Here is a 57,671-nt window from a genome sequence, read left to right as displayed (position 1 = left end):
AACCATGCTACAATCATCCAATCGAAGAAGTGAAATGGTTTTGGGGTATACGTCGGTCATGCCGGTTATCATCGTCATTTTCGTGGTGATCGGCATTCCTTTTATCAATGCGCTATACCTGAGCTTAACCGATAAAACCGTAGGAGCCCAAGCGCATTTTATTGGCTTTGAGAACTACCGCGAAATTTTTACAGACCCCGTGTATTGGAAAGTCCTCAAAAATACTTTTATTTATTTTATGACGGATGTGTTCTTTAAACTGGTGATCGGGATGATTTTTGCCTTGACCCTCAATCAGGCATTTTTCGGAAGATCCATTGTGCGGGTGTTGTTCCTTGTACCGTGGGCGATTTCGGGACTAGTGTCGGCGCTTACGTGGAAGTGGATGTATAACGATTCTTACGGCATCATAAACCAATTGCTGCTTGATACAGGTTTGATTGAAAATCCGGTCGCATGGTTAAGCGGACCTAAAATTGCATTAGTATCCGTCATCATTGTCAATATTTGGCGGGGGATTCCCTTCTTCTTGTTCAGTATTCTTGGCGGTTTGCAGACGATTGACAGGCAGATGTATGAGGCAGCGAAAATTGACGGGGCGGGCCCCATTCGGCAATTTTTCTCAGTCACGATTCCTTCCATCAGTTCGGTACTTGTCATTACGACAATGCTGTCTTCGATCTGGACGTTCAATGATTTCGAAAATATTTATTTGATTACCGGAGGAGGACCTTTGTATAATTCGGCGGTTATTTCCGTTTATACGTACGAAACCGCTTTTCTCCAAAATGATATGGGCAAATCGCTCAGTGTGGCTGGATCTATTATTCCAATCTTGCTGGTGCTGATGTTCTTCATGACCCGAAAGCTGGCTAAGGAAGAATGAGGGGAGGTGGCATCAAGGATGCGAGCATCCACCGTGCGTGCCGTTCGAAAAAAAACGTTGATTTATGCAATCGTCGTTTTCGGCTTAATTTGGACATTGTTTCCGGTCTATTGGATGGTTAAGACATCGTTCACTCCCGACGCACTGATGTACGATGCCAAACCTTCCTTGATCCCGACTGAGGTAACAACAAAGCATTACAAGGACTTGTTTAGCCAGACAGAGTTTATGACCAACCTTAAAAACAGTTTAATCGTTTCCCTGCTTGCCACTTTGATATCTTTATTCATTAGTATTTTCGCTTCTTACAGTCTGACCCGGCTTAAGTTTCGTGGCAGGAAATTCATTACGAAATCCATTATTATCTGTTATTTAATGCCGGCGGCGGTGCTGTTTATCCCAATGTATGTGCTTGTCAGCAAGCTCGGTTTTGCCGATAACAAATATGGATTGCTGATTATTTATCCGACTTTTATCGTACCTTATTGCTGCTACATGCTACTTAGCTACTTCAAGGCCATTCCGGGTTCTTTGGAAGAAGCGGCGTTAATTGACGGGTGCACGCGACTTCAAACGCTATGGAGAATTATTTTTCCCATTGCTGCTCCGGGCATTGCGGTGGTGGCGACCTTCGCCTTCACCATGTCATGGAACGAGTTTCTTTACGCACTTGTCGTTACGACGAGTCCAAGCCAGCTGACCGCAATGGTTGGAATTGCAGGGTTTAAATTCTCAGACTCCTTCATTTGGGGACTTCTGATGAGCTCTTCGGTTATCGCTTCGATCCCTGCTTTGATTTTATATCTCGGCGCCCAAACCTTTGTAATCGGCGGACTTGCCGACGGAGGCGCGAAATATTAAGCCAAATGGTTCATATGCGTCAGGTCATCCGGAGCAATCTGGCTGACCTTTTTAACTATGATTCTATGGAATATAAGCTATAATAGAGCTTAAACGAATCAGGTACCACAAAACAGCATATCTGGGGGATTTTACATGAATCATAAGAAGCAAAGTCTCTTATCTTTGTTGACGATTGGTCTTGTACTTATGTTGTCTGGCTGTGGTAACGACGCTTGGGATAAACAGGCTCTAGAAGCTCTGAATGAAACGAAACAAGGCGGAACTCTGACATTATGGATGTTTAATACGGATATCTATTTGAAGCCGGCTGCCGAAGAGGTCGCCAAAGAGATGAATATCAAGCTGAATTATGAATTTATTAATCCGGAACGGTATAAAACCAAAATCAAAGTGGCCGTTTCTGCAAATGAACTGCCCGATGTATTCGCGCAATACTTAGGCAAATCCGAGCGAGAAATAATTTTGAATGCTAACGTGGCGGCTCCGTTAAATGACGTGTTTACCTCATCTGGGCTTGAATCCAAATTTGACAAAGGGAGTTTGGTTAAAGAAGCGGATGGCAGCATTTACTCCGTCCCTTACCGTCCCGAGCAATCGCAAGTCGTCGTCTATAATAAAAAGCTTATGGCAAGTCTGGGCATTCAGCCACCCAAAACTTGGGATGAGCTTCTTGCTGTGATACAGACCGCCAATCGAAAAGGTGTTACTCCAATTGCCTTGGGCGGCAAAGACCGCTGGCCGGGAGATATCATCTATAATACTTTGGTGCTACGCGAGGATCCAAATGCTTTTAACCGAGCGCTTAACCATGAAATCAAATTCACCGAGAAGCCATTTGTGGATGCTGCCGACAAAGTTATTCAATTAGTACAGGCAAATGCGTTTCAACCTGGGTATTTAAATCAAAGCGATTTAGAAGCCCGTGATTTGTTTTACAAGGGTAAAGCGCTGATGATCTGTAACGGCTCTTGGATTTTCACAAAAGCCATTTCAAGTTTAGGCGACGATTTAGGCTACATTAAGTTCCCCCAGACGGGAGCGGCAGCGGATCCATTCTCTACGAACACCGGCGAGCGAAGCAGTACACCTTACGGACTGTTCGTCAACATCCAATCCCAGCAGTTGCAGAAGGCTAAGGAGTTCACAATCCGGTATTCGCTAAAAATCAATAATGAACTCGTCAAGCTGGGTCAAGCCTCATATGCAGACTCGGAAATGAAACCAGAAGGTAAAATAAACGATGCGTATGCGGAGTATTTAGTGGATTTCAAAAACTTTAAGTTCATCCAAACATATTGGTATAGTGCAATCACAACATCTAAGGGTGAAGAGTATCGGGATTTGAACCAGAAATTGTATACGGGAACACTGTCTTCCTCACAGTATACGGAAAGTATGGAGCAAATTATGAGGAAGCCGTAATCGGCTGGTTCACGGCACTGCTTGTTGGAGGAGATATGTATGAAGGCGTCGTTCCTAGTGTTTCAAGACATGCCGATTCGCAAAAAAATACAGTTCATCAATGTAATTATCATTTTACCCAGTATTGTTTTTTTGACCATTACACTGTATCAAATGACGCTGCACCAAGCAGAGGAGCGGGCTCTTCGTAGCTCAGAACAAAAGATTGGACATATTACCAACACGGTTAACACCTTGTTTAACGATATCGAAAATTTCTCGAAGCTCTCGATGATTAATAAAACGTACCAATCCGTACTGATGGAAACGACCGCGGAGAACAACGAACTGCAGCAGTTGGATGACATCCAATCGATGTATGCTAGTTTGAATTCATTGGTCGAATCCAACCCGTATATTGACTCGGTTGTTATTCAATCAACAGATGGAAGCAAAATTTATTATTCGGACAATATGTCGAATGTTACCGACTCATCAGTGAACGTCTATCCGAAAGAACAACTGATAGCCGCTAAAGGTACGGCGGTATGGATTGAAACATTCGAAAGCTCGTTTCTTGTAAACGATCAGCGTAAAAATTTACTAGCCATAGGAAGGCGTATCATTAACATCAATAATGGGCTGCTAATGGGCTACATTTATATCAACATAGATGAGAGGAAATTGTCCAACATTTATAGCAGCGACGATCTGCGCAGCAATATCATGATTGTCAATGCCGAAGGCAGGATCCTTACTGCTAATGATCCAGAAATCGTTTCTCAATCGACGTATGACTTGTTTGGCCGGATGATTGTAGATGGAAATGGTTCTACGATTTTTAATAATGGAAAGATGAACATACTCGTTTCTTCAAAAGTTATGGATAAGAACGGGTGGAGAGCTGTCTATGCAGTACCTACTAAGGAATTAATGAAGGACCAGTGGAAAATCACCTTATTTATTTTAGGCTTTGGCCTGGCAGGGTTACTTTTGGCGCTGATCCTTTCCATTATATTTTCCAAATGGATTACCAATCCGATTATGCAGCTAAGCAGGGCTATGACAGCAGTTGGAGACGGCAAACTGCATACGCGGACGATCGTCGTTTCTAACGATGAAGTCGGCCGTTTGGCGTATAAATTCAATGAAATGGTAAGCCGGATTCAAGACCTGATGCATACGATTAACCATGAGGAGAAGCAAAAGCGAAAGTTGGAGCTTCGGCTTTCTTATTCACAAATTAAACCTCATTTTCTATATAACACATTAGAGATGATTCGTTCAATGGCGTTGATGAAACAAGCGCCTGATATCGGTAAGGTCGTCAAATCGCTCGGCGATTTTTACAGGATGTCGCTAAATCGAGGCCAGGAGCTCATTCCAGTGTCCCAGGAGAGGAAGCATCTCGAAAGTTATCTTTATATCCAAACCATTCGTTACCACCGTATGCATTATAGAATTGACTTCGATAACCGGATTGAGGGATGTTGGATTCCGAATATGCTGCTGCAGCCGCTTGTGGAAAATGCGGTCTACCATGGACTTAGAGATAAGCTGGAAGGTGCGCTCTGTGAGATCACCGGCGGGATTGAAGAGATGAATGGCATGAAAGTTCTCTGTTTCACGGTGAAGGATAACGGTAACGGGATGAGCGAGGACAAGCTTGAGCGAATTTGGAAGCATGAACCTTCTCATCATGATTTATCCAGCTTCGGTATTAGCAACATACAAGAACGCGTCAGGCTTCGCTATGGACAGCCATTCGGTATCACAATCCTCTCGAAACCAGGAGAAGGTGTAGAAGTGCAGCTGCGGATCCCCCTTGTCTTCGAAAAAACTGAGCTTGAAGAGAGGATGTAGCTGTCTATGAACACCAAATTACGTGTACTACTCGTCGATGATGAATATTATTTCCGTAAGCTTTTGATTAATTTGATTGACTGGGAGGCTCTTGGTTACATCATCGAGGAAGAAGCCGAGAATGGCTCTCAAGCTCTAGAACTTGCACGACAAGAGCAGTATGATTTGATCGTCGCCGATATTAACATGCCGGGAATGACGGGATTAGATTTTGTAGAAGCATTAAGATCTTCATATATTGAAACGAAAGTAATCTTTATTACAAGCTACGATATATTTGAATTTGCTCAGGCTGCCATAACGTTAGGGGCGTCTTACTATTTGCTTAAGCCCGTCGACGAAGATGAGCTTAGCCGTGCTCTAACGGAAATTCGCGAAGAGTTTTTACAGGAGATGCAATCTACGCTTGATGTTAAGTATCTAAAGGAACAAGTGGAACGAACGAAACCTTTATTAAGAGACCATTTTGTGCGGCAGCTTCTACTGTATGAGCCATCAGACAGACCGGAAACGCTAAATCAGCATGCCCAGTTCTATGACATTCCTCTGAATGCGCGCGGTTATGTCGCCTTTGTTGTCGAAATCGACGAACTTGGCGTCCGTTATAGCGAAGAACAAGAGCGCCAGCTTTGGCGATTTGCGGTCAAAAACATTTTAAAGGATACTTTCGAGTCTTCGGGGGCATATTGTGCGGTGATCGACGGCGAGGACAATAAGATCGCAATACTGGTCGGGCATAACAAGGATCAAGATAAAGAACTAATGGATCTTTGCGACCAAGCTCGCAGCTTTATTGACCAAAGAATGCATCTTGGCGTTACACTCGCTATTGGACAAACGTATGAAAGTTTAAGCCAAGTACATCTCTCGTATACAGAGGCTCTGTATGTTTTAAGGGTTAAATTTACAAAGGGCGGTAACCGAGTTATCGCTTATTCACAAGATCATGAAGGCTCGGAAGATGCCGTTTTCTCTCTGCCCATAGATCGAACGGAATGGATAACGGCAATTCGCAATAAGAATCGGGAAGCGCTTGCCGAGAAAATCGAAGAAGTTTGTTCAAAACTCGTCAGCATTCAGGCGAGCAAAGAAATTGCTGTATTCGTCTTGATGGAATGTGTTTCACTCGGCAGCGCCGTCATTCTGGAACGTGGAGGAACGCTGCCGAGCGGATGGATGACGGACCGTCATCCGTTGTTTAGGCAGATGCATTGCCTGGAAACGATTTCTGGGTTACAGCAATGGCTTCAGCTCTTTTTTAATCAAATTGTCTTTGCAGAATTGGATAACTATTTGGCGCGGTTCAAAGGTTCCGATATCGTAAGCAAAGCTGTAGCATATATTGAAGAGCACTTTGCCGTAGAGTCCCTGACTTTACAGCAAACTGCTCGCAGTATTTGTGCCAATCCGAGCTATTTAAGCCATATATTTAAAAGAGAGACGGGAAAATCATTTACGGAGTATTTATCCGATTTGAGGTTGGATCGAGCTATGGAGATGCTGAGAGAAGTGCCGCCCGAAGGGTTGGTCTCTCTTAAAATTGTTGACGTTTCACAAAGTGTCGGTTACTCGGATCCGTACTATTTTAGCAAGTGCTTTAAAAGGAAGTTCCAAATCGTTCCAAGCAAAGTCATCCAAACATGACTGAAGAAAGCCTTACACTTCCAGGGGGAGGGTGAGGTTTTTTTCTTGTATGGATTCACAAAATATTTACGGATGCTCCCAAAAATATTCCATTCAGACCCACTCACAGCGTGATTATAATTAAGGACGATAAGAAATATGTATGTGAGGGGATGTACATGTCTATGAGTGATTTCAAGCTGGATGGGAAGGTTGCGCTCATTACTGGCGGCTGCCAGGGACTTGGTCTGGAGTTTTCACGCGCGTTAGCAAATGCGGGAGCAAGTGTTGTTGTAACGAGCCGGGATGAACGCAAAGCGCAAGCGGCGGCGGAAGTGATCCGCCAAGAAACAGGCGGGGATACGCTCGGGCTCGCAGCCGATGTAACGGACTTTCGTCAGATTCAAGCAGTGGTGGATAAAACTGTCGGCACATTTGACCGCTTGGATATTTTGATTAATAATGCCGGAGTCAATGTGCGCAAGCCGATTCTCGACTATGACGAACAAAGCTGGGATCTTGTTCAGACGACAAATTTGAAAGCGCCTTTTTTGTGCGCCAAAGCTGTCGTTCCGCAAATGATCAAACAAAAATTCGGAAGAATTATTAATATTGCCTCCATGCTGGGTACGGTGGCGCTCCCTGAGAGGTCCGCTTATTGCTCCAGTAAAGGCGGGTTGATCCAACTGACCAAGGTCATGGCGCTGGAGTGGGCTGAGCATAACATAACAGCTAACGCCGTTTGCCCGGGTCCTTTCGCTACGGACATCAACCAAGCCGTCATCAACAATCCGGAAGCGAATCAATTCTTCCTGAATCACCTGCCGATCAAGCGTTGGGGGAAGCCTGAGGAGCTTACTGGGCTAATGATATATCTTGCCTCCGATCTGTCCAATTTCATGACGGGCTCAGCAATTGTAATTGATGGCGGTTGGACGTCTGAATAAGGATCAATTAGGAGGCATATGCATATGAGATTCGGACTTACGGCTTATGGAACTGTCTTTGCGATGGGAATTCACCCGTCAGCTAACCGGAAATGCATTACGGCGAAAGAACTTCTGCAGATGGCCGAGACTTACGGGCTTCAGGGCAGCGAGATCCCGTTCGATATTCTAAAAAGCAGCGATACCGACGAGGTGGCTGATTATGCGCGAGGCAAAGGGCTGTTCATAAACGTTGCCGCTGGAGGGTTCGACCCCGATCAATTGAAGGAAGTGCTACAGTTGGCTGACCGAGTTGGTGCCCTTACAGTAAGAACAGTTGTAGGCGGAGCGAAGTTCGGCGGTGACCGCAGGCATATGGTGGGATCATGGAAACCTTTCTTGCAATCCATCCTCCGTTCTTTCCAAGAAGTGATGGATTCGGCAAACCCAGCTGGCGCTAATTTAGCGGTGGAGAACCACCAGGACTTAGCTTCTGAAGAGCTGCTATGGCTATGTGAAAGCATTGGCTCTGAGAAATTTGGAATTACTCTCGATACCGGTAATCCGCTGGCGACAGCCGAAGAGCCGGTTGAATTCTTTCACCGGGTAGCCCCTTATGTGAAAAATGTCCATCTCAAAGAATACGCCATTTATTCGTCGGAAGAAGGATACCGGTTAGTACGTAAGCCGCTTGGACAAGGGGTTATCAACTTTTCCGAATTGCTGCGAATCTTTAACGAAATCAATCCGCAGGTTACAATGTCGATCGAACACGGTGCCTTGGAAGCGAGGCATGTGCGTGTGCTGCAGGAAGATTTTTGGACCGAATACCCGGAACGTTCGGCCCAGCAGCTTACTCGTCTTTTGCGGTTTGTCGAGGACCATGCGAGAAACAAAGGTGATTGGCGAACACCATTGGAAAAGGGAGCGTCCTCTGATGACATCGCTGCTTACGAGTTAGAAGAATTGAATTCTGGCTTGGCTTATTTATCAAGCATTATCCAGCGCTATGCGTAACTCACTAATCCCATGAGGTGATCAGGATGACGACGATTGATCTGAAAGGTAAAAATGCTCTTGTAACCGGTTCCAGCAGAGGGCTTGGGAAGCAGTATGCCGTTGATTTGGCGCGGGCGGGCGCGAATGTCATTATTCACGATGTGAATGAAGAAGCAGCGGCACGCTTTAACGAGGCGCCATCCGGCAGTTCAGTAGCGCGGGAAATCGCTTCTAAGTATGGCGTGAAAGCCCATTTCATTGCGGCGGAGTTATCCGATGCGGAGCAAGTCAAAGCGCTCATTGAACAATCCATAGCAGCGCTCGGTTCGATTGATATTTTAGTGAACAATGCCGGGGGAGACATCGGCTTGCAAACACCGCGTCCGGATCCAAACGATGCGTTGGATATTTCTGTCGAGGATATCCGTTCCGTAGTGGATCGTAACTTGCTGTCAACCATGTACGCCTGTAAATTTGCCGGCAACCATATGCGTGAGCGCCGCACCGGTAAAATTGTGAACGTTGGCTCAATTGCCGGACATATCCCCGTTCGCGAGGGAATTATTTATGCAGCGGCCAAAATGGGCGTTTCACAATATACACGCAGTTTAGCTGAGCAACTACGGCCGTTTGACGTGAACGTCAACTGTATCTCTCCGGCGCCGACCTACACGGCTCGTTTCCTGGCGACGCGTACGGTGACAGAGCAAGATGATCGTTCGCGCTTGCAGAAAGTGGCGCAGCCTGAGGATATGTCGGGGATCGTTATGTTTTTATGCGGTCCGCAATCCGATGCGCTAACGGGCGAGACGATCGTTTGTTGGAAATAACAGGACGAGCGAGGGGAAGTCAGCGATGAGCGATGCATTGACATATATAATGGGTCAGGACGAGAAGGAAAACTACCGTTTGCAAACCCAAGCAGAAGGTCCTCAGGGTTCTCTGCCGCTGACGAGCGATATGCTACTCAACTGGCCGAGCGGGGATTTGTTCGGCTTGAGCCAGAACGTAGGCATGGGCTGGAAGCCGGATCGTTTGAATGGGAAGCAAGTGCTTATTCTCAGCACACAAGGCGGGTTACGTGCAGAAGACGGAACGCCCATCGCCCTTGGCTATCATACTGGCCACTGGGAAGTCGGCCTCCTCACGAAAGAGGCGGCGATGGAGGTCACCGAGCTGGGCGGGATACCGTTCGCAGGCTATGTGAGCGATCCTTGCGACGGCCGTTCGCAAGGTACTACGGGGATGTTCGATTCGCTGCCGTATCGCAACGATGCTGCTATCGTGTATCGGCGGCTCGTGCGATCCCTGCCGACTCGCAGCGGTGTGATCGGCATCGCGACTTGCGACAAGGGGCTTCCTGCTACAATGATCGCGCTTGCTGGTATTCATGATTTGCCGGGTATTATCGTTCCCGGCGGCGTGACCCTGCCCCCGACGAACGGTGAAGATGCCGCCAAAATTCAGACGATTGGCGCCCGCTACGCGCAAGGACAAATTTCGCTGCAGGAGGCGGCGGATATGGGCTGCCGTACCTGTGCGACTCCCGGCGGCGGCTGTCAGTTCCTCGGAACGGCGGCGACCGCGCAGGTCGTAGCAGAGGCGCTCGGCATGTCTTTGCCGCATTCCGCGCTTGCGCCGTCCGGGCAGGCGCTGTGGCGCAATATCGCCAGGCAGTCGGCGAGAGCCATCTATTGGATGCAAGCGAAAGCTATCCGCATGAGCCATATCCTGACCGATGCCGCGATTCAAAATGCAATGGTCGTTCATGCTGCTTTCGGCGGATCGACCAACTTGCTGCTTCATATTCCCGCTGTTGCTCATGCGGCGAAATGCCGCATCCCGGACGTGGCCGACTGGAACCGGATCAACAAAAGTGTGCCGCGCCTCGTCAGCGTGTTGCCGAACGGTCCGGAGTATCATCCCACGGTCCGCGTATTTATGGCCGGGGGCGTGCCGGAAGTAATGCTACACTTACGGAAGCTGGGGCTGCTAGATGAATCAGTCAAAACGGTGACAGGTGAAAACCTCGGCGCCGTTTTGGATTGGTGGGAATCCTCAGAGCGCCGTCATCAGATCCGCCGACATTTGAAGGAAACGGACGGTATTGACGCAGATGATATTATTATGAGTCCTGCCAAATCCAAAAGTCGTGGACTCACGTCGACAGTGACATTTCCAATAGGAAATATTGCACCGGAAGGTTCCGTCATTAAATCGACCGCTATTGACCCTGAAGTTGTCGGAGAAGACGGCGTATACCGCCACACTGGTCGTGCAAAAGTATTTACGACTGAACAATCGGCCGTTAAAGCGATTAAAGACGGCAGCATCGTCGAAGGCGACATTATGGTGCTAATCGGCAGAGGCCCATCCGGCACGGGCATGGAAGAGACGTACCAGCTTACTTCTTCATTAAAGCATCTGCCCTTCGGCAAATACGTCATCTTGCTGACCGATGCCCGGTTTTCTGGTGTATCGACAGGGGCTTGTATCGGCCATGTGGGTCCTGAGGCGCTTGCCGGCGGACCGATCGGAAAACTGCGTAACGGGGATTTGCTGGAAGTGAACATCGATATTACTCAACTGGAAGGAACCATCCATTTTATCGGCCAAGAAGATGAGAGATTTAGTCCTGAAGAGGGTGCCGTAATACTGGCCGCTCGTCCTTCTCATCCTGAACTTATGCCTGACCCTAAGCTGCCGGACGATACTCGTCTATGGGCCGCTCTGCAGGCTGCAAGCGGGGGAACATGGCGAGGAAGCATCTATGATGTGGATCGCATCATTGAAGTGCTGAACGCCGGACATACGTATTTGGAGATACTCGAACGTGAGCAAATGGATAGCCAATGACGAAGCATACCTTTATACTAGGATGATCATGTGTCGTAGTAAGGGGGTAATCTCATCCATATGTATTCGTACTTTAAGCAAACTCGCAAAATCATTGGCGTAGGACCGAACTTTAAGGCCTTTCGCGAACAAAAAGGTATTACCCATGAAGAGGATCCCTTTCTGTTTATTAAGTCTCCGCAAAGCCTAACGGCGGAAACGGATATCTATTTGCCCGGCCTGCTCTCCGAATTCATCTGTGAGGTGGAGATGGCTGTTATTATTGGTCAAGAGGCCAGAAACATAGCGGAAGAGGATGTGCCATCCATTGTCGCCGGTTTTGCGATTGCAAATGATATTACCGCGAGCGCACATTTTGATACAGGAAGATTTAAGCTGTTCGACCAGATGACACCGATTGGCGATATGGTATCCGATGTCGATCCTTACAATGTAGATCTTGAAATGTGGGTTAACGGGAAGTTGGTTCAAAAGGACAATACAGCGAATTTGCTATTCTCCGCAAACTGGTTAATCTCGCATATTTCGCGTATGGCAACGTTATGTAAAGGCGATATCATTCTAACAGGGACACCGGCAAATCCGCTATCTTGTCAGATTGGTGATGTGATCGAGATGAAAAGTCCTCAGTTAGGAAACCATCAGTTTACGATTCACAGGGAACTATGAACCCATCATAGTTCCTTTTTTTATGGAATAAGCGAACACCTTCACAGCCATTTGCAGCTGAAAACGCACATCCGGATCCTTCAAATCAATCCCCAATAAGCTTTGAACCCGTTCTAAACGATACACAATGGAGTTATAGTGGCAAAATGACGCCTTCGCTGTTTCTTTAATGTTTCCCCCGAATTGCAAGTAGGTTATTAAGGTTTCAACAAGTTTGGCATTATTTTCTTTATCATATGTATAGAGGGGCTGAATGTATTGAAATAACTGCTTTTTGATTGATTCTTGATCGGAAAGCACATGCACAATTGGATACATACCTAGTTGCTCATAGTAACAAAGTGTTTCACCGGGCTGAATGAAATCCCAAAGTTCTAGTGCTGTTACAGTTTCTTTATATCCCTCGTGCATATCTGAAATATCTTTCATGCTGCTGATACCAAGGCGGATGCTCGTCTGCTTCAAGCATTTATGCAGCTCGGACAGGAGCTTAACGTAGAGGTCTTTCTGACTAGTTAGCGTCTTCGGCATGAGGAAAACCCATTCATTCCCCATGGAAAGCAAGATAATGCCTTGGATGACGCAATATGCTTTGATGTTCATTAGTTCTCGTGTTGAAAAGGGTGGAAGCGGAGAGGTAAGACAAACACTGTAACTGGATTGCAGTTGAAGCCCGCATGAGGCCGCTTGGAGCGCTATCGTCTGTGGATCGTTGATTTCGCCAAGGATCCAGGTTTTGAGAAAGAGATCTTTCTGATTATCTTCTAAACTGCGCAGCGAATGTTGTTTGCTTAGATGCAGGGTAAGTAAGTTGACTGTGTGCTGAAAAAGAAGCTGCAGCGATTCCAATTCTGATTGAACGCACCCCCAGCATACAAAGTAGGCCATGGTTTCGTTGTTTTTCTCAATCGGCAAATAGATTTTGGTTGTGTCATCGCCAATCCAATAACAAGGAAACGCTGTGGCGTTTGAATTTTGTGCAACAGGTCGGAGGTCTCTAGCTTCCGGCCATTCTTTCGTAAACGTGCTATCGGTGGTATACACATCAGATTGAAAAGTGATTAAGGCAGCGTGTAGACCGGTGCTTTTGGCAAAGGTTTCAAGAAAGGTTTTGCTGTTTTCCCCCATAATTAACGTGCTGGTTAAGAGTTGGATCTTGTGATGCTGTTCCATAAGCCAATTTGCTCTCTGGTTGAGAATTTCCTCGAGCACTTCCGATATGGTCTGGGAATATCCGATTTGATAGGCCAACTCCAATATAGGCAGCTCATATGAATTAGAAAGTGCAATCATTTCCTTTGGGACGGTTTCGAGATAACGCTTGGTCTTGATACCTATTGCTGCTATTCCTGTTTCTGCAAGTTTGGGAATCAGCTCATTCTGTGCATTTGGGTTATCTTTAATCGAGTAAGCGGTTGTTAGAAGCAGGTCGCCGTGTCGTACCCAATTGAAAACATCGGGCACTTCCATCACATTCACGTTCGTAATACGACGGTTTAAACCGTTGGTACCGCTAATGATGGGGTCTTCTCCGAATAAAAAAGGCTTATGTGCGATTAATTCGCTCACGCTGATTCCATTCATGTTCATAACCTCCTCGATTATATTGTTAATAAACCTAACATATAAATGGCGGTGATGAAAGAAAAATTTTGGCGATATTTACTAAATATTTTGCCCTTATATAGAGGTGAAACCTAATGAGGCGTTGAATATTACCGCAATATAGTGAATGTGTTTGTGAAAGAATCACAAATAGATTGAGGTAGATTTGTGAAGAAACTCTAATGTAAATTGGATTTTTGTGATATATAATCTAACATATCAAGACAACATACATTACGGGGGTTGAGGAGAATGAAAAGAGTTAAATGGATGAGTATGGGTTTGGTCATTACGTCGCTTTTCTTAGTTGCAGCTTGCGGTACCAAAGCAACGACGACAGGTACATCCGCAAAGCCTTCCGAGCAGCAGGCAGCAGGAACAGCATCACCCGCAATAGCAGCAACAAATGCACCTGTAACTTCACAAACCGTTCAACAGATTAAAAAGAATGGCAAACTTGTTATTGGAACAAGCGGCAACTTCCGCCCTATGACCTTCATGAATGAGCAAAGTCAACTTACAGGTCTGGATATTGATATCGGCACGATGATTGCGGAGAAGCTTGGAGTAAAAGTTGAATTCGTACCGGGAAATATCGCAGGACTGATTCCGGGTCTGGTTGCCGGGAAATTCGATCTTGTCATGTCCGCACTTTCCGAAACGGATGAGAGAAAGAAGAGTATTGATTTCTCAATCCCTTATGGCAAAGATGGTACGGTTGCAGTCACTTTAAAGGATAGTACGAAGGTAGAGGACGTAACGAAGCTAAACGGCCTGATCACCGGCGTCATTGGCGGCTCGGCGACACATACCGTCATTAAGGAATTCGGAGGATTCAAGGAGCTTAAGGAATACCCGGGAAATGCGGAGGCATTTACAGATCTTAAAGCGGGCCGAATTGATCTTTATGCGGTAGGCAATATTGCTGCAAATGATTACATCAAAAATGATAAGAGCGAGAAGCCGCTTAAATTGGTTGGGAAAGTTGCGGCCGTGAAAAATATGGGCGTTGGTTTACGCAAAAACGAACCTGAATTAAAAGCAATCATCGATGGCCTTATTGAAGAGAAGATGAAGGACGGGACGATTGATAAGCTCGCTACCAAATGGGTAGGTGCGCCACTTCCGAAGTAACCTAAAAATAAGCAGAAAATGAGTGATTGGCATGGACTGGGACATCGTATCCAATTATATGCCCCTCTATCTTGAGGGGGCGCTGACGACTTTTAAAATTTCCATACTAGCCATCTTGTGCGCAACGGTACTTGGCTACTTTATTGCTTTGATGAGGCTATCCAGCATCAGCGTGCTTCGCGGCATTGCCTTCGTTTATGTGTGGGTGTTCCGTGGAACCCCCTTAATGTTAACCCTGTTCTGGCTGTATTATGCAACGCCGTTCGGTCTCAAGCTTCCTGCGTTTATCGCAGGACTTGCGGCCATGTCGATCAATTCGGCATCTTTTAAGTCGGAAATTATTCGTGCAGGCTTAATGTCCGTGGATCGCGGTCAGTTGGAGGCGGCGGATTCAATCGGGATGAATCCTTTTCAGAAGATGATTCGCATTACCATTCCGCAAGCAGTCAGGTTGTTGACACCGCCTTATATTAACAATTGTGTCATTATGCTGAAGGAGTCAGCGATTGTTTCAATCATTACCGTGCCGGATTTAATGCTGGGTGCACAACGAGCTTACAACAGTACGTACAGTGTCGTGGAGACGCTTGGAGTGGCGGGCGCCATTTACTTAACCATGACCAGTTCCATCATGCTGCTGCAGTACTTTATCGAAAAAAAACTGCGAATTGCTAAGAGGTAGGGGGCGTGCGACTTGATTCATATTCGGGGACTTAATAAAGTGTTTCATCAAAAAAAGGTGCTGGATCAAATCAATCTCGAAATTCACGAGGGTGAAGTTGTTTCGATTATAGGTCCGAGCGGTGCCGGCAAAAGCACCTTGCTCCGCTGTATGAACCTGCTTGAGATTCCAACCTCGGGAGAGATTTACGTCGATAAGCGAAAAGCGGAATATAAGACAAACTCACGCGGCCGCTTAACACTGCAATCCTATATGAAATTGACCTGGCTTCGCTCTGAAGTCAGTATGGTTTTTCAACAATTTAACTTGTGGCCCAACAAAACCGTGCTCGATAACGTAACCGAAGGACCGCGCATTGTGAAAAAAGTCCCTCGCAAAGAGGCGGAAGCAAAAGCGATAAAACTGCTGGAAAAGGTTGGCTTACAAGAGAAAATCAATGAATATCCCGCCAATTTATCGGGGGGTCAGCAGCAGCGCGTGGCGATAGCAAGAGCTTTGGCGATGGAGCCAAAGGTTATTTTGTTCGATGAACCAACGTCTGCACTAGACCCTGAATTGGTCCACGAGGTGCTCGATATTATGGTTCAACTCGCTAAAGAGGGAATGACGATGGTCGTTGTTACACATGAGATGAATTTTGCCCGCAACGTATCCGATCGCGTTCTATTTATGGAAGAGGGTCAAATCACGATTAGCGGCAAACCAGACGAAGTCTTTCATATGAAAAATACTCGCATGAATCAATTCATGCGCAATCTCACCCATGAGGTCGAACTGAGAGGAGTTAATTAAGATGAAAGTTGCCAGCAGCCAGTTTCGGGCCAAAAAGCTAAAATCAATGAAAGACTTTGAGGATCATGTCCGGTGGCATGTGGAAACTGCTGCTGCACAAGGGGCGGAGCTGCTCTTACTACCAGAGTTTTTTGCTATAGAGCTGCTCACTTTGCACCATTTTAAAAGTAAAAGCACGGAAGATGTTACGAAAGTATTTGAGTGGTTTGGCAAAGAGTATACGGCAGCTATTAAGCAATTATGCGCTAACCTAGCCAAGGAGTATCAGATGACGCTTGCTGCTGGGACGCATTTCGCCTACCAGCCGGATCGCAACTGCTATTATAATACAGCTTATGTTTTTACGGCTAACGGTGCTGTATACGAACAGAATAAGATACATCCTTCCTATGAAATGGTGTATAACAAAGAATTGACCACGCCCGGCGACAAGCTGGAAGTTTTCGAGATAAATGGCGTGACCTATGGCATCTCCATCTGCTACGATAACTCCTTTCCGGAGGTGGCCCGCATCCTTAGTCAGATGGGGGCGGATATTATCCTCGCTCCAACCTGCTGTCTTGATGAATGGGGGCAGAGCCGGAACATTCTATTCGCACAAGCGCGAGCGTCAGAGAATCAGGTATTTGTCGTAAATAGCCACATGATCGGATCTATTCCTTTTCCAACTCATATTCCATATGGATTTACTTTCACAGGCAAGAGTGGTATCTACTCACCGATTCAACCGATGATTGGCACCCCTAATGCGATAGTTAGCCAGGGAGTAGCGAATGTGGAAATGGTCGTGGTCGGTGATATCAATCTGGACTACTTGAAATTCATTCGAGAAAATGGGCATAATCGGAATCGGACAGATATGCGGCCTTCTTTCTATCAACAATATACGTATCAAACAACCTGAATGAGAAAGTAGATGGCGAATGTGGAAATATTAGCGACCATGCTTCTGATGGGTATGATCTTAGGATTTGCCGGGACGGGAGGTTCAGGTTTTATCATTGGTATTCTGCTTGCGGTTTTTCATATTCCTGTTCATACGGCGCTTGGAACCTCGATAGCGGCGATGGTATTTACGACCTTATCGGGTTCGGTCAGTCATTTTCGAGAAGGGAATGCGCGATTACGATCAGGCCTAATTATTGGTACCTTCGGTGCGGGTGGCGCGTATGCCGGAACTTTCGTGGCTCGAATGATTGCGGCAGAGCAGCTCATTTGGCTTACCAGCGGCATGCTGTTCATCTCGGGGCTTCTTATTTGGCTTCGTACGAGCAAGGTGTTCGCTGCAAAGGAACAAGCGCTTGCAGAGGAGTCTGCAGAAATAAAGAAAGTTAGGTTCTGGGTGTTAGCTGCGGTGACCGGTCTTGTTACCGGATCTCTCTCCGGGGTTTTTGGGATTGGCTCTACCCCGTTTATCCAGCTGGCTTTGCTCATTTTATTCGGATTCCCGCTGAAGCAAGCGGTGGGAACGACGATGGTCGTTATTTTACCTATTGCCTTGTTCGGTTCGATTGGATTTTTCCAAGCTGGATTTCTGGATTTTGTTTTACTCACTCAGGTCGTTGCCGGTACAATGATCGGTTCTTATATTGGCGCTAAATTTACGAAAAGAGCTCCGAAGCTGCTTCTCCGCACTGCGATGATCATGACGCCTATTGCAGGCTCATTGTTGATGTTAGTAAACACATAGCATAGGGGGGGGCACATGTGATCGTTGGAGATTTTCACAAGTGGCCGGAGGAAAGATGGTTATTTTCCGAGCGGCTTGCCCAGCACTTGGACTACCTGTATGCATGTTCGTTTGAAGCGATAGAGGATGGGGTATATCCCGTTGGAGAGGACGGCACCTATCTCGTTGTGAAAAGGACAGCCACGATGCCATTCGCGGAAGCTCTTCCGGAACGGCATCAGCGATATTTGGACATCCACTATATTGTTGCCGGATCGGAGACCTTCGGTTTTGCTCGTGATCATGAGAAGAATCAACCGGTTGAAGTGATTCCCGCAATGGACGACCATATCTTTTTTCATACTGTCGAGCATGAAATGGCGCTGAAGCTTTATCCGGGGCAGTATGTAATCTTCTTGCCATCCGATATTCATAGACCTTGGTGCAAGAGCGATGAGACGGATTTTGTCAGAAAGGCTTTGCTCAAGGTACCTATCGGATACCTTTTATGATAACATTCTCATTTGAATCAGTAGGCAGCGACCGTGTTGGATAAAGCTAACAGGACATCTACTATATCATACTCAATATAAAATGGTGGTGTATTCATGAACATGAGTCATACTGATACTGTCGGTGTCCTACTGGATCAAAAAACATTTAAGGGAATACCTAGCAACAGAACCGGCAATGAACGTCTTTCCCTTTATAATAAGGCAGCGAAGCAGTTGAAACTCAAACTCTTTTATATGTCACTTCCTCATATCGGGAAAAAATCAGCTCTTGGTTTTGTTTTCGCTAAAAATATGTACAGACTCAAGCGCCAGCCCATTCCTAATGTTATGCATAATCGAGCGATCACGTTATCTCCCAATCTAAAACGAAAACTCAAACAATTATCCCAATCCAGTACCGTATTCAACCGGCAGAATCGGTATGACAAGTACCGGATTTACAAGCTGATCTATCAGAATGCCAACTTGCGCCAATACCTTCCCATTTCAATGAAATATTCAAAAGAGCAATTGCTATTGGCGATGAATAAATATTCTTCCCTTTTCATAAAACCAACTAACAATAGTGTAGGTAATGGCATATTGAAGCTATCCAAGCATGAGAGCGGCAAATGGTTGTTATATTGGAAAAAAGGGAATCCGAAGCTTTTAACCGGGAACAAAGCCGTTATTATTATTGCGAGGCATGTCGGGACTCAAACCTATATGATTCAAGAAGCGATTCCACTAGCCACTTACAATGGCAGACCTTATGATTTGCGTGTATCGGTTCAACGCGGAGAAACCGGGAGATGGCAGGTAACCGGAATGATTGGCAAAGTTGCTGCATCGGGTAGACATGTGACCAACGTGGCCAAGGGTGGGAAAGTAAAGCGTACCGAAGAATTATTTAAACTCAACGGATTAGATCCTGAACGTATGAAAGAGGCCATCCGCGAGGCAGCATTATCGATAATGCATGATTTGAGCGGTAAATTGCCTAATTTGGCAGATGTCGGACTGGATATAGGGATTGATCATCAAGGCCGCATCAAATTCATTGAGATGAATGGACGAGACCAGCGCTATACGTTCAAAAAGGCGAAGATGAATAAGACATTCTACCGAACATATGAAACGCCGCTGCAGTATGCTAAATATCTGCTGAATCAATCTAGCAGCTGATAGAGTACCACACTAAGCCTTCTATTTCTTTATGAAGAAATAGGGGGCTTATTACGGTTAATGGGGAGAGTAATAATAACTTCTGTTCCTTTTTGGAGTTCACTGCGGATTTCAATTGTCCCTTGGTGCTGGTCGATGAGACGTTTAGCAATAGACAATCCTAAACCGGAACCGCCCGTTTGCCTGTTTCTGGAACGGTCGACCCGATAGAATCGTTCGAAAACGAAAGGCAGTTCTTCTGCAGGAATACCGATTCCATCATCAATCATTCGAAGGCATACGGACGATTCTTTCCGGGTGAGATGGATTTCAATATGCTGTTTACTGTATTTCATGGCATTATCCAAAATAATCAGGATCACTTGCTTCACTTTCAGTTTGTCTGCTTCTATGATCAGGTTGTATTCGGAGGGGATGAACCTTGTTTCTTTCGTAGATAGAGGTTGCAGCAGATGAATGCTTTCTTTACAAAGCGCTACGAGATCAAACTGGCTAAGGGTCAGCTGCCCCTCATGTTCGAGGTCAGCGAGTTCTAACAATTGATAAGTAACATGCTTCATTCGAAGGCATTCCTCATGTATTGCGGTTAAGGCTTCCTTATGGAGGTCAATGTCCTCGAATCCCCATCTGCGAATTAATGACGTATACCCTTCGAGAATGGTGAGGGAGGTTTTGAATTCGTGTGAGGCGTCCGAAATAAACTGCCTCTGTTTCTTCATGCTTGTCTCAACACGTTCCATTAAGTGGTTAAATGTTTCGGATAATTGGTAGAGTTCATCCTTCGATTTGCGATCTAGCGGCAGTTTTTTGATTTGGAGATTCGTTTGGATATCCTTCAACGTTTGAACCATGCGGGAAAGAGGCATGAAAATCATTTTGGACAATAAAAAGCTTGCAGATATAGAGACCAAGATAGTCGCTAGTGTAACGAAGGACATAATGCTGACTAGGCGGTATAAGCTTTCCTTTAATTCATTAGCTTCAGAAACGATTTCCAAAGTACCGACAATATCCGCTCCTTGGCGGATCGGCGTTCGGACGATCATAATAGTTTCGTCATTCAACTCTTGAGAATAAGCTTCCGTTGTTTCAGTATACTTGGGAGGAACGCCAACATATTCGAACGTATGGGAAGCTAGGTTGATAACCGTCGAAGAGGGATCGAGTGTCCGGATCATCGTGTGATCAGGGAGGTACATTTTCAGAATACGGGTATTCCCTTCTTGCAGCAATTCAGCAGGACTACTACTTTGGAGGATGACCTGGGCTGCATTTTCCAAAGTTGCCATCTCTTCATCCTTCTCCAGCCTGGCATAAAGCACGTAGATAAAGAAGGTGAGAGGCAGCAGAATACAGATTAGCCACACAAAGGATAATAAGGAGGCTTTCGTTTTAATTTTCAACTCCGCTAACCTCCAAGCAGTATCCAATACCCCGAATGGTTTTAATTACAGGATACGGAGCCAGTAGTTTCCTACGCACGTATCTGATATAGACATCGACCAAATTGGAATTCCCAAAGAAATCATATCCCCAAACATCATTCATGATTTGTTCGCGGCTAAGAACCTCATTTTTATGCTCAATCAAATAGAGGAGAAGTTCAAACTCTTTTGGCGTCAAATCGATATTTTTCCCGTACTGCATCACTTCTCTTGTTCTAAGATTTACGCTTGTATCTTGCAAAGAGTAAGTAATGACGTCTTTATTTTTTAAGTCATTTCCGGTGTCATGGGTTTGCTTGTGATGGCGAATACAAGCACGAATCCGAGCCAACAGCTCCTCTATGTGAAAGGGTTTGGTGACGTAGTCATGTCCTCCTAAGTCAAATCCATTGACAATATCCTCTGTCGTCCTACATGCGGTTACTACGATAATGGGAGTTACTTTATTCGTCGCGCGAAATGTTTTAATCAATTCAAAACCATTCTGAACAGGTAGTAAAATATCAAGCAGGATGAGATCCCACAAGCCTTGCAATGCTTTCTGCAGCCCTTCAGAACCATCCAAAGCTAACTCGACGGTATAACCGGCATGCGTAAGCTCTAATTGCAGCAGCCTCGCTATTTTCTCCTCATCCTCAATGACCAGTATTTTATTTGACATCCGTAACACCCTTTTCTAGTGGATAAAGGTAACGTGCCCTCATACATCTTATGCGTGCAAAAAGTTGATTGTTCTTCGCACGGTCTAAGTCAACAGATGAACGTAACATGCCAGGCTGCCAGGCCCAGTTTTCGGGGGCTTTTCGAATAGAAAGTTACCTACATCTTCAAACTAGATGGTAATCGTGTTTCGGATTATTTTTCATTTTATTCTCATCTAGATGATTTATAATTAGAAAATTAATAATGCAAGGGAGATGCCAATGAAACGGGTATTGCTCATTGAAGACGAAAAGAACATGGTTCGGTTTATTCAACTGGAACTGGAGCATGAATCTTTTGAAGTGCAGGCCGCGTACGATGGGAAAACCGGGCTAGAAATGGCCCTCCAAGATAACTGGGACTTAATCTTGCTGGATGTGATGCTGCCGGGGCTAAACGGAATTGAGGTCTGCCGGCGCATTCGCGCTGCCAAGAAGACTCCGATTCTGATGCTGACAGCCAGAGACAGCGTCGTTGATCGTGTCTCAGGACTAGATAGCGGAGCCGATGATTATATGCCCAAGCCATTTGCCATTGAGGAATTATTGGCGCGGGTAAGAGCAATTTTCCGGCGTTTGGAATTGGAAGGTAATGCCCCTCATTCGATGCTCTCTTTTCAAGATGTTAAGGTCGATATGGATGCTCGTATTGTTTATAAGGATAAGCAGGTCGTTGAACTAACGAAACGTGAGTTCGATCTTTTAGTGATGTTTATGAAAAACATTAACCTTGTGCTGACGCGCGATATGCTATTGGATCATGTCTGGGGGTATGATTCTTTGGTAGAGACGAACGTTGTCGATGTGTATGTCAGATATCTACGGAATAAGTTAGATCAAGCTGGCGAGAATAGCCTAATTCAAACGGTTCGGGGAATTGGATACGTGATGCGATGATGGAACGATTATTACGCTACATGCGGCAACTCCCCATCAAATGGAAGCTCGCACTAGGAGCAACCGCTCTCATTTTCCTTCTATTTGCAACGTATAACTTTGCCCAGTATCTTGTTCTCAAGCAGTGGATGATGAACCAGGAGCGGGACAACATTCAAGTTAGTATGGCGCAGATTCAAGATTATTTTCAGGAAAAATATCATACGGAGGATGCTCTTCAGATAACGGAAAGCCGTGCCTACCTCGAGAAAATGATTGGAAAAAATCAATTGGTGCGCATAGTTGGCAAAGAGGGAGAGCCACTTCTGACGGTTACCAATCATTTTGATGAAAATTGGGTTACACCGAAGTCAATAACGGAGCCAGAGCTGTTCGATACGACTCATAACGAAGATCATATTCTGATCTATCGAAGTCCAATCCAAACCGCAAATTTCGCTGGAACTATAGAGCTAGCAAGTAATCTCGAAACCTTCGATCTTTTTAGCGAGACGTTACTTTGGGTCATGCTGATTGGCGGGGTTTTGGCGATTTTTATAAGCGCCTTTAGCGGTTTAGCGATTGCGCGGCAATTAATGCATCCTATTCGAGCACTTACATCCACCATTCGAAGTGTCAAAGAGAAAGGACTCACAGAACGTGTCGGCAATATTCAAAATGGAGATGAACTATCCAGTTTAGCGCAGTTATTTAATGAATTAATGAATCAGTTAGAAATCTCTTTTCGTCAACAAAAGCAATTTGTAGAGGATGCCTCCCATGAGCTTCGTACGCCTATTACGATCTTGGAAGGCCACTTATCCCTTTTAAATCGTTGGGGGAAATCCAATCCAGAGGTCTTAGAAGAATCCTTGCAAGCTTCACTTCAAGAAATAAGGCGGATGAAAGGGCTTGTTCAAGAACTTCTGACACTAACGAGAGTCGAATCTCAGCTTCTAACTGAAATTAGTAAGCCAATTCCACTAGTCCCGCTTATTCATGAGACGCTTGATAGATTTGAGGCCCTCCATTCTGAATTTGAATTTCAATTGAAAACAGAGAGCATTGAAGATGTTCTTATCTCCATCAGTCCGCTGCATCTAGAGCAAATTCTCTTAATCGTTCTAGATAACGCAGTGAAGTATTCGGCTAATGACAAGAGGATTGTGATCGAGGGTTTACGGTTGAAAACTGATGTCCAAATCATAGTGCGAGATCATGGAATCGGAATTCCGGAAGCGGATTTGCCCTATGTGTTTGATCGTTTCTACCGGGTAGATAAAGCGAGAAATCGTGAGATCGCAGGAACGGGACTTGGATTATCGATTGCCAACCAGTCTGTACGCAACTACAGTGGCGAAATGACAATCGAAAGCGTGGAGAACGAAGGGACTAGCGTAAGCATTAAACTGCCTATTAGCCCATCTGTTCACTAGAATAGGTTTTCTCATTTTCTTCTCATCTTCATCAGGTAAATTCATAGTAAATGCCGTCGCTACGGTATTCATTATAAGTAGAGGATGATGAAAATGGACTTTTCACAGGTGGATTATCATTGGTTTCAACTCATTAATCAATTAGGAACTACATTAACGGCGCTGAACCCAGTGATGCGTTTGTTCGCTTCTTATGCGGAATACGTATTTTATTTGGGGATAATCGTGTATTGGTTTACGCGGCAAGAAGTTAATCGCCGAATGGTGGGTGAAGCCATTATAGCCGCATGTGTGGCGTTAGGTTTCAGTGGTCTGCTTTCGCACTTCTTCTATCGGGATCGGCCGTTTGTCACACACCAAGTTATTCAACTGATTGCGCATCCGGCGAATGCTTCCTTTCCAAGTGATCATGCGATCGGAGCTTTCGTAATCGCTACATCCATCTGGTTATACAGAAGAAAAGATGGAAGGCTCTGGCTTGCACTGGCAGCATGTATTGCTTTCTCAAGAATTTGGACAGGGGTTCATTATCCCTCTGACGTCCTGGCAGGAGCATTCATCGGAATGGCTGCCGCGGTTCTCGTACAGCAATTATTTAAGCGCTCGTCGTTGGCACTGAAATGGTTCATGCAAGTCATTCAGTGGTACGAAGCTGTGGAGTCCAAAATCTGGCGCAAGCAAGAGACGCCATCTTCCGCAATCAAATGAGGCTTCCAACATATGAGGTAGATGAATCCGTTTGAATTTTGAACGGATTTTTCTTTTTGCGGACAGAGAGTTAAGAAAGATTTAAGAAATGGTTCACAAGCGTTTCATTTTTATTGACTATGATGAGGTTGAAAGCCCAGCTTTCAAAGAGGAGAGACTTTGAGCTCCGCTCAAAGATCCCTAAATTAGCTATATTAGGAGGAAATCATGAAAAAGAAATGGTTGATGTTAGGTAGCGCTGTTGGAGTGAGCAGTATAGTTATGGTGACAACCGGGTTTAGTGCATTGGCGAGTACATCGGGATATGACGCATATAAATCCGCGCTTAAGAACACCAAAACGGTTCAAAATGTAGCCGTACAAGCGGCTGCAGCCTTGCAAGATAATGGCAGCGTGCTTGTAAGTGCAAACGGAAATTTCAAGATGAGCCTTGATACGAAAACGGCAAGTGGAAATGCGGATGTTGCGGCGAATGGTACTTCACAGTCACTCAGTGTCTATAAGCAAAATGATCAAACCGTACTTAAATCAAGCGCAAGCGATGTGTATTTTGTGAAACAAGAAGGTGCCAAGAAGCATAAAGCCGAGAAAAAGCTGAATGAGACAGAAATTCCTCAGCAAGTTGAAACGGTTATTGATGCTTTAGTTGGTAACTTGAAGGACTTCGTAGCCGTTGATACGAAAGATGACGGATCGAAAGAAATTGCGATTCAACTGGATAACGCACAGATTCCTGCGGTTGTTAATGCTATAGCGCCAATTGCGATTAAACAAGCAACGAAGGAAGAGAACGATGGCGAGAAGAATGATGATGCAGCAAACCCAAATAAGCTGCCATTCAAAGAAGATTTCCTGAAAAATGCAGCTCCACAGTTGACGCAAGATATCAAAATCGAAAAAGTATCCATGAAGGCAACGGTAAATGCTAATAATTATATCTCTCATCAAGAAGCGGATTTAACGGTCTCTGGTAAAGATGACAGTGGAACTGTACATCAAGTAAACCTTCACCTTCAGGCAGATCTATCCGGTTTTAACAGCACATCGCCTGACACCATTGATCTTGCGGGCAAAACCGTACAGACATTGAAGAATGATCACCATGGAAGACAACAAGACGATAACGAATAATCGACTGTAAGGAAATAGCAGATAGGCGTCTCGGTCTTAGCTTATCTGCTATATCTCTTATGAAAAGAGGAATCTGAATGAACACCATATTAGAAACGCTTCATTTGAGCAAAGTGTATGGCAACGACAGGGGAATTCGCGATATTAGTCTGCAGTTACATGAAGGTGACGTGTATGGTTTACTAGGTCCAAATGGCGCTGGTAAGACCACATTTCTTAAGCTCATTACCGGATTAATACGTCCTGATCAAGGAACAATTTCTTTGTTTAATGCCAACCTGGCCGAACAATTCGAACAAGGGATGGAGCATGTTGGCAGCATGATTGAATCGGCTGATTTTCATGAGTTTCTTACCCCTTGGCAGTACTTGAAGCTTGTCGCTCGGTTCTATCCCGCAGTCACACCAAAGCGGATGGAAGAAGTCCTGGATCTTGTAGGCTTGCTCAAAGTTCGTAAAGAGAAAACAAAGGGTTTTTCTACGGGGATGAAACAGAAGCTCGCGCTTGCGGCGGCTATCCTGCCGGAACCGAAGTTTGTCATCTTGGATGAGCCTACGAATGGCTTAGATATCGAAGGAACGGTCATGTTTCGGAAGTTAATTAAACAGCTATCCGAAGAGAAAGGGACGTCATTTTTAATTTCAAGCCATATGATTCATGAGCTGGAGCAGCTGTGTAATCGGGTAGGTATCGTCGTAGATGGACATTTAAAAAAAGAGGGCTATGTATCCGAACTGCTGAAAAGCAATCAATCCTTAGAGCAGTTTTATATAGATGAGCTTCAGCTTTCCAAGGGGGATAAAGATTGTGCATAGATGGCGCGCTGCTTACTTCAATGAGCTTCATTTGCTGTTGTACCGGAAAAAAGTAGTTATGTTTGCTATCTTTTCAGCGATACTTCCAGTCTTGCTGGCCATCTCACTGGGCGCACTACAGCCCATCCTAGGACTTATGGCCGTAAGCCAATCCTTTCCGATCATGATGTTAACCATTTATACAAGTATTTGGATTCCGCTTATTATCTTAACGATTACCGGCGATTTGTTTCCGGGTGAAGTGGCGTCGAGAACGTTGAAACTTGCTTTGCTGCGTCCGAACTCACGTTTTCAAGTATTTGGCACGAAAGTTGCTGCCCTAGCCACAGGGATTGCCGGCATCCTGCTTCTGCTTGGAATCATTACCTTTATTTGCAACCTTTTTGCAGGAACAGCTGCAAATGTTATTGAATCCTTTCACATGGTGAAAGCTTATGTTGCTGCTTTTGTATCGATGATTGCTTTGTCAGCTTTGTTCGTCTTTGTCTCTCAGTTTTTCAAAAGTGCGAGCAGCTTCATGGTTTTTTCGCTCGTATTATACGCGGCAGCCAAAGTTGCTCCGTTCCTGTTGAGCTCAATTGCTGCTTTTTCACCTGCTTCTTACACGGATTGGCATATGCTTTGGCTTAGTCAAACCGTTTCGGCGGGCAAGCTCATGACAACTTCCTTGTTCCTCATTTCCAGTTGTATGTTGTTTTTGGCACTTGGTTACTATAAATTTGATAGAAAAGAAGTATAAAAAACGGGGAATCAACTCATGTCCATTCGTCTTAAATTATTGCTTTCCTACGCGGCCATGCTCCTAATTCCGCTCGTCATGATGATGATTACGGCTGTGCTATTAGTCGTTGTTTTTCGCGGCGACTTCCAAAGCATCCGAGATCAATTGCATACAGGTGTTGGGCTATTTGAGAATCAGAATGTGGAACATACGATGAAGGAAATGAAGCGAACCTCAGAGAAAAATCCGTCGATCCTAGTAGAGTCAGCATATTTAGCAGATGTTGATCAAGAGCTGCAGTCCAATAATTCAAAGCTGGTTGTACGTAAAAATAATACACTTGTCTATGTTTCTCCAACCTTGCAAGGGTCAAGTGTACTTGAGCAGCTGCCTGTCTTCAAACACCCGGGACATCCGGAACGAGAAGATGCCAAGCGATTTGGGAAAGAATTATTGGAAATTAACTCTTTCGATTTTTATGATTCCGAACAACAACCAGGAAGTGTTTTCATTGTAACGACAGTGAATCCGATTGTTAATTTTATGCAAAAGTTTTTCCCAAGTCTTTTTATTACATTACTTATCATCCTGATTCTTACGCACACTTTACTCACTTATTTTGTTTCTAGAAACATTATTCAGCCGCTGCGGAAGTTAAAGAATGCCATGAAAAGAATTCAAGCAGGCGACCTGGAATTCCAGGTTCAGATCACAAGTAAGGATGAAATCGGTCAACTCAGCATAGCCTTTGAACAGATGCGCAAACAATTGCATGAATCCATTCAAACGCAAATTCAATATGAAGAAAATCGCAAAGAGCTGATTTCTAACATCTCTCACGACATTCGAACGCCGCTTACAGCCATTAGAGGCTATATTGATGGGTTAGGTGACGGAATTGCCGATACCGCAGATAAGAAGCGAAAATACATTGAAATCATATCGTCCAAGGCAGAAGAGATGGATCATTTAATCGATGAATTGTTTCTGTATTCAAAATTGGATTTAAAACGAGTACCTTTTAATTTTGAAGTCGTTGATTTCGCCTCATTTATAGCAGATTGGTCGGAAGAACTAGATTTTGAACTTAGCAAACAAGGCGTTCATTATAAGTCGGAAATCGCGTTACAACAGGAGATTCAGGTTTCGATTGACCGGGATAAAATGAGACGCGTTTTTTCTAATATTGTGGACAACTGCTTGAAATATATGAATAAAACAGAGAAGCAAATTACTTTGCATGCAAGATCAGCCGGAGCACAAGTCGTCATTGAGATTTCTGATAACGGTGCAGGTGTGGATGCCGAGGCGCTGCCTTATATTTTTGACCGTTTTTACCGGGCGGATCCATCCAGAAACAGTAACAACGGCGGGAGCGGTCTGGGGTTAGCCATCTCGAAACAAATGATTGAGGGTCATGGAGGTATGATATCGGCGCAAAGTGTGAAAGGCGAAGGGACTTGTATCACGATCAATTTGCCTCTCAGAAGGCACAAAGACGGTGAAACTGAATGAAAAAAATATTAATTGTCGAAGATGAACAGCTTATTGCTGAACTTGAAAGAGACTACTTGGAAGTCAGCGGTTATCAAGTAGATATCGCGACGGATGGCGAGCAGGGTTTGAAGCTGGGACTCAGCGGAGAGTATGATTTAATCATTCTGGATGTCATGCTCCCGTTAGTAAACGGTTTTGAAGTATGCAAACGAATACGCGAGAAATATCAAATCCCGATCCTGATGGTTACCGCAAAAAAAGAGGATATTGATTTGATTCGCGGCCTTGGCCTGGGGGCTGATGATTATATAACGAAGCCTTTTAAACCAGGAGAGCTTGTTGCTAGAGTCAAAGCGCATTTGGCGCGATACGAGCGTTTAATTGGAACGAAAGAAAGTAAGGAAGAAATTCGCATACACGGACTTTTAATTGATTACGGTTCTCGCCGAGTTTTCGTTCATGAGCAAGAAATTAGCCTGACCACGAAGGAATTTGATTTGCTTTATTTTTTAGCCATGAATCCGAATCGTGTGTATAGCAAGGACCACCTCTTTGAACGCATATGGGGATTAGACGCGATGGGAGATTCGCAGACTGTGACGGTCCACATCCGTAAATTAAGAGAAAAAATTGAAATGGATCCATCCAACTCTCAATTCATTGAAACTGTTTGGGGAGCCGGCTATCGGTTTCGCTTATAAATGCATGCGATGAAAGGTGGTTTCTCTTAAGCATGAGTGTGAATCCTAGAGTATTAATTTTAACTGCCAACTATGGCAATGGGCATATTCAAGCTTCAAAAGCGCTGCAGCAGCAATTCTTGAAGCAAGGTGTTGAGCATGTCAAGGTGGTTGATCTTATGAAAGAAGGCCATCCCCTCATCAATTTAATTACAACATCGCTTGTTAACCAAAGTACAAAAAGTTCACGAATCGGTCTAGATTATTATGGCTGGAGCTACTACTTAACCCGCGAATCCAAACGGACCGCGCTATTCCAAAGATCCATGAATTATCTTGGCAAAAAGAAATTGAGGGAGTTAATTCATAAAGAACGCCCTAATGTCGTTGTGAATACCTTTCCATTCGGCGCATCCCCAGAAGTGTGCAGCTCACTTAACATTATGAATTTCACTGTACTTACGGATTATGCTTTACATGCCACATGGCTGCATCCGAATGTTGATAAATATTATGTGGCTACGGAAGAGTTGAAACAGCAAATCATTTTCAGAGGTTTTAATAAGGAGCGCGTGGAGGTTAGTGGAATTCCCGTACGGCAAGAGTTTACACGGGAGAAAAGCATCCCTAGGCACAAAAAGAACATTATTCTTATTATGGCATCCGATCGTGGCGTCAACAGCTATATGGAGGAAATGCTGAACTCATTAGCAGCTTTGGATCATTGCCAATTGGTCGTTGTTTGTGGCCGTAATGAGAAGTTACTGCTAAGACTGAGGGACCAATTTGCTGCTGTTAAGGGAGTGACCATACTTGGATTTGTTGACAATGTTCATGAATGGATGTCTCAGGCAACTTGTATTGTAACAAAAGCTGGAGGACTAACGCTGACAGAAGCAATCGTCCAACAACTGCCGATCTTCATTTATAAGCCTTATGGCGGACAGGAAAAGGAAAACGCTCTATACCTTTCTAGTCGCGGAGTGGCTTCGATTTCTATTCATTTAGAAGAATTGGCCAATCAAATTAACAGGTTAATAAGGAATCCAGGCTTACATCAAGTAATAGAGGAACGGATGAAAGCAATGCACCGGAGCCAAGCTGCTGAACACATCGTATCAGATATGATGCTTACGATGAATAATCAATCATTTTCGCTATCGATTTAGGAATGGGAGGCCAGAGTAGGATGGATGAGAGTATAGACGATTTTTTAAAGACGATTGATGAGTTGGAAGAAAAAGTGCAGCATCTGATTTATCAGTCGAATCTAACATCAGTCGAAAAGCAATTCATCTTAGACCATATTCTTATTATTCCCGGAAAAAGGGCGGATCATGAAGAAAGCAAAGCCATATAAATGGGTTACATACGAAAAAGGGGCTGTTTCAAAAGGTCAGACGACCTAATGAAAGCCCCTTTGTGCTTTGTGGGAGGGATGAAAAGAGGACCAAATAGTTAAACTATGTGGTAGTAAGCTTTAGTTAATAACACGGCGGGCTGTTTTGTAGTTCTTACTCCACCAACCGGAGTTCATATCGGATATCGTAACTCCAGGACTGCCATACGTATGCAGGACCTTACCATTCCCCATATAAATACCGACATGATGAATAGGAGAATAGAAAAAGACAAGGTCTCCAGGTTGAAGCTGATTTCTGGCAACGTAGGTGCCTACTTGTGATTGCTCCCTAGATGAACGAGGGAGATTGATCCCATTTTTGCCATAGACATATTGCGTAAAAGATGAACAATCAAAGGAATTTGTTCGGCCTTTCTGAGTTCCAAATACATATCTCACGCCTAGGTATTGTTTACCTGTAGAGATAATACTGCTTGCTTTCCCCGACATCGATGCAGGAGCTGCTGTTATTGGAGTTGAGCTGCCCGCAGCAAGTGCGGATTGCGGCCCCACGAAAAGGTTAGCTGAGGCAAATAAGGATACACTAAGTGTAATTCCTAATAGCGATTTACTAAGGCGGCTCTTGTTCATGTTGTTCATGATTGATATCCTCCTTCAGGATCGTGTTTTAGGCTTCCACCTGGGATAACCTTACCACATCCGGAATGACCTATAGATTACCAACCGTGGAGGAATACTAGTGCAAATCATGCTTTGAGGACTATTATTAGAAAACCATGAGAATCTGGTGAGCTAAAAAACCTTGACAAAAAACATGGAATGCATCAATTTTTCTAATCGTCTTCTCATGCTCTATTATCATTCCTGTGATACGATCAATACGAGGCAGGTGAAGAAAGATGAATCATCATTCTATAATCACGTTAATCAGCCATTACGGGTATGCGGGTATAGTTGTCGTACTTTTCGTTGGAATCGTTGGCTTACCAATCCCGATCGAGATTATCCTATTAGGTGCAGGTTATATAGCGGTTAAAGCTAATCTTCATGTAGGCGGCATTATCGGCTTCGCCTGGCTTGGAGCTAGCGCAGGGATGACACTTAATTATCTGCTTGGTCAAAGCATTGGGTTGAAGCGGATCAGCAAGGTGACAAAATGGATCAAAATTTCCGAGGGCCGATTGGAAAAATGGGCAGATCATTTTAAAAAGTATGGCTCTATTTTACTTCTGATTGGCTTTTATGTAGCAGGGTTACGGCATGCGGCGCCATTTATTGCAGGGGCTACAAAAATGCGTTATCTCAAATTTATGTGTGTTTCTTACTTTGGAGCTTTGGCTTGGATTTTGGTCATTGTTCTACTGGGGCATAAACTTGATAAACTCTGGCACCATTTAAATATACATGTCCATCATCCTTTGTGGATCATTGTCGCGGCAGGGATGACCGTCCTTGGCTTGATGGGAGCAAAGATGATGGTTCTTCAGCGGCGATTCTCCCGCTAAAGCCAAAACACCTCCAATTCCACTGAGTCAGCGGGATTGGAGGTGTTTTATTAGTAGTCGTTTATCCTTGCTTGCGTTTTGCGGATATGAATCGGCCGTTGCCTCGCGCAAAGCGCAGCACTTTGAAAAACATTCTCTTATCTTTTAATTGATTAAAAATAAACGGATCTGGTGCTGTGTTAACTTCCAATACCCATGGCTTCAAGTTTTTATCGATTCCGATATCGATACCGATTTCCTTAAATCCCGGATAAACCTTCTGATAATGCGCTGCGATTTGATAACCTAAATGTTGCAAGGATTTAATATAATCCTTTTTTTTCTCATTTTTTAAGTAGGAACTCAGTAATATCTCTAAAGGCAGCGGTTTTCCGCTATTATGAAAGTTCGTCACAATTTTGCGCGGATGAGCAACTCGGCCGATATACCCGGTAGTTTCCCAAGCTCTTTTAGCGTTTTTTTGTACCATGATGCGTATGTCGAAGATTCGATTTTGATGAGTCAATAAATGAATTCCTTGTTGTATCAGATAGGTTCTGTTTAACTTGGATTTGTTTAGAGCGGTGTATAAACCTAGAAACGTTGGGAAAGATCTAGCGGTTTGCCCGGATTGAAAGCTGTATTTGTCTCTTTTCTCCACCCGGATAACGCCATGTCCGGCAGAGCCATTCGTAGGCTTCACATAGACCATTTTATGTTTATTTAACATAGCAAGCAGGTTTGTTTGATTGTAGATTTTTGTATCCGGTACAAATTTGCGAAGTTCTTTGTTCAATAAGAGGACTTTTGTTTTAACCCATTTACTACCTATCGTTCTGGCTCGATTCATTGACATCACAGCACCCCTACCTGTAGTCACCTCTTAGAGTCAATTGGTGTTTCCAGTTATCATATTCCAATTCCTCGGACTGACTTGGAGTAAAGTCTAGTCTGAACATTAAAAAAAATTCATATTTCAATTCATTTTTCTGCGCGCCTCAACCATAAAGGGCTCCCATTGGAAATTATCCAATAGGAGCCCTTTGCTGTTATTGCGGGTTCGTTGTCCAAATTCCTGCCGTTTTCAGGAATACGCGTTGTGGCAATTTCAATGCAGCCAAGATCAGTTCAGCGACATCCTCCGCTTGCATCATGCGATCCTCATCGCCTATCGGCAGTCCTGCTTTGGCTGCCAACTCTGTATTCACAGTAGACGGTGTGAGCGCCGTGACACGGATGTTCGATTTGCGAACCTCTTGCATAAGCGCTTCTGTCATTCCGATCACAGCGAATTTCGAGGCGCAATAGGCCGAACCAGTGGCAAAGCCCCGTTCCCCTGCAGTTGAAGCGATGTTAATGATGCTTCCGCCATTTTGACTAATCATCGTTGGCAGTGCGGCGCGAGTCACATAATACGTACCCATCAGATTGGTTTGAATAATTTGCTCCCATTGATCCGGATCCATTTCAACCAACTTGCCAAACTGAGCCGTTCCAGCATTATTGAGCAGGATATCGAGGGCCCCCAGTTCCTTGATCAGAGTTTCTACTGCACGTCCTGCTTCTGCCCGGTTTGAAATATCCGCGGTGGCAATGCTCACTTTTATGCCATATGTACTTGATAATTCTTGTTGAAGGGACTCGAGATCAGCACGGCTCCGCGCCACCAATCCGAGATTAACGCCCTCTTTGGCCAACGCAATGGCAGTAGCTTTGCCGATTCCTTTTCCAGCCCCTGTAATGATGGCGGTTTGATTGTGTAAGGTCATGAGAATCTCTCCTTTAGTTCTATTCAGGTGCTTCAGTCAAAAAGACTTATTTGCAACTGCAAGTTATGCCATTTATTATTAATGATATTGCAATATTCGGCAAGTTCCTACTTATAAGCAAGATAGTTTCAAATCGTCAAATCGTATACGAAGGAGTCGAACCATGGGAGATCAACGATTTAAGAGCTCGGTAGAAATGACCTTGAAAGTGATTGGCGGGAAATGGAAGCTGGTCATTCTATGCCATCTGATGGATGGCGTCAAACGCTTTGGCGAATTAAAACGAGGGATGCCTGACATCACGCAAAAAATGCTAACCCAACAGTTGCGTGAATTAGAGGATGACGGCATTATCCATCGGAACGTATTCGTTCAAGTGCCGCCGAAAGTCGAGTATTCCTTAACGGAATATGGCCGAACCATGGAGGAAGTGCTTCACATGTTGGCCGATTGGGGACAGAAACACCAAGAGCGAGTTGAAGTTTTAACATAATGAAAAGCTTAATGGATAAAGACCTTTAACTTCGTGTTGAAGGTCTTTTTTGTCGTTCATGGTTTCCAAATGGGTACTACGTCACTAAATAGTGCGTACTTTTTTTTCGGAAAGTATCGTCGTACAATAGGTCCCGTGAACAACACAAAACAAAATTAGGAGGATTGACTCATCCATGGAACTTCAATTAGCGTTAGATCTTGTCGACATCCCACAAGCCAAACAATTGGTGAAAGAAGTGGAGTCGTATATAGATATCGTTGAAATCGGAACACCGGTTGTCATTAATGAAGGGCTTCGCGCTGTTAAAGAAATAAAAGAAGCCTTTCCTAACTTGAAAGTACTGGCTGATTTGAAAATTATGGACGCCGCTGGTTATGAAGTCATGAAAGCATCAGAGGCAGGTGCAGATATAGTTACTGTATTAGGCGTCTCGGAAGACATGACAATCAAAGGTGCTGTAGAGGAAGCACGGAAACAAGGAAAGCAAATCTTGGTTGATATGATCTCCGTGAAAAACCTGGAGAAACGTGCGCAAGAAATCGACGCCCTGGGCGTAGATTATATCTGTGTGCATACTGGTTATGATCTTCAAGCGGTCGGAAAAAATTCATTTGACGATCTTTTAACGATCAAACGTGTTGTCAAACAGGCCAAAACAGCGATTGCCGGAGGTATTAAATTAAGTTCACTCCCGGAAGTCATTAAAGCAAACCCGGATCTTGTTATTGTAGGCGGAGGCATTACGGGACAAGAAAACAAGCAAGCCGCTGCCGCGGAGATGCAGAAATTGATCAAACAAGGAGCTTAAGGCCTATGAAAACGAATCAGTATGTAGTTGTAATCCTGGAGGAGTTGCAACAGGCAGCTGAACGATTGGATGCAGGACAAGCTGATCTAATTGTAGACCAAATTCTTGCTTCTCAGAAAGTTTTTTTAGCTGGGGCGGGCCGATCCGGCTTGATGGCCAAAGCTTTTGCCATGAGACTGATGCACCTGGGAATTGACGCATATGTTGTGGGAGAGACAATTACGCCTAACGTAACAACTAACGACATGCTAATCATCGGGTCAGGTTCCGGGGAAACCAGAAGTCTCTTATCCATGGCGGAGAAAGCCAAAAGCTTGCAGGCATCTGTCGCAGTTGTGACCATCTTTCCGGAATCATCCATCGGGCAGTTGGCGGACATCACCGTCAAACTGTCCGGCTCTCCCAAAGATAACTCCAATAGCCATTACTCCACCATACAACCTATGGGCTCCTTATTTGAGCAGACCCTATTGTTATTTTTTGATGCCGTCATACTGCGCTTAATGGAGAAAAAGGGGTATGACTCGACAACCATGTTTGGAAAGCATGCTAACTTAGAATAATGAACATGAAGCCAATCATGATCTAATTAAAGTTCACTCTTGTTCCCCATAGAGTGAACTTTTTTCATGTAATTGTTATGTTTATAGGGGAACAGCAGGGCGCTATTTTGTCAAAATCATCCCTCTGAGTGAGGGAGTGGGAACGAGGTTCCGCTATTTCGTCATTTTGACACATATTCGGACGATGGAGGTTGAATAAGAGCCTGTAGTTCCCCTCCAAACCACGAAATTTCGCTTTTCGCCTAAATAAGGGAATGGGGTTCCTTATTTAATCCTCGTGATCAAGCTCTTTCAAGGGCTCAAAGTTTGGATACACATAGGGCGAGCTTGGTGCAGTGATCTTATCTATTTGAGTGGCTTTGATAACGAAAATATCGTTTCCGTTGTAGTTGCCATTTTGAATCGTGCCAGTGACTTTGACCCACATGTCTTTGGGGTAGGTCTGGGCTGTAGGGAAGTCTATCATGACGCCGTAGGGGGTTGCATCCGCAGAACAGCAGCTAACGGCAAACCGGCCAACGACAAATTGGTTATTTGTCATGTTGTCTTCACGGTAAATGAATCCAGAGAGTTCAATTTTTTTACCGATAAAATTATTTTTGAATAGGTCAATCGAAGAAAGAATTTCCATATAGATTTCCGGCTTTACGACAATCGTGTCTTTTTTGTATAGAATCATGCCAATCTTTGAAAAGTCTTCGTCCCATTCGTTATCGGCATGAAATAATTTCTGCAGATCGGTCTCCGTTTTCGCGGCAATCGGCGTCTCATTATTGGAAACGGATGGGGGTATTGCAGGCGCGGGGGCCACTGTAGCCATTTGGTTGGACGCAGTTTCACTTGCGGGTGCACCTGGCTTCGTTATCGCTGATTTGGCAGCGGAGAGATTCATTCCTTTGGCGGCAACCATAGCACTGCTCAAGGCTGTATCAGGCAGCAAAAAACCGATTAACAGCGGTAAAATCAGAAGTCCATAGGCGATCGTGTTCCGTAAAGCTGAGCGTGAAACAGGCTGCTCGCATTCACAGTCCACCGGTTTCCCCCAGTAGGCACGCAGTGCCATATAACCTTGATAACAGGCAAAGATATACAACAGGACGGAAGCCACTTTCACATAACCCATCATTCGAGGCGCAATGTAAAATTGGAGGGCGTCTGATTTGGCAAGGACTACGATATAGCTAGAAAAACCGAGCAAAATTAAGGTGCGAAAGAAATGATGAAAACAGATTACTCGAACTTGCTTCATGTTCATTCCTCCTTGCTGGCAAAATTTAAAATAAATGTTCAAATAGCAGTGAACAAGTGAGAACCGTGATGACAATGAGTACGGAGAGAATGAGGACAAATTTGGTTTTAAAGACGGAGAGCAGCATGAGCGTGCTTTTGAAATCTAACATCGGACCAAACACTAAAAATGTGAGCAGAGAACCGGATGTAAACGATGTCTGAAAAGATGAAGCAACGAAGGCATCAGAGGTTGAACATAACGAAAGGATGTAGGCGAAACCTATCATAAACAAATGAGAGCTAATTGGACCTTGGCCAATCGCAAGCAGGCTTTCGCGCTGCATAAAAATTTGAATCAGGGCGGTAAGCAAGGACCCAAACACAAGGTACTTGCCCATTTCGAAAAATTCATCAGATGCATGTAGGAAAAAGGAGTTTACTTTGCTTGAAAAGCTCCCGTGGTGATGATGGTGATGGTGATGCCCCTCCCCGTTGACACGGCTATTGCGCAGCGGATTGCTTTGGACAAACCGATAGAGGAGAAGTCCGATGATAACAGCAGCGGCAAAAGCGAGTCCCATGCGGGAATATGCGATAGCAGGGTGATTACGGAATGCCATGAATGTCGCAGCAAAAACAATCGGGTTAATGATGGGGCCGGCTATAATGAAGACGACGGCAATATAGACAGGCATTCCTTTGAGAATAAGTCTTCGTACGACAGGGATCATACCGCATTCACACATAGGGAAAAGGATACCTAGCAGACAGGCAAACAAAATACCTAGGATAGGGTTCTTTGGAATAAACCTGCGGATGGCTTGCTCAGACACAAACGTTTGAAGCAGCGACGAGAGCAATACGCCAAGTAGAATGAAAGGGATAGCTTCTAACAGGATACTGATAAAAATGGTTTTAAATGATTGAATTTGGTCGGTTTGAAAGACATACGCCAGAGAGGAGACATCTCTGTTTACAAAGATGAGGACAATGAAAAGGAAACAAATAGCGGCCACAACTTGCATACTCATTCGAAAAACGTTACTTGGCATGGGGAGAATCTCCTTAATGATAATTATTACGAATTGAATTGTAATACATAAATGGGATCCCTGCAAGGCAAAAGATTTATTATTGACATCGTCTTCGAAAGAGGATATATTTCTCGTTGTAAAAGTAATAATTACGATTAACGAGCAATAATCATCATAATTATGTACGATATGAATGAGTTGGTTGCAAACCATTTCTTTTTTATCAGATTAATTCGTAAAAATTACATGTAAACACAGGGGGTGATTTTATGTTAGTTGCTGCTTTACATGCTGTGGAATTTGGATATCATGATCTTCCTTGCTTGCAAGATGCTAGTGTAGAGATTCAGTCCGGCGAGTTTGTCGTCGTTACGGGTCCGAACGGCGCAGCGAAATCAACTCTGCTTAAACTCATGTTGGGTTTGGTTGAGCCATGGAAGGGAAGTGTCTTCCTTTCACCTAAGAATGAAGAAGGGAAGAGTTTGCGAGTAGGGTACGTATCTCAACAAATTGCAGCTTTTAACAGTGGATTTCCAAGCACAATACTTGAGTTTGTGCGTTCAGGCAGGTACACCAGCGGATCATGGCTCCGTAAGCTTAATGCGGAAGATGACAGGTTGACAGAGACAGCCCTTCGGCAAGTAGGTATGTGGGATGTGCGTAAACGTAAAATAGGGGAACTTTCCGGCGGCCAGAAGCAGCGGATATGCATCGCCAGAGCTCTTGCACAAGAGCCGGATCTGTTGGTTCTCGATGAACCGACGACGGGAATGGATCAGAATAGTCGATTCGAATTTTATGAATTGATGCATCATCAAGTGAGAGTACATCAGCGGACCGTTGTTATGGTCACTCACAGTCTCGCCGAAGTGGCCCCTTATCTCGACCGGATTATTGAGTTGGAGAGAAAGGAGGATGGCGGATGGAAATGCTGCACTACGACTTCATGCAGCGGGCATTTTGTGCTGGTGGGTTAATTGCCATTATCGCTTCGGTTTTAGGTGTGTATTTAATGCTGCGAAGACAAGCGCTAATGGCTGACATGCTGTCTCATGTCTCTTTAGCAGGTGTAGCGGGTGGCGCCTATTTCCACATCAACCCTACCTTAGCGGGGTTTGTAGTAGCAACCTTGGGAGCGATTGCGGTTGAATACGTGAGGAGGTCTTATAAATCCTATAGTGAAATCTCCGTCGCGATTATTATGGTTGGCGGTTTGTCGTCAGCCGTTATTATCATGAGTCTTAATCAAAGTATTAACAAAGGATTTTCTGCATACTTATTTGGTTCTGTTGTTGCCGTGAATGAAACGGAGCTTCTGTTAATGCTCATCGTTGCCTTAGTCGGCTGTCTTTTCTTCGTTCTGTTTCGCCGGCCGCTGTACCAAATTACATTCGATGAAGACACGGCAAAAACGAATGGACTGCCGGTGAAATGGATCACGCTTGGCTTTAGCGTTCTAACCGGTATGATTGTTTCCGCAGCTATGCCTATCGTGGGTGTGCTTCTTGTTTCAGCACTCATAGTTCTTCCCGCAGCTCTGGCAATCCGCATTGCGCCTAGCTTCACATCGTCGCTTTTTATCGCTATGGGCATTGGACTGTTTGGCGTGTTTTCCGGGCTTACGGCTTCTTATGAACTGAGCACACCACCTGGCGGAACTATCGCCATCCTATTGTTATTCGTCTTGCTTGTTGGTTTAAGCATCAAAAAAGTAAAGCATCATTTCATACCTGTCGGGAGGAATTATTGAAAATGAAACAATCTTGGGTAGCAAAATCATTATCTTTCACTGCGTTATCAACGCTTCTTTTATCAGGCTGTGCCGCTAATTCTTCTTCAAGCAACGGGAAGCTTAATGTAGTAACCACCTTCTATCCGATGTATGAATTCACCAAGCAAGTAGCCGGTGATCATGCCGAGGTCATTGCCTTAATACCTGCCGGTGCTGAGCCGCATGATTGGGAGCCTAGCGCCAAAGATATGAAAAAGGTGAAGAATGCAGATGTATTTGTTTACAACGGAATCGTGGAGGGCTGGGTGGATCAAGCGCTGTCGAGTGCAGACAATCAAAAACGCGTTGTGGTTGAAGCCAGCAAAGGCATTGAATTAATGGAAGGACTGCCGGAGGAAGAAGAGGATCACAAGGAAAAGGACCATAAAGAAGCCGATGGGGGTAAAATGATGGATCCTCATGTTTGGTTAGATCCGGTGCTTGCGCAAAAAGAAGTGGAGTCCATTGCAGCTGGCTTGTCTCAAGCTGACCCAGCGAACAAAGAGGATTATCGTAAAAATGCGGAAGTGTTTATCGGGAAGCTTAAAGCATTGGACACCACATACCGAACGAGCTTTGAACAGGTGAAAAAGAAAGACTTCGTGACACAGCATGCTGCTTTCGGCTACTTAGCCAAACAATATGGATTGACTCAAGTGCCAATTGCCGGACTTTCTCCCGAAGAAGAACCATCGCCTGCCCAAATGGCCGATATTATTCAATTTGCGAAAGAAAACCAAGTGAAAACGATTTTTTTTGAGACGCTAGTGGACCCGAAAGTAGCCCAGACCATTGCGACAGAACTCCATGCGAAAACGGAGGTGCTTAACCCGTTGGAAGGATTGACGGATGAAGAGAAGAAGAGAAACTTAGATTACGTCGGGATTATGACCAATAACCTGGAAGCATTAAAGAAAGCGCTAAATGAATAAAAATTGAATAAAAGATAAGGTAGCAAACCCTGGGTTTGCTTGTTGCATCCACATAAATCGTAAAATTTACTATAAAAGGAGAATTCGAATGTCAGAACATCAAATTCCAGTCACGGTTTTGAGCGGATATTTGGGAGCAGGCAAAACAACTTTGTTAAACCACATTTTACATAACCGGGATGGCTTGCGAGTTGCCGTTATTGTCAATGATTTAAGCGAAGTCAATATCGATGCAGGACTTATCCGGGAGGGTAACGGGCTTTCTCGGACGAATGAGAGTCTGGTTGAAATGTCTAACGGCTGTATCTGCTGCACATTACGCGATGATTTATTGAAGGAAGTGGAGCGACTCGCCAAAGAGAATCAATTCGACTATATCCTTATTGAATCAACCGGTGTTGGAGAGCCGCTGCCGGTAGCCCAAACCTTCACTTATCTGGATGAGGAGCAAGGCATCGATCTCTCTCAGTTTTGCCGTTTGGACAGCATGGTAACCGTTGTAGACGCCTACCGCTTTTGGACGGATTATTCCTCAGGAGAAACCCTTCTCGACCGGAGTCAAGCCGTTGGTGAAGATGACACAAGAGAAGTTGTGGATCTTCTGATCGATCAAATTGAATTCTGTGATATCCTCATTCTGAATAAATGTGACATGTTGGATGAAGATGAACTGAACGAGTTGGAAGGTGTCCTCCGCAGGCTGCAGCCAAGAGCCAAATTTATTCGTTCCATACATGGACAGGTGGCGAGTGAGGAAATTCTGAACACACATCTCTTCAATTTCGATGAGGCTAGCACATCCGCAGGCTGGATGAAGGAAATGGAGAAGGATGTCCATACGCCAGAAACTGAAGAATACGGCATCTCTTCCTTCGTGTATGAGAGAGTCCGGCCCTTCGAGCCTTCGCGTCTGATGGGATGGATGAAGGACTGGCCTGCGGAAATCGTAAGAGCCAAAGGGGTTATGTGGCTGGCAACCCGAAATGATTATGCTCAGAACCTGAGCCAAGCAGGACCTTCTGTTCGCTTCGGACCCGCAGGATATTGGGTGGCTGCACTTCCCGATGCGGAAAGAGAGGCTGTTCTTGAAGAGGATGCAGATCAAATCATGCATTGGGATGACACCTATGGTGATCGTATCAACAAAGTCGTATTTATTGGCCTGGAAATGGATCGAGCCGAAATTGTGGCATCTTTGGACGCCTGTTTATTATCAGATGAGGAAATGAAAGGTGATTGGAATCGGTTTGCAGACGAACTGCCGAATGCCATTATGGAACTAGAGAAACAGAATTTGTAAAGAAATCAGTACTCGCTTATGCGTACGGCGTTTTGTAAACAACTTTTCCCAGTAGCTTTGAATTATTTACTGAGGAGCATAGTCGGATCTTGTCTTCTTAACATATGATGGCAAGAATGGGGACTACTCTTAAAAGGATGTGTGCGCAGCATGAAAACTTATCATCGACCCAAAAGAAAACACGGCCGCGTTAATGAAGGACAGAAAGGACAATATGAGTCGTCGCCGACGATCGCCGCTCAAGCAAAAGCTAGTCTAGGAACACCAGTATGCGTAGTACTCAAGGATGGTTCTTTATATTATGGCGTTCTGAAAGAAGTGCAAGTCAATCAAGTCATTCTTCAAGGGTTCAAAGGCACCAAAAAGCTTCCACGGAATAAAGTTAGATCTAAAGCTCATATATCAAGTTTTGGTGGTTTGGGTAATATGCTTGGGCTTCTTGGTGGTGGAGGACTTGGAGGATTATTTGGAGGGGGTTCAGCAGGTGGATTACTGGGGGGGCTTGGTCAAGGTGCAGCCAAAAACGCAGCTGGGTCAGGTGGTTTGTTTAGTAACATAGGTAGCTTTATGAAACTTGGGATGGGTGTTATTCAATTTATTATGCCATTGATGAAAAATTTTTCGATTTAAAAGTTGATTAGCCAACTAAGCCGCTATTACCGGACACGCGCTACTCAGCACATATCAAGAGACCGAACCCGCACCATCGGTTGGTAAGCAACTGCTTCATGCGGATTCGGTTCTGTATACAAAACAAACGGAGACAACAGGTCCGCTTTCCCACGTCGTTACTTTCAAGCTTAACGAAAGCGCGTTTACGTTAGACGGTATCAAGTTACCGGCGAAAATGGAGCCTGTCATTATCGACGGTTCCTCGTACATATGGGTTAGAGACCTGGCCGGCGCCCTCGGTGCTACCGTCGATTGGGATCAGGCCAAGCAAGCAGCTATTTACACCAAGAAGGGGAAGACGGTTACCTTCTTTACGACCAAGTCTTCCTATGCCTCTGGGAATGATGAACGAGATACGCTGACGCCTGCCAAGCTCTATTACGGCGCTACGCTCATTCCCGTTAGACTGATGTCCGAGGTGCTGGGTGCCAATGTGCAGTTCGACGATGTAACGAAGGTCATTAAGATTACCTATTAATCTTTATAAAAAAACTTAGACCCGCAGCTTGTTGCTGTGGGTCTCTTTGTGCTATTAAAGTTGAGTTGTCTTCGCTGATATCGAATTATGATGATAACGTTTGTCCACTGTCCACGGTTATAATTTGACCTGTCATTGCTTCTTGTTCCAAGGCTGCACAAATAAATTTGGCAATATCTTCAGGCGCTGCAATGCGCTGCAGCAGAAGATTTGGAGCTAATTTTTTCATTTGTTCTTCCCTACCAGCCCACCATCTTGTCTCGACGGCTCCTGGTACTACGCAGTTGACTCTAATATCCGGAGCTAAGGCGCGTGCTAACGATTTCGTAAGACCGTGAACAGCCGCTTTGGATACGGCGTATGGAAGAGAAGAGCCCAATCCTGTTTGTCCCGCTATACTGCCGAGATTGACGATCGCACCTTGTTTGTTATTTTTCATGAATGGGGCAACCGCTCGCGCACAGTAATACATTCCTTTGACATTCACATCATAAAGTTCGTCCCATACTTCTTCCGTTACCGCCTCCAGATCATGGAGCGGAATGTGCCGGGTAATACTGGCATTATTGACAAGCAAATCAATCGTCCCGAATTGTTGAACTAATCGATCAACCATTTTCCTGACTTCCTGGTCTTGAGAAACATCAGCTTGTATCGCAATTGCGCGCCCGCCGTTTCTATTGATGATTTGCGCAGTCTCTTCCGCATCGGATCTAGAGCGTGAATAATTCACCGCGACAGCAGTCCCCCGCTCAGCAAGTGCGATGCAAGCAGCCCTGCCGATCCCTGTACCGCCACCGGTCACAAGAGCCACTTTATTTTTCAGATTCATTCTGTCATCTCCTTTTGTTGCACCATGATATAAATGATTGTATGTTGCCATTTTAAATTTGTATAATTGAATTAATTGATTTGTACGTTCAAAAAAAATGAACCCTAGGCTAGGGGGGGGACTACGATGGATCTTAAAACATTAAAAACGTTTCAAATGATTGTGAAGCACGGCAGTTTTATCCGCGCAGCTGATGAAATGAACTATGTGCAATCTACAGTGACGATGCAAATCCAAAAGCTTGAATCCGAATTGGGCATTCAGCTTATTGAGCGTGGCAAAAAAATCAGTCTAACAGAAGCAGGCAGACTGTTTTATGATCAGAGTCTGCAAATAGTAAAAAATATCGATCAATTGCAAATGGATTTGACGGATTTGCAATTAGGTGAAAGGGGAAATATTCGTTTAGGGGTAACGGAGCCAACTGCAAGCTATCGCTTACCAGGTATTATAGAGAGGTTTTTAACAGAATATCCGAAGGTTCGTATTTCTTTAATTTTTGCCAATACACCAACATTGTGCGATCAGCTGCTCAAAGGGGATATTGATGTGGCTCTTTGTTCGACACCGGATCTGGGTTCCGATCTCTATTATGAACCTTTGTTTAAAGAAGAGTTTGTTGTCTTGATGCCGGAGAACCACCCTCTTGCTCAAAAAGCGGTTATTGCACCGGAGGATATTCGGGGACATCGTCTGCTAATTACATCAAAGATCTGTCCTTACCGCAGAAAACTGGAGATGGTCTTACAGGAATCAGGGAACATTCCCGTTGACACGATGGAGATAGGGAGTATGACAGCTTTGAAATTTTATGTTGAAAGAGGGCTAGGTATTGCCCTTGTGCCAGAGATTGTTTTGAACCCAGCGCCTACCGGAACTGCGATTCGAGCTATGATAGGAGATCCTATAGATATGACGTTCGGTATTCTCACCAAGGCATCCGAATATCCATTGAAACTGGCAAGCTCAAAGCTTTACCAATTTCTCAAGCAAGAGCTGCTTCAGACTGGATTTGACAAAAGACAATTTATCGATCAATCTATTAGAACACTTAAACCTGAAACGGAGTGATCGAATGAGTAAAGGCAAGGGAACTGGCAGAGGAACGGATAAAAAGGGATGGAACAGATGGCAGGTGAGTGCCAACAGGGCGAAGAGCGCACCCAAACCATACAAGAGCAAAGGTGTAAAAAAAGGTGATGACAACGTAACTGCTGGCAATAAAGGATAAAATAAAAGGAAGAAGGGGGGCATATGCCCCCCTTCTTCGCGTTACCCTAAATCCGGGGTATCCACTAGCATAATCTCAGGATTTATCACATCGTGCAATTCGAAAACAATAATCTCATTGCTGCCTTTGCGCAGCAGCGGACCCGGGACATACAGCGTTTTTTGCGGTCCACGCTCCCAATAACGTCCCAAATTGAAACCATTTACCCAAACAACGCCTTTCTTCCAGCCGTCGAGTCGAATGAACGTATCCGCAATTTCTTCAATCTCGATCGAACCTTTGTAAAAGGCTGGATTTTCGTTCGGCGTATCTTTAAAAGGCAAGAATTGCAGACTTGACACATTATCAAGCGGCAGAGGAGAAATGGTCCAATCAAATAGAAATTGACCGTTCAAACGAACACCCTCTGTGATGCCTTTTGAGTCTTTCAGCTTCGGACCATAGTTAACGCGTCCCATGTTCTCCACGAGAATATCGAGCTTGGCTCCGCCTACCGGGATGTCCAGCTTCAGTGATTGGGGAGCCCATCTTTCAACTGTACCGAGATAAGAACCGTCCACGAATACGATCGCACGGTCGTGCACGTCCTGCAGGTGCAACTGCATGTTCAGACGGGGACCAGTGACGTTTGTCGAGTACAGAATGAACCCGAAATCCTGCCCAACCTGCTCCATAGGCACCGGATATGTGCTTGTAAGTGGTGTTGAAAGCTGCGGTAAATTACTGAACAAGTCGGCTTTCTCCGTCAAACGGACGAGGCCATACTGCTTTTTCGCAATGGGTTCAGGCAGCTCGCATTCGCCTATGTCCATGTGTTTGGCTAAGATCTGTCGGACAGCATGGAATTTTGGCGTTATATCGCCGCTCTCAGAAAGCGGAGCGTCATAGTCATAGCTTGTGATCGTCGGCTCATAGGCATCCCCGTAATTAGCCCCATTGTAGAACCCAAAGTTCGTCCCCCCATGGAACATGTAAAAGTTCACCGATGCGCCTAAGTTCAGCATACGATCGAGTACGTCCGCTACATCATCCGCATCCCGAGTATGGTGTTTCTCCGTCCAGTGATCAAACCAGCCGTTCCAGTACTCCATGCACACTAGCGGCTCAGTCGGCCGGTATTCTTTGAATTTCTCGAACATTTCTTCCGGCTTTGATCCAAAATTGACCGTGGCTAGCACATCCGGCAGCGTGCCCCCCTGCAGCATAGAGTCAGTAGGCCCGTCAGAAGTGAATAAAGGTACATCGACACCGCGAGCAATAAGTCCTTGCCGCAAATGTTCCAAATAGGCCTTATCATTGCCGTAGCTGCCGTACTCATTTTCAATTTGCAAAGCGATAACGGTTCCGCCATTCGTACTAAGAAGCGGAATTAATTTGGGAATGAGCACATCGTAGTAGGCATCCACTTTTTGGAGAAATACCGGATCTGCGCAGCGAAGCCGGATGTCGGGATAACGAAGAAGCCATGCAGGCAGACCTCCAAACTCCCACTCTGCGCAAATATATGGACTCGGGCGAACGATAACAAATAATCCGAGTTCCTGCGCCGTTTCAATAAAACGGACAAGATCTGCCATCCCTTCAAAATGAAATACGCCTTCCTTCGGCTCATGCATGTTCCATGCCACGTAGGTTTCTACGGTGTTGAAACCGCAAGCCTTCAGCTTTTGCAATCGATCACGCCAATATTCGGGCACAACCCGAAAATAATGGATGGCACCAGCTACGATGCGGAAAGGTTGTCCGACCATCGAAAATTGTTTATCCCCAATTTCTAACTTTGTCATAGAATCGCTCCATTCTTATCTTGTTGAAAGTGTTCGCGCGTCATTGCGAAATAAAAGATTTGGCAAAATCATTGATGTCGATCGACTGTCCATGGTTCCGTCTCGACGCTTCGGCGGCAAATGCCATCATATGGCTGCGTACAGAAGCGGATGCGGAGGTAAGGCCTTCACCGCCGTTGTAGCTGCGAACTTCGCGCAGGAAGCTTTGAACGATCCCGGTATCGCCACCGCCATGACCGCTGTTCGGCACATGGACAGTAATGTCATTCACTTCCTGGGTGACAAAATCGTACAACGTTATTTTGTCATCATGTCCGCTGATTTGACCTTTCGTACCCATGATTTGAATGATCCGTTCCTGTTTCATCGTAAATCCGCTCATACTGAAAGTTGCCGTAGCGCCGTTCTCAAACTCCATATTGACCACCTGATGGTCAACTACATTGTTATCACATTTATACACGCACCGCCCATAAGGCGAAGTCTTGAGTCCTTCTACGATTGCTTCCTTGGATAAATCTTGAACAAAATGTCGGGCCCAGTTTTTTCCATCCCCCAAATAAAATCTCGTCGCCGAATATGGACATGTGGATTCTACGGCACATCCGTCAATACAGCGATCTGTTGATCCAACAGGCGCATTTCCAGAATGAAAATGCATCAAGGAACCATAAGAGCTTACACGGACGCAAGGCTGGTCCATAAGCCATGAAAGAACGTCCATATCATGACATGATTTGGATAAAATCATCGGGCTGGACGTATCGGAGTTGTTCCAATTGCCGCGAACGAAGCTGTGGGCGATATGCCAATAGGCTACGTTCTCGTTAAGCTGGATGGATACGACTTCGCCAATGCGTCCTTCCTCAATTAACCGTTTGATCGTCGACCAAAACGACGTGTAGCGAAGAACGTGGCAGATGGATAGCAGACGGTTGTTTGCCTTGGCTGAAGCCTCCATTGCGAGGCATTCCTTAGGGTCAGGGGACATCGGCTTTTCCAAAAGTACGTGATAGCCTTGATCCAGTGCTTTAACGGTAGGTTCAAAATGCATATTATCCTGTGTGCAGATGAGCATAATATCCGCGAGCTTGGACTGTGCGAACAACTCATCCCACGAAGTAAAGCAGCGATCTTGCGGAATCTGATGCGTCGCAGCAAATTGATCCCGTCGATGTCCGTCTGGTTCGACGATGGCGACAAATTTTAATTCATGCGGATAATCGAGCGCGTAAGGCGCATAGCTATGCGCGCCGCGGGCACCGGCTCCGACTAAAACAGCTGTTAATGTTTGCATTGCGATTTCCCCCTATAAATGCCAAGAGGCTGCCCGAGTATCATCCTCCGATGACGCCTGGGACAGCCTCCTAGTTCAGATTATTTCCATTCGCCTTGGATATTGCCTGCCTTCAGCGCTTTATTCACTTCGTCAATCATCTCTTTACCGCCTTTAGCCATATATTCCTGCACCATTTTGTCCCAGTCGGTGAGCGGTCTTTGGCCGAAAATCATCTTGGTCGTCTCGTCAGTAATGTATTTGGCCAAGTCAGCGTTTTTCTCCATGAGAATCGGGGAGATGATCCGGCTGGTCGGGTCCACATAAAACTTCATGCCGTGCAGCATATCAGCCAATGTCTGTTGGAACTTGCTTTCTTCCGGCGTCTTAGCGACTTTGGCGAAATTGAACAAGTCTTCGTCATCCTTCACCCAACCGCCGTCCTTAATATAGGCGTTCGGTGCAACAGTCGAGCGGTTTTCAGCAATTGGTTGCGCGATGTTATTAACCATCTTGTAGCCTTTGCCTTCGCCGCCATTCATCCAATCGAAATCTTTGTTTTGCGGATTTTTCTCAGCGGCCGGTATGTTTTTATGGAAATAGTCGATCATTTCGAGAATGCGTTTTACTTTCTCCGGTTCATTTTTCAACTTAGAGGAAATCATATACATCCGGTAATAGCCGCCGCCGAGCGTAAGGCCTTGCGAACCGTCCGGTGCCTTGAAAGGGGGAATCGGAACGACTTCGGCTTTCGGATCGTTTTGCTTGAGCGTATCAAACACAATGCCGTTGCTGCCGCTATTTCCCGGTTGCTCGTACCAAATGCCGACTTTTCCGGCATTAAACGCTTTGAAAACGTCCTTATACGCCGTTACGGCCCAGTCTTTGTTTAGAGCGCCTTGCTTTTGCAGATCAGCCAAAAATGCAATTTTTTCCTGATTCCCTTTCGAGATAATTCCAGGGATGTACTGACCGCTTTCATTTTTGTTATACCAAGAGAAATTAGCGTAATAAGAGCCGAAGGACGGATCGTAATAGATGCCTTTTGCGAGTCCGAGTCCAATGGTATCGGCTTTGTTGTTGCCGTCAGGGTCGTTTTTCGTGAAGGCGATGGCAACTTGCTTTAGTTCCTCATAGTTCGTCGGCATCTTCAGGCCGAGCTTGTCGAGCCAATCTTTACGAATGAGCGGCTTTTTCCCGCCTTTAGGGGAGAAATAAGTTGGAATGCCGTATACTTTGCCATCTACTTTAAAGGCATCCCACGTAAAACTTGGAACAGCTTTCATTGATTCATACTGCTGTAAGAAATCGTTAAGCGGCAGGAATGCCCCCTGTTGCGACCACTTCAAGTAATTGGCGTCGACTGCCTCCATGCCGATTACGTCCGGAAGATCGCCGGAAGCCATCTTAACCGCGAGTTTTTCATCATAGGTATCGAAAGGCACGAATTGTGATTTAAAGTCTACATTAAATTTCTCGTTGATTTTTTTAACGGCTTCGCTGTCTGGCCCTGGAACCGGTTCTTCCCACGTGCCGTCGAACCAATTAATCGTAAACTTTTGATTCTTAGTTGCTGCCGCAGTTTCACCCGCTTTCGCGCTTTCTTTCGGGCTTGCCTCCGGATTCGTTGCGCAGCCTGTTAGACCGCCGACTAGTGTGACGGAAAGTAATATGGTTACGAGATTTTTTTTCAATGTCGAACCCTCCCTGGTTTTTAGAAACATGACGTTCATTCTAGTAAAAAGGTAAGCAGATTCTTATCCTTTGACCGAACCCAGCATCACTCCCTTAGCAAAATGTTTTTGCAGAAACGGATAGAGCAGCAAAATAGGAATCGTAGCGATCAATATCGCAGCCATGCCGATAGTTTCAGCCGGGGGTGCATTTTGCGCGAGAGCCGCCTGTTGTCCGTCGGAGAGCGAATCGAGTTTTTGGCTCAAAATTACAATTTGCCGCAGAATGACTTGTACAGTCCATTTGCTTGGATCACTGATATAGATTAGCGCAGAGAAATACATGTTCCAATTGTTTACCGCATAAAACAAACCGAATGCCGCTAAAGCAGGCTTGGAAAGCGGAAGGACAATCCGCGAAAAAATTTGCAGATCGTTGGCTCCGTCAATAACGGCCGCTTCCGTCAGCTCCTGGGGTATGCCCGTAAAAAACTGTCGCAATACGATTAGGTTGAATGAATTAATCGCCCCAGGAATGATCAGCGCCCAGTAACTATCGAGCAGATGCGTCGCTTTGACCACCATGTAAGTAGGAATGATTCCTGCGCCGAAGACGAACGTAAACAGCACAAGGAATACATAAAACCGTTGGCCTAAGATACCTCTCGTAAGTGCGTATGCCATCATGGAGGTAAGAAGCAGACTGAACAATGTTCCCGCTATCGTAACATAGGCAGTAACGCCCAGGGAGCGGACAAACACTTTCGATTTAAAAATGTACTGATAAGCATCCGCAACCATATGCGTCGGGAAAAGGACAAATTCCTTGGTTACGTACTCTGAATACGAGGTTAATGAGATCATGATCATATAGTAAAACGGAAACAGCATAACAAGTCCGATGACGGAAAGCACTGCGATATTCAAGGCATTCCCCGCTGTTTCAGATAAAGACCGATGCTTGGCCAATTCTTACACCTCCTGCAAGCTTTGCGTATGAATGCATCAATAGACGCCGTCTTCGCCGAAACGTTTTGCCAACTTGTTAGCCCCTACAATCAAAATCAATCCGATCAACGACTTGAACAAACCTACGGCAGTTGCAAAGCTGAAATCGGATTTCTCAATGCCTTTGAAGTAGACGAACGTATCGATCACGTTGCCGCTATCCATGTTTAACGAATTCAGCATTAAGAAAATTTGTTCGAAACCAACATCAAGTACGCTGCCGAGACGAAGAATTAGCAAAATGACGATTGTGCCGCGAATCGATGGCAAGGTGATATGCCAAATTTGCCGCCACTTGCTTGCGCCGTCAACAACAGCTGCTTCATACAAGCTTGGATTGACTCCCGCTAACGCAGCGAGAAAAATGATCGTTCCCCAGCCGGATTCCTTCCAGATCACTTCGAGCACAATGAGCGGCATGAACCAGCCCGAAGATGTTAAGAACGGAGTCGCATCCATGCCGAACGCAGCGTGCAGCAGCTTATTAACAATCCCCTCTGATTTAAGAAAAACTGTTACGATCCCAATGACGACAACCCACGATAGGAAGTGAGGCAAATAAACTAGCGACTGAATCAAGCGCTTGAACTTCTCGTTTCGCACTTCATTTAACATCATCGCCAGCAGGATCGAGACCGGGAAAGCGAATACAATTTGTAAAAAAGACAAATACAACGTGTTCCAAATGACGCGTATGACTTCTTGGTCCTCGAAAATCTTTTTAAAATGTTTAAACCCTACCCAATCACTGTGCAGAAATCCTTTAAACGGGCTGAAGTCTTGAAACGCAATAATGTTTCCTGCCATCGGAACGTATCTATAAATGATGAAATATAGAAGTCCCGGCAAAAGCAGCAGGAATAAGTAGCGTTCCTTCCATAACCGGGCCGAAATCGAGCGCCTTTTGTTCGCTTTGCGCGCCGTATCGGCGGCAGCACGAAATCCCGTTTCCGCCGTCTTGATGTCCATGTTGGAAATCCCTCCTTTTCTGAGCAACGGATAAGATAGTCTTGATTTCTGTTGATATTGCCATGTTATAATGATTACTGCTTCCTGGAAATCGGTATTTATTTAGAATTGCCGCAAATTTGCGGGTTTTCGTAAAAATGCATAGTTTTCGAAAATACGACTAGCACGTCTAACAGAGCCTTACGAAATGAGTTTTCTTGCGGAACTTGAAGGAGGGGAAGCCGCTTGATGAAGAGTATACTGCAATTAAAACTCAAAACCCGTTCCATCATGACGAAGCTATTGCTGAGCTTTTTGGCAATCATTGTACTCTTCGTTTCATTTAATTTAGTATCACTCGTTTTGTTCCGCAAAAGCATTCACGATGAAATTATCAAATACAACGATGCCAATCTTTCGCACACGGCGCAAAGTTTCGAACAGTATTTCCAATTGTTGAACAACGTCATTGTCAGCATGTACTTGGACGATCATATCCTGCAGCTTAAAGGTCCGAATGTAGATTATGTAGCAGCCGGAGCTGTTATGGATGATGTGCGAAGTAAAGTGAACAATCAACAATTATTTTTGAACAACTTATTTGTTTACGATGTCAAGCATTCGCTTGTTTTGGAGCAATTGCGGGGGAGCAGTCTCGAAGTCATGTTCTCCGAACACTATACTAGCCCGATCTATACGTCTGAATTTTGGAAAAAGGAATTTGCCGAGCCGTTCAGCACTAAACTGTACCCAGCGGCAACCTTTACCGGAATCCAGACAAATCCGACTTCGCAAACTGGCTTGGTTTTTCCTTATATGGTCAAAAGCAAGCTGTATCCTGACTTCGTCATGCTCGCTTTTATCGATGTGGAAAAGCTATATCACGCCTACCATCAGTCCATTAATGATAATTTTTATATTTTGAGTCCGCAAAATGAACCTCTTTTTTCATCCGATCAAACCGGCAAGCGGGAGCTTCCTGCCTTGGAGCCTGGAAAGGGCTGGGTTAAGAGCGGCGGTAGTTATTATTTTTACGAAAAAGGCGAGTTCAGCGGCCTTACTTATATTAATATTGTGCCAGATGCAAGTATTTCAGCACGAATCGTACGCCTCAATGTTACCTTGTTAGTGCTGCTCATTGTGGCGGTGGCGATCAGTGTGCTGGTATCCGTATTTTTTAGCAGGCGGTTCAATAACCCCGTGAAGAAAATCGTCGAGTCCATTCGGCATTTAAACGAAAAGAAGGATTCCGATGGGAAAGCGGCCAACGAATTCGAGATCATCAATGAGAACATCGGAAGGATGCTTCGGATGAATCAGGAAGCGTTAAGCGATCTTGAGGAGAAAAAGAGCCTCCTGCACTACTATACCCTCATGAGCCGTCTCAAACGCATTCGCGTCGGGAATCAGGAATCGCTGCAGCAGATTGAATCGGACGAAAGGCCGTTTCGCTTCGCGCTGTTTCAGTTAACTTTCAAAGCTCGGTTTAAAGAAGAGATGTCCGGGGAGGAAGAGCGCGCGACTTCTTTTATTCGCGAATATGTCAATCAGGCGATCAGCGGAGAGATGAAAGGTGCGCAGACGCTGCAGATCGAGTCTAACCAAATTTTATCCATCATTTACTTGGATGAAGATGACACGCGCTTTACGGCGATGCTGGACAAAGTCAAAGAAGTGCTGGCAGCGGACAGCCAGTATTGTTTCTTTACGATAGCCGTTAGTTCGCGGTACGATCATACCTCGCAAATGACTGCCGCTTACGAGGAAGTCATTCAGATGATGAAGTTGCGGCCATTTGATGATGAAACATGCGTCTTAACGGCAGGACAAGTTCATGAGAAGAATTTCTTGCCTACAGCGGCATTAGAACATGAATTGAACGTTAATTTGCAAGAAGGTAACGATGCGCTTGCGATGCAGTCGCTTCACCGCATCGTGGCGCAGATGAAGAAAAAAGGCATCGGGACGGCACGTTTCCATCGTTTTGCGGAAGAGACGACTGACAAGGTGATACGTATGCTTCACGTAGGCGATAATGAAGACTTGTACAGGCTATCAGGATTCATTTCCTCGGTCTATACGGTTGAGCAGTTGGAACAATATTTCGAAACACTGGTCAAAGAGGCAACGAGACTTGTCCGGTTGAAGAAAGAGGAACGCGATCAGATCGTCAGTTTCGTGGAAAATTATACAATGGAGCATTACGCCGAGGATATCTCGCTCGAGTCGGTCGCGAGCAAGCTAAACATAACCGGCGGGTACTTGTCCACGTATTTCAAGGAAAAGACGGGAATGAATTTCGTTGACTACGTCAATGAGTTCCGAATCAAACAAGCGATGAATTTGCTTCAGCAATCGGAGATGAAAATCCAAGACATTGCAACGGCGACCGGGTATCAGTCGTTAAGTTCGTTTAACCGCACATTCAAAAAGTTCTCCGGAGTGACACCGAGTGAGTATAGGCGGTTGTTATAAAAAATGAAGTCGCCGGGTTTCCCAGGCGACTTCATTTGATTACGGATGCTATTTCTTACATAAAAGATTAACGGCTGTAGCCTTGTAACTGCTGCTCTGCAATTTGGACCAGACGTTTTGTAATGTTACCGCCTATGGATCCTGCATCACGTGTAGCGAGGTTGCCATTATAACCGTTAGGTTGAAGTTGAATTCCCAACTCCTGAGCAACTTCGAATTTCATTTGATTCAGTGCTGCTTTTGCTTGCGGTACTACTAAAGTATTGTTATTGTTAGCCATGATGTGATCACTCCTTTTCTTGGTGTAATCGTAGTTTGTGGAGTGTAAGGAAGTCTTATACATTATCTTTCATAAATTAAAGCTGCAAGAACACATCGCGATATTGTTCATAATCGGATACGCGGCACTCCAGCGTAAGACGAGTCCCATTCGGCTCGTAGTTTGTTGACTGAATATGAGCATGTTCATTGAAATAGGCCACCAAACGACTTTGCTCATAAGGAATAATGATTTCGCATTGCACGTAATTTTGGAAAATACGTTCGCGAATTAGTTGGGTAAGCTCCTCAATTCCCCGGTTCAACTCGGCAGACAGATACACGTGATCATCTTCTATCCGAGGGTACACATGTTCCGTCAAATCAGACTTGTTATAGGCATAAATGATTGGAATATGATCCGCCCCCAGTTCTTTCAATGTGTCATTTGTTACGTTAATATGCTGAGCGTACTCCGGGTTGGCGATGTCTACGACGTGAATCAGCAGATCGGCTTCAGTGACTTCTTCCAATGTAGAGCGGAATGCTTTAACCAGGTGGTGGGGAAGTTGGCTCACGAAACCTACCGTGTCCGTTAGCAAGAAGGTTTTACGATCAGGTAAGCTAATGCTTCGAACAGATGTCTCCAGTGTGGCGAACAGCATATCTTTGGTAAAGACTTGCTTAAGTGCTCTTGGATTGTACAACTCGATCATGGCGTTCAATAGGCTTGATTTCCCCGCGTTCGTATAGCCGACCAGGCAAATCACGGGCACTTCGTTCTTACGCCGCTGCTTTCGTTGCGTTTGGCGCCGGGCAACGAGCTTTTCCAACTCGGATTGCAACGAAGTGATGCGATCTTCGATTTTACGGCGGTCGAGTTCAAGTTTTGTCTCGCCAGAGCCACGATTTTTCAAACCGGCCCCGCCACCTTGACGGCCTAATGATTCGCGAAGTCCCACGAGTCTGGGAAGCATGTATTGGAGTTGGGCGACTTCGACTTGAAGTTGAGCTTCTCTAGTTTGAGCGCGCTCCCCGAAAATAGCTAGAATTAAGATCGTCCTGTCAATGACTTTGCAATCAAGCGAAGATTCCAGGTTTCGAATCTGGGAAGGGGTTAATTCATCGTTGCATATAACGACGGAAGCGTCTTTTTCTGTAATTAGCACACATAATTCTTGGATTTTTCCCGTTCCGATGTAATGAGACGGGTTCACACGAGCAACTTTCTGGCTAAGTTCACCTACCACAACCATATTGCACGCTGCGGCCAGATTGCTCAGTTCTTGCATCGAATATAAAAAATCAGGGCGGCTGATCAGATTGACCCCGATAATAATCGCTTTTTCATAATGTTGTTCCATTGTTCATCATCCTTTCAAGTTTTGAAGTAAAAAGAAACAACACAAGCAGAATGCTTGTGTTGTCAGCCGTTGAGAGGACATTGACTATCACAGTGAACGAAATAAAACAAACGACAGTTTGGCTTAAAGGATCTCTCACCTTATTTCAAACTGTGTTGCTTGATCACCGGAAGTTTCAACAATTCAGGGTTATAAATGGACAAACTTATCCTGAGTCCTCTGTACACTGACAGAATCTTGTGAGCGCTATTCCATTAGCCGCGCAAAGATCTAACTCGGATAAAATCTATCACACGAACCCCTCCGTTCCTTGAATTATTTTCATCGTAACACAATGACAAGCTCACTTGCATCACGAAGGAATGACTATAATCATTTTTTACTAATAGGGATAAATTTGAAGTTCATTCGACGGAGGGAGCGAGATTATGGATATTCGAAGACTCAATTTAAACGAAGAGCACCCGATTGAACTATTGTTAATGGCGGACCCATCTCGAAAGCTTGTTGAGGACTATGTCAAAAGAGGAGAGTGCTTTATTGCAGAAGAGAGCAATCAATGTATTGGGACCTATGTACTTCTTCCTACTAGACCAGAGACAGTTGAATTGGTGAACATTGCGGTTGCGGAAGAGATGCAGGGGAGAGGGATAGGGAGAAAGTTAGTTCTACATGCCATACATATAGCTAAGACAATGGGATATAAAACAATTGAGATCGGTACTGGGAATTCAAGCATAGGCCAATTAGCGCTATATCAAAAGTGCGGCTTTAGAATTGTCGGCGTTGATTTAGACTTTTTCTTTAGACACTACTCAGAAGAAATTTATGAGAATGGAATACAGTGTAGGGATATGGTTCGATTATCTCAAGATTTATGTTAAATGACAGAAACATTAAATTGGTGGCGAGCGGGCTACGGCTAATGTTTAGAATAACTGAGTTTCTGCTTCAAAAAGTGCTTGTGTTGCGTTGACGTACGTGGTATATTATGAAACCTGTCTGATTAAGTCTTATTCTTTTCGACCTGTTGAATCTAGTGAAAAATTAATTGAAAAAAGTGCTTGCAAAAGAGATTTCAACATGGTATATTACTTTTCGCTGCTTCGGTAACGCGGCAGTGAACGAAAGAAATTGATCTTTGAAAACTGAACAACGAGTGAGTAAAGCACAGTCGAGCAATCGACTATAAATGAGATTGCAAAATCTCGCTAGCAAGTCAATGAGTACAATTAAGCTTAAAATATGGGCCCCGGAAAAG

57 protein-coding genes are annotated in these 57,671 nt (G+C 44.9%); 41 read left to right on the top strand and 16 right to left on the bottom strand.

Features of this window, described 5'->3' with window-relative positions:
• Positions 1-4: 4 nt before the first annotated feature.
• The 10 genes from J2Z65_RS28620 (at position 5) to J2Z65_RS28575 (ending at position 12,087) form a co-directional block, all read left to right on the top strand.
• Positions 5-886 carry a carbohydrate ABC transporter permease gene (locus tag J2Z65_RS28620; RefSeq protein ID WP_167066787.1) on the top strand — a complete coding sequence of 294 codons (882 nt, stop codon included), beginning with the start codon at positions 5-7 and terminating at the stop codon, positions 884-886.
• A gap of 18 nt (positions 887-904) precedes the next feature.
• Positions 905-1,747: a carbohydrate ABC transporter permease gene (locus tag J2Z65_RS28615; RefSeq protein ID WP_167066784.1), complete on the top strand. Its 843-nt coding sequence runs from the start codon at positions 905-907 to the stop codon at positions 1,745-1,747.
• A gap of 135 nt (positions 1,748-1,882) precedes the next feature.
• Positions 1,883-3,172 carry an ABC transporter substrate-binding protein gene (locus J2Z65_RS28610; RefSeq protein ID WP_167066781.1) on the top strand — a complete coding sequence of 430 codons (1,290 nt, stop codon included), beginning with the start codon at positions 1,883-1,885 and terminating at the stop codon, positions 3,170-3,172.
• 39 nt (positions 3,173-3,211) lie between these two features.
• Positions 3,212-5,014: a sensor histidine kinase gene (locus tag J2Z65_RS28605; protein ID WP_167066778.1), complete on the top strand. Its 1,803-nt coding sequence runs from the start codon at positions 3,212-3,214 to the stop codon at positions 5,012-5,014.
• A 6-nt stretch (positions 5,015-5,020) separates the two neighbouring features.
• Positions 5,021-6,658 (top strand): response regulator, encoded by a 1,638-nt coding sequence (locus J2Z65_RS28600; protein ID WP_167066775.1) that lies wholly within the window; start codon positions 5,021-5,023, stop codon positions 6,656-6,658.
• 158 nt (positions 6,659-6,816) lie between these two features.
• Positions 6,817-7,584 carry an SDR family NAD(P)-dependent oxidoreductase gene (locus tag J2Z65_RS28595; protein ID WP_167066772.1) on the top strand — a complete coding sequence of 256 codons (768 nt, stop codon included), beginning with the start codon at positions 6,817-6,819 and terminating at the stop codon, positions 7,582-7,584.
• Positions 7,585-7,608: 24 nt separating this feature from the next.
• Entirely contained in the window at positions 7,609-8,580 is a 972-nt protein-coding gene (locus J2Z65_RS28590; RefSeq protein ID WP_167066769.1) for a sugar phosphate isomerase/epimerase family protein, read from the top strand.
• 26 nt (positions 8,581-8,606) lie between these two features.
• Positions 8,607-9,392, top strand: coding sequence for an SDR family NAD(P)-dependent oxidoreductase (locus J2Z65_RS28585; protein WP_167066766.1), 786 nt, complete (start codon positions 8,607-8,609; stop codon positions 9,390-9,392).
• Between the two features lie 25 nt (positions 9,393-9,417).
• Positions 9,418-11,418 (top strand): YjhG/YagF family D-xylonate dehydratase, encoded by a 2,001-nt coding sequence (locus J2Z65_RS28580; RefSeq protein ID WP_167066763.1) that lies wholly within the window; start codon positions 9,418-9,420, stop codon positions 11,416-11,418.
• Between the two features lie 60 nt (positions 11,419-11,478).
• On the top strand, positions 11,479-12,087 hold the full coding sequence (locus tag J2Z65_RS28575) for a fumarylacetoacetate hydrolase family protein (RefSeq protein WP_167066760.1): 609 nt from the start codon (positions 11,479-11,481) through the stop codon (positions 12,085-12,087).
• Here the strand turns inward: J2Z65_RS28575 and J2Z65_RS28570 are convergent.
• Positions 12,082-13,671 carry a PucR family transcriptional regulator gene (locus J2Z65_RS28570; RefSeq protein WP_167066757.1) on the bottom strand — a complete coding sequence of 530 codons (1,590 nt, stop codon included), beginning with the start codon at positions 13,669-13,671 and terminating at the stop codon, positions 12,082-12,084. The two genes, J2Z65_RS28575 and J2Z65_RS28570, sit on opposite strands and share 6 nt — an antisense overlap.
• A gap of 273 nt (positions 13,672-13,944) precedes the next feature.
• Between J2Z65_RS28570 and J2Z65_RS28565 the strand changes: the two genes are divergently transcribed.
• The 7 genes from J2Z65_RS28565 (at position 13,945) to J2Z65_RS28535 (ending at position 19,648) form a co-directional block, all read left to right on the top strand.
• Complete coding sequence (locus tag J2Z65_RS28565) at positions 13,945-14,826, top strand: substrate-binding periplasmic protein (RefSeq protein ID WP_167066754.1); 882 nt, start codon at positions 13,945-13,947, stop codon at positions 14,824-14,826.
• Positions 14,827-14,857: 31 nt separating this feature from the next.
• Complete coding sequence (locus J2Z65_RS28560; RefSeq protein WP_167066752.1) at positions 14,858-15,508, top strand: amino acid ABC transporter permease; 651 nt, start codon at positions 14,858-14,860, stop codon at positions 15,506-15,508.
• Between the two features lie 12 nt (positions 15,509-15,520).
• Positions 15,521-16,300 carry an amino acid ABC transporter ATP-binding protein gene (locus tag J2Z65_RS28555; RefSeq protein WP_167066750.1) on the top strand — a complete coding sequence of 260 codons (780 nt, stop codon included), beginning with the start codon at positions 15,521-15,523 and terminating at the stop codon, positions 16,298-16,300.
• Between the two features lies 1 nt (position 16,301).
• Entirely contained in the window at positions 16,302-17,204 is a 903-nt protein-coding gene (locus J2Z65_RS28550) for a nitrilase-related carbon-nitrogen hydrolase (protein WP_167066747.1), read from the top strand.
• Between the two features lie 12 nt (positions 17,205-17,216).
• Positions 17,217-17,990, top strand: a complete 774-nt coding sequence (locus tag J2Z65_RS28545) for a sulfite exporter TauE/SafE family protein (protein WP_167066744.1) — start codon at positions 17,217-17,219, stop codon at positions 17,988-17,990.
• 17 nt (positions 17,991-18,007) lie between these two features.
• Positions 18,008-18,481 carry a YhcH/YjgK/YiaL family protein gene (locus J2Z65_RS28540; protein ID WP_167066741.1) on the top strand — a complete coding sequence of 158 codons (474 nt, stop codon included), beginning with the start codon at positions 18,008-18,010 and terminating at the stop codon, positions 18,479-18,481.
• 96 nt (positions 18,482-18,577) lie between these two features.
• Positions 18,578-19,648, top strand: coding sequence for a YheC/YheD family protein (locus J2Z65_RS28535; protein WP_167066738.1), 1,071 nt, complete (start codon positions 18,578-18,580; stop codon positions 19,646-19,648).
• A 29-nt stretch (positions 19,649-19,677) separates the two neighbouring features.
• On the opposite strand, the gene J2Z65_RS28530 is transcribed toward J2Z65_RS28535, so the two are convergent.
• Positions 19,678-21,051: a HAMP domain-containing sensor histidine kinase gene (locus J2Z65_RS28530; RefSeq protein WP_167066735.1), complete on the bottom strand. Its 1,374-nt coding sequence runs from the start codon at positions 21,049-21,051 to the stop codon at positions 19,678-19,680.
• A complete protein-coding gene (locus J2Z65_RS28525) occupies positions 21,041-21,754 on the bottom strand; it encodes a response regulator transcription factor (RefSeq protein ID WP_167066733.1) in 714 nt (237 codons plus the stop codon). The genes J2Z65_RS28530 and J2Z65_RS28525 overlap by 11 nt, the downstream gene beginning before the upstream one ends.
• A 262-nt stretch (positions 21,755-22,016) precedes the next feature.
• On the opposite strand from J2Z65_RS28525, the gene J2Z65_RS28520 reads away from it, so the two are divergent.
• From J2Z65_RS28520 to J2Z65_RS28475, 10 genes are all read left to right on the top strand, one after another.
• Positions 22,017-22,691 (top strand): response regulator transcription factor, encoded by a 675-nt coding sequence (locus J2Z65_RS28520; protein ID WP_167066730.1) that lies wholly within the window; start codon positions 22,017-22,019, stop codon positions 22,689-22,691.
• Positions 22,688-24,106, top strand: coding sequence for a HAMP domain-containing sensor histidine kinase (locus J2Z65_RS28515; protein WP_167066727.1), 1,419 nt, complete (start codon positions 22,688-22,690; stop codon positions 24,104-24,106). Before J2Z65_RS28520 ends, J2Z65_RS28515 begins: the two co-directional genes overlap by 4 nt.
• A 93-nt stretch (positions 24,107-24,199) precedes the next feature.
• On the top strand, positions 24,200-24,814 hold the full coding sequence (locus J2Z65_RS28510; protein ID WP_167066724.1) for an undecaprenyl-diphosphatase: 615 nt from the start codon (positions 24,200-24,202) through the stop codon (positions 24,812-24,814).
• A 207-nt stretch (positions 24,815-25,021) separates the two neighbouring features.
• The gene (locus J2Z65_RS28505) at positions 25,022-25,945 is read left to right on the top strand and encodes a hypothetical protein (RefSeq protein WP_167066721.1); all 924 of its coding nucleotides are present in this window, start codon (positions 25,022-25,024) and stop codon (positions 25,943-25,945) included.
• A 77-nt stretch (positions 25,946-26,022) separates the two neighbouring features.
• Positions 26,023-26,760: an ABC transporter ATP-binding protein gene (locus tag J2Z65_RS28500; RefSeq protein ID WP_167066718.1), complete on the top strand. Its 738-nt coding sequence runs from the start codon at positions 26,023-26,025 to the stop codon at positions 26,758-26,760.
• Positions 26,753-27,499 carry an ABC transporter permease subunit gene (locus tag J2Z65_RS28495; protein ID WP_167066715.1) on the top strand — a complete coding sequence of 249 codons (747 nt, stop codon included), beginning with the start codon at positions 26,753-26,755 and terminating at the stop codon, positions 27,497-27,499. The genes J2Z65_RS28500 and J2Z65_RS28495 overlap by 8 nt, the downstream gene beginning before the upstream one ends.
• 18 nt (positions 27,500-27,517) lie before the next feature.
• Positions 27,518-28,996, top strand: a complete 1,479-nt coding sequence (locus J2Z65_RS28490; protein WP_209856194.1) for a sensor histidine kinase — start codon at positions 27,518-27,520, stop codon at positions 28,994-28,996.
• A complete protein-coding gene (locus J2Z65_RS28485; protein ID WP_167066711.1) occupies positions 28,993-29,679 on the top strand; it encodes a response regulator transcription factor in 687 nt (228 codons plus the stop codon). The genes J2Z65_RS28490 and J2Z65_RS28485 overlap by 4 nt, the downstream gene beginning before the upstream one ends.
• Positions 29,680-29,711: 32 nt before the next feature.
• Positions 29,712-30,827 (top strand): MGDG synthase family glycosyltransferase, encoded by a 1,116-nt coding sequence (locus J2Z65_RS28480; protein ID WP_167066708.1) that lies wholly within the window; start codon positions 29,712-29,714, stop codon positions 30,825-30,827.
• 20 nt (positions 30,828-30,847) lie between these two features.
• The gene (locus J2Z65_RS28475) at positions 30,848-31,018 is read left to right on the top strand and encodes a hypothetical protein (RefSeq protein ID WP_167066705.1); all 171 of its coding nucleotides are present in this window, start codon (positions 30,848-30,850) and stop codon (positions 31,016-31,018) included.
• 120 nt (positions 31,019-31,138) lie between these two features.
• Here the strand turns inward: J2Z65_RS28475 and J2Z65_RS28470 are convergent, their stop codons facing one another.
• Positions 31,139-31,660 carry a C40 family peptidase gene (locus J2Z65_RS28470; protein WP_240160021.1) on the bottom strand — a complete coding sequence of 174 codons (522 nt, stop codon included), beginning with the start codon at positions 31,658-31,660 and terminating at the stop codon, positions 31,139-31,141.
• 260 nt (positions 31,661-31,920) lie between these two features.
• Between J2Z65_RS28470 and J2Z65_RS28465 the strand changes: the two genes are divergently transcribed.
• The gene (locus J2Z65_RS28465) at positions 31,921-32,526 is read left to right on the top strand and encodes a DedA family protein (protein ID WP_167066700.1); all 606 of its coding nucleotides are present in this window, start codon (positions 31,921-31,923) and stop codon (positions 32,524-32,526) included.
• A 61-nt stretch (positions 32,527-32,587) separates the two neighbouring features.
• Here the strand turns inward: J2Z65_RS28465 and J2Z65_RS28460 are convergent, their stop codons facing one another.
• Together J2Z65_RS28460 and J2Z65_RS28455 are read right to left on the bottom strand one after the other, a co-directional pair.
• The gene (locus J2Z65_RS28460; RefSeq protein ID WP_240160020.1) at positions 32,588-33,361 is read right to left on the bottom strand and encodes a YheC/YheD family protein; all 774 of its coding nucleotides are present in this window, start codon (positions 33,359-33,361) and stop codon (positions 32,588-32,590) included.
• A gap of 193 nt (positions 33,362-33,554) precedes the next feature.
• Entirely contained in the window at positions 33,555-34,274 is a 720-nt protein-coding gene (locus tag J2Z65_RS28455; protein WP_167066697.1) for a 3-ketoacyl-ACP reductase, read from the bottom strand.
• Positions 34,275-34,437: 163 nt separating this feature from the next.
• On the opposite strand from J2Z65_RS28455, the gene J2Z65_RS28450 reads away from it, so the two are divergent.
• From J2Z65_RS28450 to hxlB, 3 genes are all read left to right on the top strand, one after another.
• Entirely contained in the window at positions 34,438-34,767 is a 330-nt protein-coding gene (locus tag J2Z65_RS28450; RefSeq protein ID WP_167066694.1) for a winged helix-turn-helix transcriptional regulator, read from the top strand.
• Positions 34,768-34,942: 175 nt separating this feature from the next.
• Positions 34,943-35,578 (top strand): 3-hexulose-6-phosphate synthase, encoded by a 636-nt coding sequence (hxlA, locus tag J2Z65_RS28445; protein ID WP_167066691.1) that lies wholly within the window; start codon positions 34,943-34,945, stop codon positions 35,576-35,578.
• A gap of 5 nt (positions 35,579-35,583) precedes the next feature.
• Positions 35,584-36,141 carry a 6-phospho-3-hexuloisomerase gene (gene hxlB, locus J2Z65_RS28440; protein ID WP_167066688.1) on the top strand — a complete coding sequence of 186 codons (558 nt, stop codon included), beginning with the start codon at positions 35,584-35,586 and terminating at the stop codon, positions 36,139-36,141.
• Between the two features lie 268 nt (positions 36,142-36,409).
• On the opposite strand, the gene J2Z65_RS28435 is transcribed toward hxlB, so the two are convergent.
• Complete coding sequence (locus tag J2Z65_RS28435; protein WP_167066685.1) at positions 36,410-37,390, bottom strand: TIGR03943 family putative permease subunit; 981 nt, start codon at positions 37,388-37,390, stop codon at positions 36,410-36,412.
• Positions 37,391-37,415: 25 nt separating this feature from the next.
• Entirely contained in the window at positions 37,416-38,423 is a 1,008-nt protein-coding gene (locus tag J2Z65_RS28430) for a permease (RefSeq protein ID WP_167066682.1), read from the bottom strand.
• A gap of 251 nt (positions 38,424-38,674) precedes the next feature.
• Between J2Z65_RS28430 and J2Z65_RS28425 the strand changes: the two genes are divergently transcribed.
• The 6 genes from J2Z65_RS28425 to J2Z65_RS36200 all read left to right on the top strand — a co-directional run bounded on the left by J2Z65_RS28425 (position 38,675) and on the right by J2Z65_RS36200 (position 43,558).
• Positions 38,675-39,382, top strand: coding sequence for a metal ABC transporter ATP-binding protein (locus J2Z65_RS28425; protein WP_167066679.1), 708 nt, complete (start codon positions 38,675-38,677; stop codon positions 39,380-39,382).
• Positions 39,328-40,155, top strand: a complete 828-nt coding sequence (locus J2Z65_RS28420) for a metal ABC transporter permease (RefSeq protein ID WP_167066676.1) — start codon at positions 39,328-39,330, stop codon at positions 40,153-40,155. Before J2Z65_RS28425 ends, J2Z65_RS28420 begins: the two co-directional genes overlap by 55 nt.
• A gap of 2 nt (positions 40,156-40,157) precedes the next feature.
• Positions 40,158-41,108: a metal ABC transporter substrate-binding protein gene (locus J2Z65_RS28415; protein WP_167066673.1), complete on the top strand. Its 951-nt coding sequence runs from the start codon at positions 40,158-40,160 to the stop codon at positions 41,106-41,108.
• An 88-nt stretch (positions 41,109-41,196) separates the two neighbouring features.
• Positions 41,197-42,408, top strand: coding sequence for a GTP-binding protein (locus J2Z65_RS28410; RefSeq protein ID WP_167066670.1), 1,212 nt, complete (start codon positions 41,197-41,199; stop codon positions 42,406-42,408).
• Positions 42,409-42,558: 150 nt separating this feature from the next.
• Complete coding sequence (locus tag J2Z65_RS28405) at positions 42,559-43,038, top strand: hypothetical protein (protein ID WP_167066631.1); 480 nt, start codon at positions 42,559-42,561, stop codon at positions 43,036-43,038.
• Positions 43,039-43,063: 25 nt separating this feature from the next.
• Positions 43,064-43,558 (top strand): stalk domain-containing protein, encoded by a 495-nt coding sequence (locus tag J2Z65_RS36200; RefSeq protein ID WP_420850881.1) that lies wholly within the window; start codon positions 43,064-43,066, stop codon positions 43,556-43,558.
• A gap of 85 nt (positions 43,559-43,643) precedes the next feature.
• Here the strand turns inward: J2Z65_RS36200 and J2Z65_RS28395 are convergent, their stop codons facing one another.
• The gene (locus J2Z65_RS28395; protein ID WP_167066664.1) at positions 43,644-44,390 is read right to left on the bottom strand and encodes an SDR family NAD(P)-dependent oxidoreductase; all 747 of its coding nucleotides are present in this window, start codon (positions 44,388-44,390) and stop codon (positions 43,644-43,646) included.
• A 126-nt stretch (positions 44,391-44,516) separates the two neighbouring features.
• Between J2Z65_RS28395 and J2Z65_RS28390 the strand changes: the two genes are divergently transcribed.
• Together J2Z65_RS28390 and J2Z65_RS28385 are read left to right on the top strand one after the other, a co-directional pair.
• On the top strand, positions 44,517-45,461 hold the full coding sequence (locus J2Z65_RS28390) for a LysR family transcriptional regulator (RefSeq protein ID WP_167066661.1): 945 nt from the start codon (positions 44,517-44,519) through the stop codon (positions 45,459-45,461).
• A 4-nt stretch (positions 45,462-45,465) separates the two neighbouring features.
• The gene (locus tag J2Z65_RS28385; RefSeq protein ID WP_167066658.1) at positions 45,466-45,621 is read left to right on the top strand and encodes a DUF3934 domain-containing protein; all 156 of its coding nucleotides are present in this window, start codon (positions 45,466-45,468) and stop codon (positions 45,619-45,621) included.
• 41 nt (positions 45,622-45,662) lie between these two features.
• Here the strand turns inward: J2Z65_RS28385 and J2Z65_RS28380 are convergent, their stop codons facing one another.
• The 5 genes from J2Z65_RS28380 to J2Z65_RS28360 all read right to left on the bottom strand — a co-directional run bounded on the left by J2Z65_RS28380 (position 45,663) and on the right by J2Z65_RS28360 (position 52,334).
• The gene (locus tag J2Z65_RS28380; RefSeq protein WP_167066655.1) at positions 45,663-47,408 is read right to left on the bottom strand and encodes a glycoside hydrolase family 35 protein; all 1,746 of its coding nucleotides are present in this window, start codon (positions 47,406-47,408) and stop codon (positions 45,663-45,665) included.
• Between the two features lie 40 nt (positions 47,409-47,448).
• Entirely contained in the window at positions 47,449-48,705 is a 1,257-nt protein-coding gene (locus J2Z65_RS28375) for a Gfo/Idh/MocA family protein (RefSeq protein ID WP_167066652.1), read from the bottom strand.
• Between the two features lie 80 nt (positions 48,706-48,785).
• Positions 48,786-50,378 carry an extracellular solute-binding protein gene (locus J2Z65_RS28370; RefSeq protein WP_240160019.1) on the bottom strand — a complete coding sequence of 531 codons (1,593 nt, stop codon included), beginning with the start codon at positions 50,376-50,378 and terminating at the stop codon, positions 48,786-48,788.
• A 63-nt stretch (positions 50,379-50,441) separates the two neighbouring features.
• A complete protein-coding gene (locus tag J2Z65_RS28365; RefSeq protein ID WP_240160018.1) occupies positions 50,442-51,326 on the bottom strand; it encodes a carbohydrate ABC transporter permease in 885 nt (294 codons plus the stop codon).
• A 36-nt stretch (positions 51,327-51,362) separates the two neighbouring features.
• Complete coding sequence (locus J2Z65_RS28360; RefSeq protein WP_167066646.1) at positions 51,363-52,334, bottom strand: ABC transporter permease; 972 nt, start codon at positions 52,332-52,334, stop codon at positions 51,363-51,365.
• 228 nt (positions 52,335-52,562) lie between these two features.
• Between J2Z65_RS28360 and J2Z65_RS28355 the strand changes: the two genes are divergently transcribed.
• Positions 52,563-54,788 (top strand): helix-turn-helix domain-containing protein, encoded by a 2,226-nt coding sequence (locus tag J2Z65_RS28355; protein ID WP_240160025.1) that lies wholly within the window; start codon positions 52,563-52,565, stop codon positions 54,786-54,788.
• 67 nt (positions 54,789-54,855) lie between these two features.
• Here J2Z65_RS28355 and J2Z65_RS28350 read toward each other — a convergent pair whose 3' ends face one another.
• On the bottom strand, positions 54,856-55,068 hold the full coding sequence (locus J2Z65_RS28350; RefSeq protein ID WP_167066640.1) for an alpha/beta-type small acid-soluble spore protein: 213 nt from the start codon (positions 55,066-55,068) through the stop codon (positions 54,856-54,858).
• 76 nt (positions 55,069-55,144) lie between these two features.
• Positions 55,145-56,410 (bottom strand): GTPase HflX, encoded by a 1,266-nt coding sequence (gene hflX / locus J2Z65_RS28345; protein ID WP_167066637.1) that lies wholly within the window; start codon positions 56,408-56,410, stop codon positions 55,145-55,147.
• A 428-nt stretch (positions 56,411-56,838) separates the two neighbouring features.
• Here hflX and J2Z65_RS28340 point away from each other — a divergent pair, with 428 nt between their 5' ends.
• On the top strand, positions 56,839-57,294 hold the full coding sequence (locus J2Z65_RS28340; RefSeq protein WP_167066634.1) for a GNAT family N-acetyltransferase: 456 nt from the start codon (positions 56,839-56,841) through the stop codon (positions 57,292-57,294).
• The last annotated feature ends 377 nt before the right edge of the window (positions 57,295-57,671 follow it).

The organism is Paenibacillus aceris (assembly GCF_017874035.1).
Taxonomy (GTDB): Bacteria; Bacillota; Bacilli; order Paenibacillales; family NBRC-103111; genus Paenibacillus_E; species Paenibacillus_E aceris.
The sequence above is the reverse complement of the archived record's forward strand: the minus strand, read 5'-3'. Positions and strand labels throughout refer to the sequence as shown.

What these genes read in the sequence shown, in the direction of transcription:
- J2Z65_RS28420 (WP_167066676.1), top strand. Translation starts at nt 39,328, where the DNA reads ATGGAAATGCTGCACTACGACTTCATGCAGCGGGCATTTTGTGCTGGT.
- J2Z65_RS28615 (WP_167066784.1), top strand. Translation starts at nt 905, where the DNA reads ATGCGAGCATCCACCGTGCGTGCCGTTCGAAAAAAAACGTTGATTTAT.
- J2Z65_RS28355 (WP_240160025.1), top strand. Translation starts at nt 52,563, where the DNA reads ATGAAGAGTATACTGCAATTAAAACTCAAAACCCGTTCCATCATGACG.
- J2Z65_RS28455 (WP_167066697.1), bottom strand. Translation starts at nt 34,274, where the DNA reads ATGACCTTACACAATCAAACCGCCATCATTACAGGGGCTGGAAAAGGA.
- J2Z65_RS28525 (WP_167066733.1), bottom strand. Translation starts at nt 21,754, where the DNA reads ATGTCAAATAAAATACTGGTCATTGAGGATGAGGAGAAAATAGCGAGG.
- J2Z65_RS28415 (WP_167066673.1), top strand. Translation starts at nt 40,158, where the DNA reads ATGAAACAATCTTGGGTAGCAAAATCATTATCTTTCACTGCGTTATCA.
- J2Z65_RS28510 (WP_167066724.1), top strand. Translation starts at nt 24,200, where the DNA reads ATGGACTTTTCACAGGTGGATTATCATTGGTTTCAACTCATTAATCAA.
- J2Z65_RS28475 (WP_167066705.1), top strand. Translation starts at nt 30,848, where the DNA reads ATGGATGAGAGTATAGACGATTTTTTAAAGACGATTGATGAGTTGGAA.
- J2Z65_RS28590 (WP_167066769.1), top strand. Translation starts at nt 7,609, where the DNA reads ATGAGATTCGGACTTACGGCTTATGGAACTGTCTTTGCGATGGGAATT.
- J2Z65_RS28595 (WP_167066772.1), top strand. Translation starts at nt 6,817, where the DNA reads ATGTCTATGAGTGATTTCAAGCTGGATGGGAAGGTTGCGCTCATTACT.
- J2Z65_RS28425 (WP_167066679.1), top strand. Translation starts at nt 38,675, where the DNA reads ATGTTAGTTGCTGCTTTACATGCTGTGGAATTTGGATATCATGATCTT.
- hxlB (WP_167066688.1), top strand. Translation starts at nt 35,584, where the DNA reads ATGAAAACGAATCAGTATGTAGTTGTAATCCTGGAGGAGTTGCAACAG.
- J2Z65_RS28620 (WP_167066787.1), top strand. Translation starts at nt 5, where the DNA reads ATGCTACAATCATCCAATCGAAGAAGTGAAATGGTTTTGGGGTATACG.
- J2Z65_RS28585 (WP_167066766.1), top strand. Translation starts at nt 8,607, where the DNA reads ATGACGACGATTGATCTGAAAGGTAAAAATGCTCTTGTAACCGGTTCC.
- hflX (WP_167066637.1), bottom strand. Translation starts at nt 56,410, where the DNA reads ATGGAACAACATTATGAAAAAGCGATTATTATCGGGGTCAATCTGATC.
- J2Z65_RS28410 (WP_167066670.1), top strand. Translation starts at nt 41,197, where the DNA reads ATGTCAGAACATCAAATTCCAGTCACGGTTTTGAGCGGATATTTGGGA.
- J2Z65_RS28395 (WP_167066664.1), bottom strand. Translation starts at nt 44,390, where the DNA reads ATGAATCTGAAAAATAAAGTGGCTCTTGTGACCGGTGGCGGTACAGGG.
- J2Z65_RS28560 (WP_167066752.1), top strand. Translation starts at nt 14,858, where the DNA reads ATGGACTGGGACATCGTATCCAATTATATGCCCCTCTATCTTGAGGGG.
- J2Z65_RS28405 (WP_167066631.1), top strand. Translation starts at nt 42,559, where the DNA reads ATGAAAACTTATCATCGACCCAAAAGAAAACACGGCCGCGTTAATGAA.
- J2Z65_RS28550 (WP_167066747.1), top strand. Translation starts at nt 16,302, where the DNA reads ATGAAAGTTGCCAGCAGCCAGTTTCGGGCCAAAAAGCTAAAATCAATG.
- J2Z65_RS28535 (WP_167066738.1), top strand. Translation starts at nt 18,578, where the DNA reads ATGAACATGAGTCATACTGATACTGTCGGTGTCCTACTGGATCAAAAA.
- J2Z65_RS28505 (WP_167066721.1), top strand. Translation starts at nt 25,022, where the DNA reads ATGAAAAAGAAATGGTTGATGTTAGGTAGCGCTGTTGGAGTGAGCAGT.
- J2Z65_RS28515 (WP_167066727.1), top strand. Translation starts at nt 22,688, where the DNA reads ATGATGGAACGATTATTACGCTACATGCGGCAACTCCCCATCAAATGG.
- hxlA (WP_167066691.1), top strand. Translation starts at nt 34,943, where the DNA reads ATGGAACTTCAATTAGCGTTAGATCTTGTCGACATCCCACAAGCCAAA.
- J2Z65_RS28350 (WP_167066640.1), bottom strand. Translation starts at nt 55,068, where the DNA reads ATGGCTAACAATAACAATACTTTAGTAGTACCGCAAGCAAAAGCAGCA.
- J2Z65_RS28450 (WP_167066694.1), top strand. Translation starts at nt 34,438, where the DNA reads ATGGGAGATCAACGATTTAAGAGCTCGGTAGAAATGACCTTGAAAGTG.
- J2Z65_RS28435 (WP_167066685.1), bottom strand. Translation starts at nt 37,390, where the DNA reads ATGAAGCAAGTTCGAGTAATCTGTTTTCATCATTTCTTTCGCACCTTA.
- J2Z65_RS28460 (WP_240160020.1), bottom strand. Translation starts at nt 33,361, where the DNA reads ATGTCAATGAATCGAGCCAGAACGATAGGTAGTAAATGGGTTAAAACA.
- J2Z65_RS28390 (WP_167066661.1), top strand. Translation starts at nt 44,517, where the DNA reads ATGGATCTTAAAACATTAAAAACGTTTCAAATGATTGTGAAGCACGGC.
- J2Z65_RS28575 (WP_167066760.1), top strand. Translation starts at nt 11,479, where the DNA reads ATGTATTCGTACTTTAAGCAAACTCGCAAAATCATTGGCGTAGGACCG.
- J2Z65_RS28605 (WP_167066778.1), top strand. Translation starts at nt 3,212, where the DNA reads ATGAAGGCGTCGTTCCTAGTGTTTCAAGACATGCCGATTCGCAAAAAA.
- J2Z65_RS28565 (WP_167066754.1), top strand. Translation starts at nt 13,945, where the DNA reads ATGAAAAGAGTTAAATGGATGAGTATGGGTTTGGTCATTACGTCGCTT.
- J2Z65_RS28340 (WP_167066634.1), top strand. Translation starts at nt 56,839, where the DNA reads ATGGATATTCGAAGACTCAATTTAAACGAAGAGCACCCGATTGAACTA.
- J2Z65_RS28380 (WP_167066655.1), bottom strand. Translation starts at nt 47,408, where the DNA reads ATGACAAAGTTAGAAATTGGGGATAAACAATTTTCGATGGTCGGACAA.
- J2Z65_RS28480 (WP_167066708.1), top strand. Translation starts at nt 29,712, where the DNA reads ATGAGTGTGAATCCTAGAGTATTAATTTTAACTGCCAACTATGGCAAT.
- J2Z65_RS28360 (WP_167066646.1), bottom strand. Translation starts at nt 52,334, where the DNA reads ATGGACATCAAGACGGCGGAAACGGGATTTCGTGCTGCCGCCGATACG.
- J2Z65_RS28500 (WP_167066718.1), top strand. Translation starts at nt 26,023, where the DNA reads ATGAACACCATATTAGAAACGCTTCATTTGAGCAAAGTGTATGGCAAC.
- J2Z65_RS28430 (WP_167066682.1), bottom strand. Translation starts at nt 38,423, where the DNA reads ATGCCAAGTAACGTTTTTCGAATGAGTATGCAAGTTGTGGCCGCTATT.
- J2Z65_RS28610 (WP_167066781.1), top strand. Translation starts at nt 1,883, where the DNA reads ATGAATCATAAGAAGCAAAGTCTCTTATCTTTGTTGACGATTGGTCTT.
- J2Z65_RS28485 (WP_167066711.1), top strand. Translation starts at nt 28,993, where the DNA reads ATGAAAAAAATATTAATTGTCGAAGATGAACAGCTTATTGCTGAACTT.
- J2Z65_RS28600 (WP_167066775.1), top strand. Translation starts at nt 5,021, where the DNA reads ATGAACACCAAATTACGTGTACTACTCGTCGATGATGAATATTATTTC.
- J2Z65_RS28470 (WP_240160021.1), bottom strand. Translation starts at nt 31,660, where the DNA reads ATGAACAACATGAACAAGAGCCGCCTTAGTAAATCGCTATTAGGAATT.
- J2Z65_RS28580 (WP_167066763.1), top strand. Translation starts at nt 9,418, where the DNA reads ATGAGCGATGCATTGACATATATAATGGGTCAGGACGAGAAGGAAAAC.
- J2Z65_RS28545 (WP_167066744.1), top strand. Translation starts at nt 17,217, where the DNA reads ATGGCGAATGTGGAAATATTAGCGACCATGCTTCTGATGGGTATGATC.
- J2Z65_RS28520 (WP_167066730.1), top strand. Translation starts at nt 22,017, where the DNA reads ATGAAACGGGTATTGCTCATTGAAGACGAAAAGAACATGGTTCGGTTT.
- J2Z65_RS28570 (WP_167066757.1), bottom strand. Translation starts at nt 13,671, where the DNA reads ATGAATGGAATCAGCGTGAGCGAATTAATCGCACATAAGCCTTTTTTA.
- J2Z65_RS28385 (WP_167066658.1), top strand. Translation starts at nt 45,466, where the DNA reads ATGAGTAAAGGCAAGGGAACTGGCAGAGGAACGGATAAAAAGGGATGG.
- J2Z65_RS28375 (WP_167066652.1), bottom strand. Translation starts at nt 48,705, where the DNA reads ATGCAAACATTAACAGCTGTTTTAGTCGGAGCCGGTGCCCGCGGCGCG.
- J2Z65_RS28490 (WP_209856194.1), top strand. Translation starts at nt 27,518, where the DNA reads ATGTCCATTCGTCTTAAATTATTGCTTTCCTACGCGGCCATGCTCCTA.
- J2Z65_RS28465 (WP_167066700.1), top strand. Translation starts at nt 31,921, where the DNA reads ATGAATCATCATTCTATAATCACGTTAATCAGCCATTACGGGTATGCG.